The organism is Clostridioides sp. ES-S-0010-02 (assembly GCA_020641055.1).
In the GTDB taxonomy this organism is placed as follows: Bacteria; Bacillota; Clostridia; order Peptostreptococcales; family Peptostreptococcaceae; genus Clostridioides.
Genome location: CP067345.1, coordinates 140,001 through 197,671 on the forward strand (window position 1 = coordinate 140,001; position 57,671 = coordinate 197,671).

Below are 57,671 nucleotides of genomic sequence, written 5' to 3' on the forward strand. Positions count from 1 at the left end.
ATGGGAAGCTCCCTACCCATCATTACTGATGCCGTAGCTTCGGTAGTAAGTTTTAGCCCCGGAAATCTTCGGCGCAGGATCACTCGACCAGTGAGCTATTACGCACTCTTTGAATGAGTGGCTGCTTCTAAGCCAACATCCTGGTTGTCTGTGCAATCCCACATCCTTTACCACTTAACTTACATTTAGGGACCTTAGCTGACGATCTGGGCTGTTGCCCTTTCGACTATGAATCTTATCACCCACAGTCTGACTCCCAAGTATAAGATGACGGCATTCGGAGTTTGATAGTCTTCGGTAGGTGCAATACCCCTAGGACATTCAGTGCTCTACCTCCGTATCTCTCACCTTGAGGCTAGCCCTAAAGCTATTTCGGGGAGAACCAGCTATCTCCGGGCTCGATTGGAATTTCACCGCTACCCACAAGTCATCCCCGAGCTTTTCAACGCTCGTGGGTTCGGACCTCCACGAAATTTTACTTTCGCTTCATCCTGCTCATGGGTAGGTCGCCCGGTTTCGGGTCTACATCAAGTAACTGAACGCTCAGTTAAAACTCGCTTTCGCTACGGCTCCACACCTTAAGTGCTTAACCTTGCTACTTAACGTAACTCGTTGGCCCGTTCTACAAAAAGTACGCGGTCACACAAGAAATGTGCTTCCACAGCTTGTAAGTGCAGGGTTTCAGGTTCTATTTCACTCCCCTCCCGGGGTTCTTTTCACCTTTCCCTCACGGTACTATACGCTATCGGTCACTAGGTAGTATTTAGCCTTGGAGGGTGGTCCCTCCTGCTTCCCACAGGGTTTCACGTGTCCCGTGGTACTCTGGATCATATCTGAAGTTTTCTCGTTTGACATACAGGACTATTACCTTCTGTGGTGGGTCTTTCCAAACCTCTTCAATTACGATACCTCTTCGTTTAAGATATGTCCGCAACCCCAATAAAGAAAACTTTATTGGTTTGGGCTATTCCGCGTTCGCTCGCCGCTACTTACGGAATCGAATTTCTTTCTCTTCCTTCAGGTACTTAGATGTTTCAGTTCCCTGAGTTCCCCTCATTAAGCTATGTATTCACTTAATGATACTTAGACATTACTCTAAGTGAGTTTCCTCATTCGGAAATCTTCGGATCAAAGTTTACGTGCAACTCCCCGAAGCTTATCGCAGCTTATCGCGTCCTTCATCGGCTCCTAGTGCCAAGGCATCCGCCCTGCACCCTTAATAACTTGACCAGTTAAAAAGGTTTGATAGATTAGAAACTATCAACTTCGATAATTTTTAAAAGTTATCAACTTTATATATTACAAATTAGATGTCATATCACTAAATATATATATGCAGTTTTCAAAGTGCTAACGCACAGCGCCAACAGATAAATCCTGTTGCTTAAAGTGCTAACACACAAGGCCAACAAACAAACTTCACATGCGTTCAGTTTATACTGTTGCTCAAAGTGCTAATTGAGTATTCGTAAAAACGAACCCTCAAAATTAAACAGTAGGCAATTCTCCTTAGAAAGGAGGTGATCCAGCCGCACCTTCCGATACGGCTACCTTGTTACGACTTCACCCCAGTTATTGATTCCACCTTCGACGACTTCTTCCAAAAGGTTAGATAATCGGCTTCGGGCGTCTCCAACTCCCGTGGTGTGACGGGCGGTGTGTACAAGACCCGGGAACGCATTCACCGCAGCATTCTGATCTGCGATTACTAGTAACTCCAGCTTCATGTAGGCGAGTTTCAGCCTACAATCCGAACTGAGAGTAGCTTTAAGGGATTAGCTCCACCTTACGGCTTGGCAACCCTCTGTACTACCCATTGTAGCACGTGTGTAGCCCTAAGCATAAGGGGCATGATGATTTGACGTCATCCCCACCTTCCTCCAGGTTATCCCTGGCAGTCTCTCTAGAGTGCCCAACTTAATGATGGCAACTAAAGACAAGGGTTGCGCTCGTTGCGGGACTTAACCCAACATCTCACGACACGAGCTGACGACAACCATGCACCACCTGTCACCAATGTCCCCGAAGGGAACTCTCCGATTAAGGAGATGTCATTAGGATGTCAAGCTTAGGTAAGGTTCTTCGCGTTGCTTCGAATTAAACCACATGCTCCGCTACTTGTGCGGGTCCCCGTCAATTCCTTTGAGTTTCACTCTTGCGAGCGTACTTCCCAGGCGGAGTACTTAATGCGTTAGCTGCGGCACCGAGGGGGGGTAACCCCCGACACCTAGTACTCATCGTTTACAGCGTGGACTACCAGGGTATCTAATCCTGTTTGCTCCCCACGCTTTCGTGCCTCAGCGTCAGTTACAGTCCAGAGAGCCGCCTTCGCAACTGGTGTTCCTCCTAATATCTACGCATTTCACCGCTACACTAGGAATTCCACTCTCCTCTCCTGCACTCAAGTCTCCCAGTTTCAAGAGCTTACTACGGTTGAGCCGTAGCCTTTCACTCCTGACTTGAAAGACCGCCTACGCACCCTTTACGCCCAGTAAATCCGGATAACGCTAGCCCCCTACGTATTACCGCGGCTGCTGGCACGTAGTTAGCCGGGGCTTCCTCCTCAAGTACCGTCATTATCTTCCTTGAGGACAGAGTTTTACGACCCGAAGGCCTTCATCACTCACGCGGCGTTGCTGCATCAGGCTTTCGCCCATTGTGCAATATTCCCCACTGCTGCCTCCCGTAGGAGTTTGGACCGTGTCTCAGTTCCAATGTGGCCGATCACCCTCTCAGGTCGGCTACTGATCGTCGCCTTGGTAAGCCGTTACCTTACCAACTAGCTAATCAGACGCGGGTCCATCCTGTACTGGCTCACCTTTGATATTCAAGAGATGCCTCTCAAATATGTTATCCCGTATTAGCATACCTTTCGGTATGTTATCCGTGTGTACAGGGTAGGTTACCCACGCGTTACTCACCCGTCCGCCGCTCTTTACCGAAGTAAATCGCTCAACTTGCATGTGTTAGGCACGCCGCCAGCGTTCATCCTGAGCCAGGATCAAACTCTCAAATAAAAGTTTATCAGGCTCAGATACTATTGTTATCTAAATATCTGGCTTTATGGTTTGTTTCTTGTTTTATAAATTAACCTACTGTTTAATTTTCAATGTTCGTATTTTTTCTTGTTCCTTTTTTTCAAGGACAAGTAATACTATACCATCATTCAAACAGTAGGTCAATACTTTTTTTATTATTTTTTAGAAATTTTTTTCATATTCTTTTTTTAGCTTTTCTACGACCTTTTTTTCTAAGCGAGAAACAGTCATTTGAGATATATCTAATTCTTTAGCTATACTAGACTGGGTTTTATCGAAGAAAAATCTATCTTTAAATATTTTTACTTCTAACTCATTTAAAGTTTCAATAAACTTATTAATAAAATCTTCGTATTCTATACTTCCGAAATTACCTTCTTCTTTTCCTATTTTATCAATAAGAGTTATGTCTTTGTCTTCTGAATCATCATTACTTGATGAATCTAAAGACATAGGTTGATAACCATAAGATGCTTCCATAGCCTCTAGTACATCTTCTTCACTAACTCCTATATAGTCAGCGATATCTTTTACCTTTGGATGTTTTTTATTTTCTTGCTCTAGTTTAATTTTCGCATCACTTATCTTTTTGCTTAATTCTTGTATTCTTCTTGGTACTCTAAGTGTCCATACTTTATCTCTAAAATATTTTTTAATTTCTCCTACTATAGTTGGTGTTGCAAAACTGGAGAATTCAAATCCCTTTTCAACATCATATCTATCAATAGCATAAATTAATGCTAATGAAGCAACTTGATATATGTCTTCAAAATCAACACCCTTGTTTATATACTTTTTAGCTAACAACCTTGCTAAATATAGATGTCTTTCAATAAGAATATTCCTGATATCTACGTTTTTATTTGTATTATATAAATTAAATAGCTCTTTTGTATCCATATTTAGGTAATGTGTAGCATTAGCTACATTTTTCATTAAATATCAACTCCTAAATACTTAGTCATTTTTATTTTTGTTCCTTGATTACATTCTGATTCAATATCTACATCATCCATTAAAGTTTTAATTATAAATAATCCAAGACCACTTTCTTTTGGATTCTCTAAATCTGGTGTACTTATTGAGCTAACATCATATCCTTTTCCATTATCTTGAATCTCTATATTAATTGCATCGTCTAAAATATTAAATACTATATTGAATACATCATCATTACTATGTTTTATTGCATTGGTACATGCCTCTGATACTGCTACCTTTATATCTTCTATATCATCTATTGGAAACCCCATTTTATTTGCAATCCCAGACGCTGTTAATCTTATTATGCCTACATAATCTGGATTTGTAGTAATTTCCATCTTTATAGTTTCACAAGCCAAAATTTATCCCTCCACTTTAAATATTTTATCTAGACCTGTTATAGTAAAAATTTTCCTAACATTACTCTTAGGATTTACTATGTATATCTCTTTTTCATTTATTTTTAGTTTTTTTAAAACACCTATCATAGCTCCTAAACCTGTAGAATCTATATAATCTAAATCTTTAAGATTAATCTTTACATCCAACATATTTCTTTCTATTAAACCATGTAAATGTTCTTTTAATTTATCTGCTGTAGAGACATCAAGTTCTCCATCAATACAAACATTCCAAAACTTATTTTGAGAATCTAAATTTGAATCTATATTCATAGACATGTAAAAACCTCCTATTTTCTCTTAATAATTTTAAATATATTACCTATACTCAATATCTTATTAATTACATAAACTATATCATCTATTCCCTTTGATATTGATGATGCATTTTCAACAATATCTTGTATATGTCTTTCATTGTAATCTACAATCTTATAAGCTTTTTCAACAACTTTATTTAAACTATTTAGAGTTTTAGCTAAATAAATTGCTACTATAAGAGCCGAACTACCTACTAACACTGCTCCTATTTGCCACCCCCATGCATTCATTAGTTAACATCTCCCTCGTCGTCAAAACTTTTACTTATTACTATATCTTCTTCTGAAATTTTTATATCTTCTTCATTATTATCATCATCTACTAAAGTTATTATTCTCTCTTTAACATCATTAAATGTTTCATGTAGAACTTCTTTTGGGTTTTCTTTCACTTTATCAAACTTATCTTTTGTCTCTTTTCTTAACTCAGAACCTTTTTTTGGTGCAAGAAACATACCAAATATAAAACCTAAAATGGCTCCTATTAATAAAAATCCACCTTTTTTACAACCTCTTTTATTACACATAACAACTACTCCTTTCAATTTTAAATTTTTATCTAAGTACATTATACAAAAAGAATAGGATATTTATCCTATTCTTCTTCAATATTTATTTTAGCAATCGAAACTACATTCACTTCTTCATTAGTCTTCATTAATTTAACACCACTTGTAACCCTTCCAAATAGTGAAATTTCATTAACTCTTATTCTAATAAGAACTCCATCAGAATTTATAATCATTATCTCATCATCTTCATTGACCATCTCTGCACCAACAATTGTACCAGTTTTTTCAGATATGTTATAAGTTTTAATTCCTTTTCCAGCTCTTATTTGGCTTCTATATTCTTCTATATTTGTTCTTTTACCAAAACCATTTCTACTGACAACTAATACATCTGTACCTTTACTACAAAGATTCATAGATACAACAAAGTCTTTTTTACTTAAAGTTATACCTTTTACACCCATTGCTGTTCTACCCATATATCTTATATCATTTTCATCAAACCTTATAGACATACCTTCATTAGTTACTAAAAGTACTTCCTGTTTTCCATCTGTTAGCTCTACTCCAATAAGTTCATCATCATCTCTTAAACCTATAGCAATAAGACCAGATTTGTTTATATTTTTAAACTCTTCTCGTTTAGTCTTTTTAACGATACCTTTTTTAGTTGTAAGTAATAAATATTCATTTTCATCATTACCATCTATAGGTATTAAAGTTGCAATCTTTTCGTCTGCTGACAATTGAAGTAAGTTTACTATAGCAGTACCTTTTGCTTGTCTCTTACCTTCAGGTATTTCATATGCATTTAATTTAAATACTCTACCCTTATTTGTAAAGAACAGTAATCTACTATGAGTAGTTGTAGTTATCAAGTGTCTTACAAAGTCCTCTTCTCTGGTTGTAAGTGCTGAGATACCTCTTCCACCTCTTTTTTGGCTCTTATAAGTATCAGATGGAAGTCTTTTTATATATCCAAAGTGAGTAAGAGTTATGGCTATTTCCTCATCACTTATAAGATCTCTCATATCTATCTCGCCTTCAGCATGTCTTATTTCTGTTCTTCTTTCATCAGAATAATTTTCTTTTATTATTGTCATTTCATCTTTTATTACATTTAAAAGTAATCTTTCATCAGCCAAAATTTCTTTTAATCTATTTATTTTCTTTATTAAGTCTTCATACTCAGCTTCTATCTTATCTCTTTCTAGACCTGTAAGTCTTTGAAGTCTCATATCTAGTATAGCTTGAGCTTGAATCTCAGTTAGATTGAATTTTTCTACTAAACCTATCTTAGCTTCTTGGCCTGTTTTTGAAGCTCTTATCAAGCTTATAACAGCATCTATATTATCTAAAGCAATTTTTAATCCTTCTAAAATATGTGCTCTTGCTTCAGCTTTGTTTAATTCAAATTTAGTTCTTCTTGTAACAACATCTTCTTGATGTTTAATATAATGATATAGTATTTGCTTAAGATTTAAAACTCTTGGTTGACCATCTACAAGAGCAAGCATTATTATACTAAATGTATCTTCCATTTGAGAATGTTTATACAGATTATTTAATACTATATTAGCATTAGCATCTCTCTTTAATTCTATAACAATTCTCATACCATTTCTATTACTTTCGTCTCTTAAATCTGATATACCTTCTATTCTTTTTTCTTTAACTAACTCAGCTATTCTCTCAACTAATTTAGCTTTATTTACTTGATAAGGTATTTCTGTAACTATTATCTGTTGTTTTCCTTTTGGAAGTTCTTCTATAAAAGCTCTAGATCTAACCTTAACTTTACCTCTTCCAGTTCTATATGCCTCTGCTATATTCTCTTTTCCCATTATAATTGCAGCTGTAGGAAAATCTGGACCTTGTATAAATTTTATTAAGTCCTCAACACTACAATCTGGATTGTCAATCAAATGTACAGTTGCATCAATTACTTCAGCTAAGTTATGTGGAGGTATTGAAGTTGCCATCCCAACAGCTATACCATTAGACCCATTCACTAATAGATTGGGATACCTTGCTGGTAGTACTGAAGGTTCTTTTAATGATTCATCAAAGTTTGGTTTAAAATCTACAGTTTCTTTTTCTATATCTCTTAATAATTCTAATGATAATTTACTCATCTTAGCTTCTGTATAACGCATTGCCGCTGGTGAGTCTCCATCAACAGAACCAAAGTTACCATGACCATCTACTAAAAGTGCTCTAGTTGAAAAGTCTTGAGCCATTCTAACCATTGCAAAATAAACAGCAGTATCTCCATGTGGATGGTACTTACCTAAAACGTCCCCAACAATACGGGCTGACTTTCTATATGGTTTATCTGGTGTTAAGTTTAATTCACTCATTGAGTATAGTATTCTTCTGTGAACTGGCTTTAGACCATCTCTAACATCAGGAAGAGCACGTCCAGCTATAACACTCATCGAATAATCGATATAAGATTTTTTCATTTCTTCCGCTATTTCAATAGGGAGTATTTTGTTATTTTCTTCCATGTATACTAATCCCCTCTCTCTATATATCTAAGTTTCTAACGAATCTTGCATTTTCTTCTATAAATTCTTTTCTTGGAGCAACCTTATCACCCATAAGCATTGAAAATACTTCATCTGCAATTGCAGCATCTTCTACAGTTACTTGCAATAAAGTTCTTGTATCAGGATTCATAGTGGTATCCCATAATTGTTCTGCATTCATCTCTCCAAGACCTTTATATCTTTGAAGTTCTGCACCATTTCTTCCAATTTCATCTAATAAAACATTTAATTCTTTATCTGAATAAACATAATGTTCCTTTTTTTGCTTTGTTACTTTATATAAAGGAGGTTGTGCTGCATAAACATACCCCTCATCTATAAGAGGTCTCATGTATCTAAAGAAGAATGTTAATAGCAAAGTTCTTATATGAGCTCCATCTACATCGGCATCGGTCATAATTATAATTTTATGATATCTAGCCTTATCTATATCAAAATCTTCTCCTATACCACAACCATAAGCTGTTATCATATTTTTTATTTCGTCTGAAGATAATATTCTATCTAGTCTTGATTTTTCGACATTAAGTATCTTACCTCTTAATGGAAGTATCGCTTGGCTATTTCTATCTCTACCTTGTTTTGCGGAACCTCCCGCTGAATCTCCTTCGACTAAGAATATTTCACTTTTAGCAGGATCTTTTTCTGCACAATCTGCTAATTTTCCAGGTAAAGATGTGCTTTCTAAAACACTCTTTCTTCTTGTTAATTCTCTTGCTTTCTTTGCAGCTTCTCTAGCTCTTTGTGCTCTCAAAGCTTTATCAACTATTATTCTAGCTGTTGCTGGATTTTCCTCTAAGAAAGAGCCAAGTTCATCAACTGTTACACTATCAACTACACCTCTCATAAAACTATTACCTAGTTTTGTTTTAGTTTGTCCTTCAAATTGAGGTTCTGGTAATTTAACTGATACTACAGCTGTAAGTCCTTCTCTTATATCTTCACCTAATAAGTTAACATCATTTTCTTTTAAGAATTTATTTCTTTTAGCATAATCATTTACAGTTTTAGTAAGAGCTGCTTTGAATCCACTTAAATGAGCTCCTCCTTCATGCGTATTTATATTATTTGCAAAAGAATATATGTTCTCTGTATAACCATCCGTATATTGCATAGCTAATTCGACAATACAATCATCAACTTTTTTATCTATATAAACTATGTCATCATGTATTCCAGTTCTAGATTTATTTAAATACTTAATATATTCTACTAGACCACCTGTATAGTGAAATTCTTTTCTTTTTTCTTGATTTTCTCTTTTATCTTCAAATACTATTTTTATTCCTTTATTTAAAAAAGAAAGTTCTCTAAGTCTATATTCTAATGTTTCATATTTAAACTCTATTTCATCAAATATAGTAGCGTCAGGCATAAATTGAATTATTGTTCCTGTACTTTGAGATTCTCCAACTATCTCAATCTTAGATGTTGGTAGACCTTTTTCATATGTCTGCTTATATATTTTTCCATTTAAATAAACTTCTGCTATCATCCATTTTGATAATGCATTAACTACAGAAACACCAACTCCATGAAGACCTCCAGATACTTTATATCCTCCGCCTCCAAATTTTCCTCCTGCATGAAGATTAGTTAATACTGTTTCTAAAGTCGATTTTCCAGTCTTAGGATGTGTTTCGACTGGGATACCTCTTCCGTCATCTTTTACTAAAATACTGCCATCTTCATTAATAGATACATATATATTTGAACAATAGCCTTGTAAAGCCTCATCGATACTATTATCTACAACTTCATAAACTAAGTGGTGTAAACCTCTTGGGCTTGTACTACCAATATACATACCTGGTCTTTTTCTAACGGCCTCTAATCCCTCTAATACCTGTATCTGACTTGCACCGTATTCTTGTTTCATTTAATTTCCTCCATTCTCTATGCTAATAACATTGCCGTTTTCAATATTAAATATTGTAACATCCTTTTCATCAAATATTTTTTTATGTGAAATTTCAGCACTTGTTATAAACATTTGAACATTGCTTAAATTATTTACTAAAAGTTTTTGTCTTGCTTCATCTAACTCACTAAAAACATCATCTAAAATTAATACTGGATATTCTTCAACCTCATTTTTTATTAATTCTATCTCTGATAGCTTTAATGATATTGAAGCAGTTCTTTGTTGACCTTGTGAACCAAAAAGTCTTGCATCTAAATCATTTATGAATATATTTAAGTCATCTTTGTGTATACCATATCTAGTAGTTCTAGATTCTATATCATTAGGTCTATTTGATGACAACTTGGCTAAAAATTTATTATATACTGTTTCTATAGTATCTTCGTCAGTTATATTTATTTGAGTTTTATATTTGATTGATAATTTTTCAACTCCATTAGTCAAATTCATATGCATATGTTCAGATATATTAGCTATCTTTTTTATAAAGTCTCTGCGTAAAATATAAATATAACTTCCGTATTTTGCTAGTGTATCATCATATACATCTAATAAAGCTTCATCAACATGCATGCTTTTTAGAACTCTACTTCTTTGAGAAAGTATTTTATTGTAATTAGTAAGATAATTATAATATTTAGGAATAATTTGGCTAATCTCTTTATCTATGAAAGTCCTTCTCTCTTTAGGACCTTCTTTAACCAGTCTTAAATCTTCAGGTGAAAATATGACAACATTTAAGTTGCCAAGTAATTCCTGCATTTTTTGCAAAGGAACTTTATTTATTCGTATCCCCTTTTTATCTTTTCCAATAATTAGCTCTATTAGACTATATTTATTATATTTTGAAAAACTTCCTCCAACATATAAATTTTCACTATTAAATCTAACCATTTCTCTATCTTTGTTGGTTCTAAATGACTTGCCAAAAGAAAGCATATAAATAGATTCTACTATATTTGTCTTTCCTTGACCATTTTTTCCAACAAGAAGATTCACTTTACCATTAAATTCCAGATGCAACTTTTCATAATTTCTAAAATTAACAAGCTGCAAACTTTTAAGTTTCACAAAAAGTTCTCCTTTTTTACAATACTTTTATTTTAGTTCCTTCTATCTCAACTATATCTCCTGATTTTATCTTTTTCCCTCTTCTTAATTCTATTTCATCATTTACAGTCACTAAACCTTCTTGAATTAAAAATTTTGCATGACCTCCGGTTGATGCAATCTCTGCTAGTTTTAGGAATTGATCTAACTTTATATAGTCTGATTCTATAGTTATTTCAGTCATAAGAGTTCCTCCTTGCCATTATTTTAGGTAAATAGGTATTAATACACTAAAAGTATATTATACCATAAAAATACTTGCAAAAGGAGTTGCCTAAGATTAGAAAAATTTTTCTACAAAAGACAACTCCTTAATATCTACTATATATTAGATGATATTCTTACTGGAAGTAATAAGTAAATATAATTAATATCATCTGTTGGTTTAATTATACAAGGATTTACATTTGTAGTAAATTCTATAAATATTTCCTCATTATCTATATTTTTCAATCCTTCAATAAAGTATCGAGAGTTAAAAGCTATATCTAAATAATCTCCATCTAAATCTATTTCAACTTCTTCATAGACATTTCCTTTTTCTGTATTAGAAGTAATTGCCATTACTTTATCCCTTATAGATAATTTTATAAGGTTATTTTTTTCTGATTGAGACAATAAAGATGCTCTTTCTATACTATTTAAAAGTTCTTTAGTATTTAACTTTACTCTACTATTATGCTCTCTTGGCAATAATTTTTTATAATCAATAAAATCTCCTTCAAGTAATCTTGTAATAATTTTTGTATCATTAATTATAAAAATAGCATTTTTTTCGTTAAATCCAACTTTAACATTATCTTCTCCAGAAAGCAAGCTATTTACATCTATAAGTGTCTTTCCTGGAATTATTACTTTTATATTTTCAGTTAAACTATCAACTGAACAGCTTTTTACAGCTAATCTATAGCCATCAATTGCTACTAGATTTAAATTTTTATCTACAATTTCTAGAAGTTCTCCCATTAAAACAGGTTTTGTTTGGTCTTGTGAAATAGCAAATACAGTTTGTTTAATCATATTTTTTAGGAGTTCTTGAGGTATGCTGTATAAATCTTCTTCATTTAATTCTGGTAGTTTAGGAAATTCTTTAGCTGCATATCCTTTAATTTTAAATCTTGAATTTACACAATTTATGTAAATATTATTTTCTGAATCTGTTTCTATCTCAACAAAAGAATCTGGTAATTTTCTAATTATATCTCCAAATAATCTTGCATCTACAACAACATCACCTTTTTCTATAATCTCTGCTTGTACATAAGTTTCTATTCCTATCTCCGCATCATATCCAGTAAGTTTTAACTGGCCTTCTTCTGTAGATATAAGTATACCCTTTAATAGTTCTATAGTTGTTTTTCCATTAATAGCTTTTTGAGCAATCCCGATTCTATTTGCTAGGATTTTTTGATTACAAATTATTTTCAATGTGGATAACCTCCTCTGGCTTTTTATATAAAAAAATAAGTTAAAATCATAGTAGTAATAGTAGTAGGTGTTGTTGATAATGTTAATAAGTACATGTAACATTATAAATGCAAAGATATCAACATGTGTATAAGATGTTGATATCTTTGTTATTTTATACTTAATTATTTGTTAATAAATTTTAATATAAAAAAGTTATTCAATAGATATAAACAGACAATTGTGTATAAATTATCCCTTTAAATCTGATATAATTTTGTCTATTTTAGTCTTAATTTCTTCGCTTTCTTCTATGTCTCTAGATACTTTATCATGAGCATGAATTACTGTTGTATGATCTCTTCCTCCAAATTCTTCACCTATTTTAGGGAGAGACAAATCAGTAAGTTCGCGCGTTAAATACATAGCTATTTGTCTTGGAAAAGCTATTGAACGAGTTCTTTTTTTAGAATTAAAATCTTCCATTTTTAAATTGAATACAGAAGAAACTTTTTCTTTTATTCTAAGCACATTGATTTCTTCATTTTTAGAAGTTGTTATAATATCTTTTAAAGCTTCTGTAGCAAGATCAAAAGATATCACTCTATTACTAAGAGAAGAGTAAGCAACTACTCTAGTTAAGGCACCTTCTAGTTCTCTTATATTTGACTTAATATTTTTTGCTATATATGACATAACTTCGTTTGGCACTTCTATACGTTCTAGTTGAGCCTTTTTTCTAAGGATAGCAATCCTTGTTTCAAAGTCTGGTGCCTGAATATCAGTTATAAGTCCCATTTCAAATCTCGATCTTAATCTATCTTCTAGTGTAGGTATATCTTTTGGTGGTCTATCACTAGAGATAATTATTTGTTTATTTGCCTCATGAAGAGTATTAAATGTATGGAAAAACTCTTCTTGAGTTCTTTCCTTCCCAGCTATAAATTGAATATCATCAATTAATAAGACATCTACATTTCTATATTTATTTCTAAATTCTTCATTTTTATCATCTTTTATAGAGTTTATAAGTTCATTAGTAAATTTTTCTGAAGAAACATAAACAACTTTTGAATCTTTTTTTTGGCTGACAATATGATGTCCAATAGCGTGCATTAAATGAGTTTTACCTAAGCCAACCCCTCCATACAAAAAAAGTGGATTGTAAGCTTTAGCAGGAGATTCAGCAACTGCAACACATGCAGCATGAGCAAATCTATTGCTATTACCAATAACGAACGTATCAAATGTGTATTTTGGATTCAGGTTAGGGTAAAGTACTCTATAATTTAAATCTGCACTATCAGAATTTAGGTCAGCAACTTCTTTTTCGCTCAATACAAATTTAATATTATACTTTTTTAATGACAGTTGATTTATAGCATCTTCAATTAAATGCAAATATCTATTTTCTAGAATATCTTTATTAAAATCACTAGGAGCTAGTAGTATCAAGTCATTAAGATGTATTTTTAATGGTACGATGTTTTTAAAAAAGGTATTAAAACTTACTGAAGTTAAGTCACCTTTTATTAATTGTAGGGTTTTGTCCCATAAAGAAACTATATCCATAATATAAACCTCCGAACAGAATAATTAATATTTTCCACAAAGTTATTAACAGAAAAGCAAAAATATATATAAATTTTACAGAATAACTAAATTTATGGATAATGGTGTTGATAAATTAATAATAGTATAAATTATTAAAAAAATATGAAAAGATATAAACAATATGTAGATAAAGTTATAAATAACATAAACATACAATAAATGGTGATTATAACTAGAGTATTGTCAGTAATCTTAAAAGTTATACACAAAAGTATCCACAAGCTGTGAATAATTTTTAATAAGTTGATAACATTTATACACATTATCAACAAGTATATTTATAATATCAAAATATATGTCAAACTTCAATGATTTGTAACTAATTTATCCACAATATTAACTAATTGTTGATAAAAATATAAACATGTTAAATTTGCTTTATTTGTGTATATAATTGAAAAAAATAATTTAGAATAAAATTAAATAGATTTTTACTAGTATTTTCAATAAAAAAAATACATAATATATATATGGTAGATTTTGTGATGCAAGCATACCAAAAACTCGTTGACAACGATAGTAAAAGTATTTATAATTATATGTGTTATGTTTACTTTGAGGGTAAAGTTATTATTTTTATAAACGGAAAATGAAATCTGAAAGGCGGTGCAAAATAATGAGTAAAAGAACTTATCAACCAAAAAAGAGACAAAGAAGTAAAGAACATGGTTTCAGAAAAAGAATGAAGACGTCTAACGGAAGAAACGTGTTAAAAAGAAGAAGAGCTAAAGGAAGAAATAGATTAACTCATTAATTACAAAAGGGCCGCTGCAAAGGTGGCCTTTTTGTGTAAATAATTACAATGCATAGCTGTGTTTATGGAGGTTAACTATGGACTTTAATAGGACAAAGGGGTTAAAAAAAGACTCTGATTTTAGAAAAGTATATAAACACGGCAAATCTTTTGCAAACAGATATTTAGTAATATATATACTTAAAAATAAATCAGATTATAGTAGAATAGGTATTTCTGTTTCAAAGAAAGTAGGAAAAGCTATCACTAGAAATAGAGTAAGAAGATTAATAAAAGAAGTCTACAGATTAAATATTGATGAAAAAATTAAGCCTGGATATGATATAGTATTTATAGCAAGAGTATCTAGTAAAGATGCTAGTTTTAAAGAGATAGACAAGTCTATAAAAAATTTAGTTAAAAGAACGGATATTTCTCTTTAAATTATATGCTATAAATATGGAGGTTAATAATTTTGAATAAAATAATTTATATATTAAAGGAAATAAGTAGGTATTTATCGAATTTATGTATTTATTTAGTAAAATTTTATCAAAAGTATATATCTCCCTTAAAGGGACCTACTTGTAGATTCTATCCAACTTGCTCACAATATTCAATAGAGGCATTTAAAAAATATGGATTTGTAAAAGGTATGTACTTAACAATAAGAAGACTTCTAAAATGTCATCCTTTTCATCCAGGAGGTTACGACCCTCTAAAATAAAAGAGAGTAACTATTAGGAGGTATAAAAAAATTGAATATAATAGGAAATTTCTTAGGATTAATTCTTAAGGTAATATTTGAATTTGTTAACCACTATGGTATTTCTATAATAATTTTTACTATACTTGTAAAGATTATTTTACTACCATTAACAGTTAAACAGACTAAGTCAACAAAGGCAATGCAAGATATACAACCTCGTATAAAAGAGATACAAGAAAAATATAAAAATAAGCCAGAAAAACAAAATGAAGAAATTGTTAAGTTATATGGAGAAGCTAAAATTAATCCACTATCTGGTTGTTTACCTTTATTAATACAGTTTCCTATATTAATAGGATTATTTAGCGTTTTAAGAGAGCCAGTTGCTCATGGCGTTTTTGCAAATCAAGCTGCATTTATGGCAGCTGACAATGGGTTTTTATGGATAAAAAGTTTAACAGCACCAGATTATGTATTAGCAGTATTTTCAGGAGCAAGTGCATATGTAATGCAAAAAGTAATGACTCCAAAGGACCAACTACAAGGCTCTATGAAAGTAATGACATATGTAATGGCAGGGATGTCTTTCTATTGGGGATTTATATTCCCAGCAGGACTTACATTGTACTGGACAGTAAGTAACTTATTCTCAATAGCTCAGTATTACTTAATAATGAATCCTTTAAAAGCTAAGCTGGCTGCTAACTCTAAGGAGGAAAAAGTTAATGAGAAAAAGCCTAAAATTAATAAAAAGTAAAAGTAAAGAAGAAGCTATAAATAAGGCGATAGCAGATTTAAATTTAAAAGTAGAGGATATAGAGGTAGAAATACTAGAAAATCCAAGCAAGGGGTTTTTAGGTTTTATAGGTGCTAAAGATGGTACCTATGAAATTTTTGTTATTGAAAAGGAACTAGATGTAGCTAAAAATTTTATAGAGGTAATGTTGAAAAATGCAAATGTTGATGCCAAAGTCAATGTATCTCAAAAAGATAATTTAATCATGGTTGATATTGAAGGCAAAGAAGCTGCAAGTTTAATTGGTAGAAGAGGGGAAACTTTAGATTCTATTCAATTTTTAACTGGATTAGCTCTTAATAAAATAAATAAAGACTCTCATACAAGAGTACTTGTAGATATAGAAAACTATAGGTCAAAAAGAGAAGAATCTTTAATAAGATATGCTAATAAGGTTGCTAGAGAAGTAGCGAAAACAAGAAAAACTAAAAAATTAGATTATATGAATCCATATGAGAGAAGAATAATACATTCAGCCCTTCAAAATGACAAATATGTAATTACATATAGTGAAGGAACCGATCCATATAGAAGATTAGTAATTGAGTGTAAAAGATAAAATCAACCTCCTAAACATTAGGGGGTTTTATTTTTTAATCTTATTAAATCATTGTAATTGGTCAAAAATAAATCTATATGTAAAAATTATAAATTAAGAGGTGATAAATTTGTTTATAGATGATACAATAGCGGCTATAGCTACAGCACCTGGAGAAGGTGGTATAGGTATACTGAGAATAAGTGGAGAAAAAGCTTTAAAAGTTTCAGAAGAAATCTTTAAATCCATGTCAGGAAAGAGTATTAAAGATTATAATAAAAGAACATTAATATATGGAAATATTGTAGATAATGAAAATGCAATAGATGAAGTATTATTGGCATATATGAAGGGTCCCAATTCATATACAGGAGAAGATGTTATAGAAATAAATTGCCATGGTGGATTTATTTCAGTAAAGAAAATTTTAGAACTAATATTATCTAAAGATGTTAGATTGGCAGAAGCTGGGGAGTTTACTAAAAGAGCATTTTTAAACGGAAGAATAGATTTATCTCAAGCAGAAGCAGTAATAGATGTTATAAAGGCAAAAACTGATATAGCTCATGAAGTTGCTCAAAACCAGTTAGAGGGTTCTCTATCAAAGAAGATAAGAGACTTAAGAGATAAAGTTACTGAGATACTGGCACATGTAGAAGTTGCTATAGATTATCCTGAAGAAGATATTGAACATATAACATATCAAACGCTTAAGGATAAAACTGGTGAACTTAAAAAAGAAATTAAAAAATTATATGATACAGCTGAAAGTGGGAAAATACTTAGAGAAGGCTTGAAAACAGTAATTGTTGGGAAACCAAATGTAGGAAAATCTTCACTGCTTAACTCTATTTTGGGAGAAAATAGAGCTATAGTTACAGACATACCAGGAACTACTAGAGATGTTATAGAGGAATTTGTTAATATAAAAGGTATACCTCTTAAGATAGTTGATACAGCAGGTATAAGAGATACTGATGATATAGTTGAAAAAATAGGCGTTGAGAAATCTAAAGAATCATTTACAAGTGCTGATTTAATTATAATGGTTTTAGATGCATCAAGAAAGTTGTCAGAAGAAGATGTAGAAATATTAAAGAAGCTTAAAGATAAACAAACAATAGTACTATTAAATAAAAATGACTTAAAACAAGAGATTGAAGAAGAAAAAATACTTAAATATGTAGAAAATAATAGTATAATAAGAATATCAGCTTTACAGCAAGAAGGAATAGAAACATTACAAGATAAGATAGAGTCTATGGTATATAAAGGAAGTATCAAAAACAATTCTAGTTTAATAGTAACTAATTCTAGACATAAGGATGCACTTGGTAAGGCATATAAGTCTGCAACAGATGCTTTAATTGCTCTAGAACAAAGTATGCCATTTGACTTTGTAGAAGTAGATTTAAAAAATATATGGGACTACCTTGGATATATTAATGGAGATACAGTAACAGAAGATTTATTAGATAATATATTCCATAACTTCTGTATAGGAAAATAGGATGTAAAATACAAAAGGAAAGAAGATATAGAAGTAATAAATTTCATTTTTTATTGTAGAAATTATAGATATTTTATAGTGTTTCTCATGAAACATTAATATTAAAAAGAAAGGAATTATAAATGATAAAGTTTGAAGCAGGAAAATATGATGTTATAGTAGTTGGGGCAGGTCATGCGGGATGTGAAGCTGCTTTAGCTACTGCAAGAATGGGATATAAAACTTTGATAATAACAATGTCTTTAGATTCTATTGCATTAATGCCTTGTAATCCATCAATTGGTGGAACGGGTAAAGGTCAGTTAGTAAAAGAGATAGATGCTTTAGGTGGTCAAATGGGACTAAATATAGACAAGACATATATACAAAGTAGAATGTTAAATACTGCTAAAGGACCAGCAGTTCATTCCTTGAGAGCCCAAGCAGATAAATTTAAATACCATGAAGAAATGAAAAAAACATTAGAAAATGAGCCAAACCTCGATATAGCTATGGATGAAGTTGTAGAAATATTACATGAAGGAAATGTTGTAATAGGTGTTGGAACTAAGCTAGGATGTTCATTTAAATCTAAAGCTGTAATATTAGCTACTGGAGTTTATTTAAATTCAAAAATATATATGGGTGAGGTGGCATTTTACGAAGGTCCTAATGCACTAGGATATGCAAAATACCTTACAGATAGTTTAGTTGAATTAGGTCTTAGAATGAGAAGATTTAAAACAGGAACACCAGCAAGAGTCCATAGAGATAGTATAGATTTCTCTGTAATGTCTCTACAAGAAGGTGACGAAAAAGTAACTCCTTTCTCATTTATGAATGAAAACATAGAGAAAGAGCAAGAACCTTGTTATTTAACAAGAACCACTGAAGATACTCAAAGAGTTATACTAGATAATTTAAAAAGGTCTGCCATGTATAGTGGAGTTATAGAAAGTACTGGGCCAAGATATTGTCCTTCTATAGAAGATAAAGTAGTAAGATTTAGTGATAAAACTTCACATCAATTGTTTATAGAGCCAGAGGGTTTGAATACTAAAGAAATGTATATTCAAGGGATATCAACTAGTTTACCTTTTGAAGTTCAACTAGATATGTATAAAACTATAAAGGGGCTTGAAAACTGTAAGATAATGAGACCTGCATATGCTATAGAATATGATTGTGTTGACCCAACACAATTAAAAATAAGTTTAGAAATAAAAGGTGTTGAAAACTTATTTAGTGCAGGGCAATTTAATGGAACTTCTGGATATGAAGAAGCAGCAGCTCAAGGGCTTATGGCGGGTATAAATGCTGTTAGAAAGATAGAAGGAAAAGAACCTTTTGTATTAGATCGTTCAGAAGCATATATAGGTGTATTATTAGATGACCTTGTTACTAAAGGAACTAATGAACCTTATAGAATGATGACATCAAGAGCAGAATATAGATTGTATTTAAGACAAGATAATGCGGATATGAGATTAACTCAAAAGGGTTATGAATTAGGCTTAGTTAAAAAAGATAGATATGAAAGATTCATAAATAAAAAGGATGCTGTTGAAAAAGAATTTGAAAGATTAAAGAGCGAAAGGGTTACACCAAAGGAAGTAAATAATTTACTAGAAGAAAAAGGTGCAACGCCAATAAAAGTTGGAATATCACTGTATGAGTTTTTAAAAAGACCAGAAGTATCCTATGAATTGCTTGAAGAAATAGGAAAAGATGCTGGTGAAGATGTTTCAAGAGAAGTTAAAGAACAATGCGTAATAATGACTAAGTATGAAGGTTATATAGACAAGCAATTAAAACAGATAGACCAATTTAAAAAGCTTGAGAATAAAAAATTAGATGAAAAAATAAATTATTCATCAATAGAAGGACTTAGATTAGAAGCAAGACAAAAACTAGATGACATAAAACCTATTTCAATAGGTCAAGCATCTCGTATATCAGGTGTTTCTCCAGCTGATATATCAGTATTACTTATACACCTAGAACAAGTTAGAAGAACTAGAGGTGGAAAAAGTGAATAATATAAAACTTCTAGAAAATGGAATTAAAAATTTTAATATAGATACAAATGATGATATGTTACAAAAATTTAAGACTTATAGAGATATATTAGTTGATTGGAATCAAAAAATGAACCTTACAGGAATAGAGGATGAAAAAGAAGTATATATAAAACATTTTTTAGACTCTATTTCAGCTGTAAAAAATGGATATATAAAAAATGGTATGTCCATAATAGATGTTGGTACAGGTGCTGGTTTTCCAGGTATACCACTAAAAATATGTTTAGAGGAGTTAGAGTTAACCTTATTGGACTCTTTAAATAAAAGAATAAGCTTTCTAGAAGAAGTTGCTAGAGCATTAGAACTAGAGGGTATTAAATTTATACATGGAAGAGCTGAAGATTTTGGAAAAGATGAAAAGTACAGGGAAAAGTATGATATTGCTACAGCAAGAGCTGTAGCTGGATTACCAATTCTTATGGAATTTTGTGTACCATTTATAAAAGTAGGAGGATATTTTATTTGTTTAAAAGGTCCAAATGCTAATCTAGAATTAGAGGAATCAAAAAAGGCTATAGATACTTTAGGATTAGAGTTTGTTGAAAAAATAGATGTAGAATTACCAGAAATAGATTTAAATCATAATATATTAGTTTTTAAAAAGATACATGAAACACCAGTTAAATACCCTAGAAAAGCTGGTAAGCCAGCTAAAAATCCTATTAAATAATCAAGATATTAATTAGTAGGCAACCTTAATCATTTCTCAGGAAATAATTAAGGTTGCCTCAAAACAAACAAAAATAAAGGAATTATTAAAGTAGATGCAGAAATAAAATTGTATGTACATATAGAGAACAAAAATATTTATATCTAAAATAAGAGAGGTATGTTATGGAAGATAAAAGAGTTATGGAGATACCTATAGAAGATATAGTTCCAAATCCATACCAACCAAGAAAAATATTTTCACAAGTTTCATTGGAGGAATTGAGCAATTCTATAAAGGTATATGGTATAATTCAACCTATAACAGTTAGAGCAAAAGATGGTAAATATGAACTAATTGCTGGAGAAAGAAGATTAAGAGCAGCTAAGTTAGCAGAGCTTAAAACTGTACCAGCAATTATAAATAATATGAACGATGAATCTTCTGCTGTTCTAGCGTTATTAGAAAATTTGCAACGAGAAGACTTAAATTTTATTGAAGAAGCAATTGGCTATGAAAACTTAATAAAAGAGCATGCTTTTACTCAACAGCAATTAGCAGAAAAATTAGGTAAAAATCAATCTACTGTAGCAAACAAGCTTAGAATATTAAAGCTTCCAAACGATATAAAAATGAAGCTAATAGAGAATAATTTAACAGAAAGACATGCTAGGGCATTCCTTAAATTACCAAGTGAAGATTTAATGAAAAGTGTACTAGAAAAGGTCATAAAGAATGAATTGACTGTTAAAAAAACAGAAAAACTGATACAAGATATACTAGAAGAAATTGAAATTCAAGAAGAGCCTGATAAAAAACAGAATATAAAGGGTGCTATGAGTATAAGAATTTACATAAATACTATAAAGCAAGCCTTTGATGCTATATCAAATACAGGAATTGATGCTAAGTATAATGAAATAGATAAGGGAGATTATATGGAAGTTGTCGTAAAAATCCCTAAAAAATAGAGATTACTGCTTACCAGTAATCTTTTTTTTTAAACAAGCCTTGTAATATAAATTGATTTATAGACATTATTTATAATTATAAAAGCAACTAGTCAATATTTAAAATTAATTTGATTCTTAAAGGGGGGAACATCATGGGCAAAGTTATAGCTATATTTAATCAAAAGGGCGGAGTCGGAAAAACTACAACAAATGTAAATTTAAGTGCCAGTTTAGGAACCTTAGGAAAAAAGATATTAGTATTAGATTTGGACCCTCAAGGAAATACAACTAGTGGATATGGTATTGATAAAAATGAAGTAGAAAATACAATCTATGAGATTATGTTAGATGGTTTGCATATTAAAGAAGCAATAATAAAAACAGAGTTTGAAAATGTAGATGTAGTTCCATCAGCTACGGAACTAGCAGGTGCAGAGATAGAGCTTGCATCTATAAATAATAGAGAGTATATTTTAAAAAATTCCATAAAAGTAGTAAAGGATGAATACGACTATATATTTTTGGATTGCCCACCTTCACTTGGAATGCTTACAATAAATTGTCTAACGGCTGTAGATAGTGTTTTAATTCCTATACAATGTGAATATTATGCCTTAGAAGGTGTAAGTCAATTAATGGAGACTATAAAATTAGTAAAATCAAGATTAAATACAGATATAGAAATTCAAGGTGTTGTTTTGAGTATGTTTGATGGAAGAGCCAATCTATCAATACAAGTTGTTGAAGAAGTTAAAAAGTACTTTAAAGGTAGTGTATACACTACTCTAATTCCAAGAAATGTAAGACTTGCAGAAGCTCCTAGTCATGGTAAACCAGCAATTTATTATGATAAAAGATGTAGGGGGTCTGTAGCTTATTTGGAACTAGCAGAAGAATTTATAGATTTAGAAGAGGAGGAGTGGTAGTATGGAGAATAAGTCTAAAAGAAGTAATAGATTGGGTCGAGGTCTTAGTGCATTGATACCAGAAATTAAAGGAGAAACTTCAGATAAAGAAATAGTTAATATAGATATAGACAAAATATATCCAAACGAAGTTCAGCCAAGAAAGCAATTTGATGAAGAAAAAATAAAAGTATTATCTGAGTCTATAAAAAATTATGGTGTACTACAACCAATAGTAGTTAAAAGAGATGAAAACAATAAGTACATGATAATAGCTGGTGAAAGAAGATTTAGAGCATCAAAACTTGCAAATAAAAGTCAAATACCTGCTATAATTAAAGATATAGAGATGAAAGACATAATGGAGATAGCTTTAATTGAAAACTTACAGAGAGAAGATTTAAATTCAATAGAAGAAGCACTAGCATATAAAAGTTTAATTGAGCATTATAATGTAACTCAAGAAGAAATATCAGAAGCTGTCGGTAAAAGTAGACCTCATATAACTAACACTTTGAGACTTTTAAATCTAGGACAAGATGTTATAGACATGATAGATAGTGGTAAAATCACAGCAGGTCATGGAAAGGCTCTATTAAGGATTGTAGATAAAAAATTACAACTACAAATTGCAAAAAAGATAGAAGAGGAAGAACTTTCTGTAAGAGAAGTTGAAAATATTGCAAAAAAAATATCTGAAAATAAAGAAGAAGATATGCCAAAGAAGTCTAAGCCTAAAGATGTATTTATTTTAGATGTAGAAGATAAACTTAGAAATATTTTTGGAACTAAAGTAAATATTTCCAAAGGTAAGAAAAAAGGTAAAATAGAGATAGAATACTATAATGATGATGATTTAAACAGTATTGTATCAATGCTTCTTGAATAACACACAAATATAAAATAGAGAGGACGATGAATATGATTTATCTAGACAATGCTGCAACTACATATCCAAAACCAGAAAGAGTTTATGATGCTGTTTTAGATTGTATGAAAAACTATTGTGCAAATCCAGGAAGAGCAGGGCATAAGCTTGCTATGCGAGCTGCTAGAGAAATTTATGATACAAGAGAAAATATAGCTAAGTTATTTAATGTAAGTAATCCTATGAATATAGTATTTACGTCTAATGCAACAGACTCTTTGAATTTAGCAATAAAAGGTGTATTACAAAAAGGAGATCATGTAATAACAACATCTATGGAACATAATTCAGTAATAAGACCTATAAAAGCTCTTGAGAAAAAAGGGGTTGAAAATACTGTAGTAAAATGTGATGATGAAGGTTTTTTAGATTATGAAGAGTTAGAAAAATCAATAAAGGATAACACTAAGCTGATTGTAACTACACATGCATCTAATGTATGTGGAACATTAATAGATATAAAAAAAGTTGGAGAAATAGCTAAGAAACATAATATAATATTCTTGGTAGATGCATCACAAACAGCAGGTGTTTATGATATAGATGTGAAGAAATGTAATATAGATATGTTGGCTATGCCAGGTCATAAATGCTTATTTGGACCTCAAGGAACAGGTATCTTATATGTAAGAGAAGGCCTAAATTTGAATATATTAAAAGAGGGTGGGACAGGTAGTAAATCAGAAGAAATGGTTCAACCAGAACTGTTCCCAGATAAATACGAGTCAGGAACTCATAATACTCCAGGTATAGCAGGGCTTAACCAAGGTGTATTATTTATATTTGAAAGAGGAATCAACAATATAAGACAACATGAAGAAGAATTATGTCAATATATGCTAAATAAGTTAGAAGAAGTATCAGATATAAAGATATATGGACCAAAAGACAGTAAAAAAAGAGCCTCAGTAATAGCTATAAATATAGGAAACATGGATTCTGGAGAGGTTACTTTCTTATTAGATAGTGAATATAATATAGCAACTAGATCAGGAATACATTGTTCTCCATTAGCTCATACTACTTTAGGTACGTTAAAACAAGGTGCGGTAAGATTCAGTATAGGATATTTTAATACGAAAGATGAGATAGATAAAGCAATAGATGCCTTGAAGAAAATTTCAAAAAATAAATAGTATAAATTACAACATAAAAATAGTGTCAACTTTATAGATAGTTGACACTATTTTTGTAGCTTAATATAATTTAAAAACTTACTTTAAATAATCTCCATCTTCAAGAACTATATGACCACTTTCATAGTTAGCGCCATCAACAGTAAGCTTTATTTGTTCAACATTCATGTTTTTTATGTAAGTACGTGCAACTGAATCAAGCATTAAAGTTTCTGCATCACTACCTAAGTTTGATTTTGTAAAATCAGAGTTAACATCTAATATACCAGTTTTTACACCATCAATATCTTTTGTAGTAAATGAATTTAGTTTTGCAGATTCTGGAATTACTTTAAGCTTTTGTAGCTCAGCAAATAAAGTGTTTTCATCAATTTTTTCTAAATCAACCTTATTCTCAATTAAATCTGTTTTGTCTACATCAAAAGAATAAATAACAGCAGACTCCGTCTTTTTTTCTTCCTTTGGAGCTGATGTAGACTTTTTATTAGGAACTTCTTTTTCATCATTATTTTCTTTATTGTTTTCTTCCTTTGGTTGCTCAACATTTGTATTATTTTTAGTTTCTTTTTTAGTTGCTTCATTTTGAGCATTGCTACATCCAACTGCCAATATAGATATAGATAATATACTTAACACTAACATTATTTTCTTGTTTTTCATAAAAATTACTCCTCTCAAGATACTATTCTTATATATAATTATAATCGTTATGACTGAATATATGAATACAAAATAGTAACAAATTTAAAAAATGATTTATTTAAGTTAATTAAATACAAAATAAACTAAATATTAGTCATTTTTATGGGAAATCATTTAATGTATAGAGAAAATATTGTAAAATAAAAGTAGTGTTTTTAAAATAAATATAAGTTATAATTATATTATAAAAAAATGTCTTCAAAAGGTGGGAATAGTATGGAAATTTTGAGCTTAGGAGAAAAGATTAAGAAATTAAGAAAAGAAAAAAATATGACATTAAAAGAGTTAGCTGGAGATAGAATAACAGCAGCACAAATAAGCCATATAGAGAGAGATAAATCTCATACTAGTTATGAACTGTTGGAATATCTAGGTGATAAGTTAGATGTAAGCGTGGAATATTTATTAGAAACAAAAGAAATGCAGTCAAAAAAGATAACAGATAATTTAATACTGCAAAGTGAAATTTATATAAAAGAGAATGAGTTAAACAAGGCTGAGGACCAAATAAAAGAAGTTTTAGATATATGTAAGAGATACGATTTAATGGAGAACTATGGCAGATGCAATTTTCTTATGGCTAACATTAACTTAAAAAAATCTAATTACAATAATGCTATAGAAAACTTTGAAAAGGCTTTATTTTTCTTTATAAAAAACAATGATAGTGAAAACATACTAAAGTGCTATTTAAACATAGGAAAGATATATATGCAAGAAGACTTTTATAAAGGTGCGATAAGTCACTTTAATTTTGCAGAGGAAATTTTGTCAGAGAATAAGTTTGAGGATATTAACGTATATAAGGAATTATATAGTAAGATGGCATATTGTTATATAAAATTAGATAATCCAAATATGTCATTAAAGTACATAGATAAAATAAATGAAATAGATAATAAAAATGATAGAAAAGAAGATGTCGATATTTTGGTGTTAAAAGCAAACAACATGCTTGAGATTGGAAAATATGAGGAATCAAAAGAGTATTTTAAAAAAGCACTAAAAATACTTGAAAATGAAGATAATAAAACTGGAATAGCAAATGTATACTTAACAATTTGTGATGTTTATAGAAAAATAGGTGAGACAGATAGAGTTCTTGAATATTCTCAAAAAGTGTACAACATAAAGAAAAATGATGAAGACGAATATATGATGTCAGGTTTATTCAAGATAATAGAAGCGTACATAGATAAAGAAGATTATGATTTAGCTAGAAAATATTGTAAAATAGCTTTAGCATCATCAATAAAAAATAAAAATAAGTTTAATGAGTATAAGGCATTAAAATTCTATTCTAATATGTATAAGAATCAAAATGAAATTACTCTTGCTATTGAGTATTTAATTAAATGTATAAAAATAGTATCAGACTTAGGTAATAATAAGATATTAGCAAACTTGTACATAGACTTAGGTCAATTATATTCAAGCATATCAAAAGAGAAAGAATTAGAGTACTACCAAAAGGGAGTATTTATGTATAAAAATTTAGAGATAATGTAAGTATAATAAACCTATAATAGTATAGAAACAATCTATAACAAGCAAGATAATATCTATGATAAAATATAAATTGTATGAATAATTTTAAGGAGATGAATCAAACAATGAGTATAAAAATAGATGCTAGAGGGCTTGCTTGTCCTAAACCAGTTATAAATACAAAAAAAGAATTAGATAATATAGAAGAAGGCATTGTAGTTACAACAGTTGACAATGAAACAGCAAAAGAAAATATATTAAAGCTTGCTAAATCTTTAAATTGTGAAGCAAGGATTGTTGATGAAAAAGAAAACTTAATTTCTATAGAAATTAAAAAAGGTAATAATGTTGTAGTTCAAAAAGAAGAAAGCGAACTAGAAGATACATGTGTATTTATATCTTCAGATAAGATGGGATTGGGAAATGATGAATTAGGACAAGTATTAATAAAAGGTTTTATATATACTTTAACAGAATCAAAGCCATATCCTAAACATATACTTTTAGTTAATGGAGGAGTAAAATTAAGTGCTGAAAATGAAGCAACTATAGAAAATCTTAAAATACTTGAAGATGCAGGGGTAGAAATTTTATCTTGTGGAACCTGTTTAGATTACTATAATTTAAAAGAAAAATTACAAGTTGGTTCAGTTACAAATATGTACACTATAGTTGAAACATTAAAAAATGCATCAAATACTATTTCTATATAATGTATGTTTGTTTAACAATATAAAGTTAATAGGAAATATTAAACTAAAGAAAAGTAGATAGTCAGAAAGGATTAAGCAATGAATCAAATGTATATAGTATCATTTAATTCTACACATCATGCAATAAGGTCAGAAAAGCTATTTGATGAAAATGGTTTAAAAGTAATGGCTCTTCCAACACCAAGAGAAATAACAGCAAGCTGTGGAATATCAATTAAATTTTCTTTTGAAGATATGAAAAAAATAAAGACAATTTTAGTTGAAAATAATGTAGATATAAAGGGAATTTACTGTATAAGTAAATTAGAGGATGGCTCAAGGGAAGCAAAGAAGTTAGATTAGGAGGCTAATTATTTATGCCAATGGATTTAAAAATAGGGGATATTGTTGAATTGAAAAAACAACATGCATGTGGATGTAAAGAGTTTGAAATCGTAAGAACTGGAATGGATATAAAGATAAAATGTACGAAATGTTCAAGGCTAATAATGCTTGATAGAGAGACATTAGAAAAGAGAGTAAAAAAGCTAATAAAAAAATGATATAAATTTAACATTTAAAAAATGTCAAATACCGTATATTAATATCCAAATTTTTGGTATAATAGAAATTGAAGAAAACATTTTCATGGGGGTGCTTTAATTATGGCAGTTAAATATGCAAAAAGAATGGAAGGTTTACAAGGATCTGAAATACGTGAGCTTTTAAAACTTACTCAACAACCACAAATAATATCTTTTGCGGGTGGAATGCCTGCTCCAGAATTATTTCCAGTTGAAGAAATGAAAAAAGTATCAGTTGCAGTGCTTGAAGAAAATGGAAGATCAGCTATGCAATATACTACAACAGAAGGATATGAACCATTAAGAGAAAAAATAGCAGCTAGAATGAATGACAAAAACAAAACTAATGTAGATAAAGATGATATATTAGTTACAAGTGGTTCTCAACAAGGTCTAGATTTTGCAGGAAAAGTATTTATTGATGAAGGTGATGTAATTTTATGTGAAAGCCCATCTTACATAGGAGCTATAAATGCATTTAAATCTTACCAACCTAAATTCATAGATGTTCCAACAGATTCTAATGGAATGATAATGGAAGAACTAGAAAAAATACTAGAAACAACTGATAGAATAAAAATGATTTATGTAATACCTGATTTCCAAAATCCAACAGGAAGAACTTGGCCACTTGAAAGACGTAAAAAATTCATGGAAATAGTAAATAAATATGAAATACCAGTAATAGAAGATAATCCATATGGAGATTTAAGATTTGAGGGAGAATCTTTACCATCTTTAAAATCAATGGATACAAAAGGATTAGTAATATTCTTAGGAACTTTCTCTAAAATATTCTGCCCAGGATACAGATTAGGATGGACTTGTGCTTCTCCAGAAATACTATCTAAATTTAACTTTGCAAAACAAGGTGCAGACTTACAAGCATCAACTATATCTCAAATGGAAGTAAGTAAATTTATGGATATGTATGACTTAGATGAACACGTTGATAAAATAAAAGCTGTTTATATCAAACGTAGAGATGTTATGCTTAAGACTATGGAAGAAGAATTCCCAGAAGGATTAGTATTTACTCATCCAGAAGGTGGATTATTTACATGGGTAGAGCTTCCAAGTAATTTAAATGCTAAAGAATTAATGCCAAAATGCTTAGAAAAGAATGTTGCTTATGTTGCTGGAGGAGGATTCTTCCCTAATGGTGGTAGAGAAAATACTTTCAGACTTAACTATTCAAATATGCCAGAAGAAAAAATAATAGAAGGTATCAAAAACATAGCATCAGTTTTAAAAGAAGCTATGGGTGTTGAAGCTTAATTAAAAATAATAACTTAAGATATATTATAAGGGATGGCAATAGCCATCCCTTGTTAATTTAAAAAATATATTTCACCTTATATTAAATATTAAAATTTGTCCAAAATTTAAATTGACATAAATAAGAAAAAATGATAAAATGTGTAGGTATGAGATTTTAGTCTCATTTCTCTGCTCTAAGAGTGTAGAGCCGTTAAGTCCAAAGGGAGGTGAATTATAGTGAGAAATTATGAATTAGTTTATGTAGTAAAGCCAAACTCTGATGAAGAAACAAGAGAAGCTGTACTAAACAAAGTTAAGGAAGTTGTTGCAACTGAAGGAGAAATAGTTAAAGTTGATACTTGGGGAACTAAAAAATTAGCTTATCCAATAGCTAAGTTTACAGAAGGTTTCTATGTGTTAGTTAACTTCAAATCAGCAGTAGACGTTCCTAAAGAAATAGACAGAAACTTAAAGATAAATGAAAACGTAATAAGACACATGATAGTTGTTGCTTAACAACTAGTTTTATTATAAAAAATAGGTGGTGTTTTTATGAATCAAGTTGTATTAGTGGGAAGGTTAACTAAAGACCCTGAATTAAGATACATCCCAGGTACAGGAACACCAGTGGCATCATTTACAATAGCCATTGATAGAGACTATGTAAAAAAAGATGGATCTAAAGAAACTGATTTTATACCTGTTGAAGTAATGGGTAAATCCGCTGAATTTTGTGCCAACTACATAACTAAAGGTAGATTAGTTGCACTTCAAGGATCGATAAGAGTAGACAATTATCAGACACAATCAGGCGAAAAAAGAACTTTTACAAAAGTAAGTACTAGATCGGTACAAGCTTTAGATAGCAAGAATAAATCGGAAAATTCATATAAAGAGAGTGCTCCAGCTTTTGAGCCAAGCTTTGAACCTCAAGGGTTAGACCCACAAGGTTTCCAAGCTATAGATGATGACGATATACCATTTTAAAAAGGAGGGAAAAAAGTCATGATGAATAAAAAAAGACGTAAGAAAAAAAGAGTTTGTCAATTTTGTGCTGACAAAAACGCTAAAATAGATTACAAAAGTACTCAGAGATTACAAAAGTATATAACTGAAAGAGGAAAGATATTACCAAGAAGAATATCTGGAACTTGTGCTAAGCATCAAAGAGAATTAACAGTTGCTATAAAAAGATCAAGAAATATAGCACTTTTACCATATACATTAGATTAAAAAATGAGCCTTGTGCTCATTTTTTATTATAGATATTTATATAAGTAAATGAGACGAGCTATAACGCTCGTTTTTTTGTTTATATACTTAAATATATTATTATTTATGATATAATATTATATATTAAGGAGGGTTGCAAACGTGAAAATAGATAAAGGTTCTGAGATAACAAGAAACATAAAGATAATAGAGTGGATGAAAACAGAAATATTAATGAGTGTAAGTGATTTGTTTAACTTATTATTTAAAGGGGTAAAACCTTTAGATGAGGCAATTCAAGATACTCTAGCAAATATAATAATGATAACATATCTCTTAGCAAAGAGATTAGGAATTAGTTTTAGAGACGTAGATTATAAAGTCAAGGAAAAAATAAAAATTGGTATAGAGGAAGACCATAGTGTTGAAAGATGGTATGGAGATTTATCTAACTTAAAAAAACATATGGATAATAGGGAGTGATATTAAATTGAATAATAAAATTAGACTATCTAAAGCCATGTCTATAATAGTTTTAGCTATAATAATTGCTTTAGTAATAGCCTATATTCCAATGCTAGGAATGTTTAGCATATTAGCAGCTGTCCCATATGTAATTATAGGTGCCATCACTGATAAAAAGTATTCTTTTTTATCTATTTTGATTACATTTTGTGTGCTAGTTTTATTTGCAGACATTTCGTATGCATTAAATATATGTATAATGTATTCTTTGCCAGGCATAGCAATAGGAAAGATGCTAAAGAGAAGTTTTGAGCAAGAAGATAGTAATAAATTTGAACCAATATATGGAGGAACAATAATATTTGTGCTTGCAATGGTTGTGTATTTCTTTGTATTGAAGACATTTTTAAATGTAAATTTATTAGATGAAGTTTCTAAAATGATAACAGAAATTGTAAATATTCAAAAAAATAGTTTTTCTGCAACTGAGCTTAAAGTATTTGATAAAATGAAGCCAGATGAAATTGTAAGTTATTTTACAAATATGCTACCAATGATGTTATTCTTACAAGGTTTATTATCAGCATTTGTAACATATTATTTAAGCGTATTCTTTATCAAAAGGATTACAAATTTGAATATAAGATTTCCTAAATTTGCTGACTTTTATTTACCAGGAAATGCTATAGTCACAACTTTTTTACTTTATTTATTAGTCTTATTTATTGAAATTATTGGCTCAAAATTATATACAGAATTAATAATGACTAATTTACAGCTAGTTTTTAACTTAATGTTTGTAATTCAAGGAATAGCAGTTTGTATTTATTATTTAAAGAAATGGATAAGACAAGGGCCAAATAAAATTATGTTTCTTTCAGGGATAATTTTATGTTTATTTGGATTTATGGGAATATCTTTTGTTGGTATGGTAGATAGTATAATTGACTTTAGAAAGGTGAGAAGTTATAAATCCACTTAGGAGGATAGAAATGAGTAATAAACAAACCTTTAAATTAAATATGCCAGAAATAAATTTATATATAATTATTATTGGTATTTCTAGTATAATTTTGCTTTATTACAACTTGTATGTAGGGTGTTTATTTTTCTGTATTTTTGCATATATGGTTTTTCACAATTGGAGAACAACTAATATTAGACGTCATGAATGGACAGAGTATATTCAAAATTTATCTTTAGATATAGATGAAACAACTAAGAAAGCTATAATAAATCTTCCAATACCACTATGTATTCTAGAATTTGATGGAAATATATCATGGTATAATGGAAAGTTTTATGATATGATTGGTCAAAAAGATTTACTTGATAAAAATATAGAAGATATAGTTAAAAATCTTAATTTAAGAAAAGTATTAAATGAAAATAAAGAGATGTACACTGAAATAAACTATAAGGATAGAGAATATACAATAGTTTATAATGTTATAAAAAATGATCAAGAAAAAAATCCTAAATATTTAATGATATTATACTGGATAGATAAGACAGAATATTTACAAGTAAAACAAGATTATGATGATGAAAAAGATGCAATGATGTTAATACAAGTAGATGGATATGATGAAGTATTAAAAAGTGCAGCAGAAGATAAGAGAGCTTTAATTAATGTTGAAGTAGAAAAAATACTTTCTGCTTTAGAATTAAATTCAAATGGTGCTTTGAGAAGGACTTCAAAAGATAAATTCTTCTTGGTAATGCATAAAAAAGAGTTAAAAAAATTGGAAGCTGAGAAGTTTTCTATTTTAGATACAATAAGACATATTGATTATGGAAATAATCTTCCTGTTACAATAAGTATAGGAATTGGTATAGATGGAGATACATTAAATGAGAACCTAAAACTTGCTACAGGTGCTCTTGATTTAGCACTTGGTAGAGGAGGAGACCAAGCTGTTGTAAAGACAAAAGATAAGTTTGTATTTTATGGTGGAAAGTCTAAGGCTGTAGAAAAGAAAACAAAAGTAAAATCTAGACTTATAGGTCATGCTCTGAGAGAGGTTATACAAGAAAGCGATCATGTTTATATAATGGGTCATAAATATCCTGACATGGACGCTATGGGAGCCGCAGTTGGGGTTTATGATATATGTAAATCTTGCAATAAGACAGCAAATATAGTTTTACAATCTGTAAATGAATCTATAGAGATATTTATAAACAAAATAAATGAAAGTAATTATTATAAGAAGTTGTTTATTGGAAAAGAGGAGGCTATTGATAACTGTACTAAAAATACACTAGTTGTTGTAGTTGATACTCATAGACCTAATTATACTGAATGTGAAGAACTCTTAAAGTTATCAGAGAAGGTAGTAGTAATAGACCATCATAGAAGAGGTGTAGAGTTTATAAATGATGCAGTGCTTTTATTCCATGAAATATATGTATCTTCAACATGTGAAATGGTTACAGAATTAGTTCAGTATATGGATGAAGAGGTAACAATCAATAAACTTACAGCTGAAGGTCTTTTAGCAGGAATAAGCTTAGATACTAAAAACTTTGCATTTAAAACAGGTGTGAGGACATTTGAAGCTGCTTCTTACCTTAGAAAAGTTGGAGCAGATACAATAGAAGTCAAGAAGTTTTTCAATTCTGATGTAAAAGATTTTATAATAAAGGCTGAAATAATTCAAAGTACAAAGATAATTAATAATAGAATATGTCTAGCATATTCAAGTACAGAAATAGATAGTATAAACGTCATAATAGCTCAAACTGCTGATGAGCTATTAAATATAAAAGAAGTAGAAGCCTCCTTTGTATTAGGAGAAAAAGATGATACTATATTTATAAGTGCAAGGTCTTTGGGGCAAATAAATGTACATGTACTTATGGAAAAATTAGGAGGCGGGGGACATATAGATATAGCTGGTGCACAGTTAAAAAATGTTTCTCTAAAAGAAGCTTACAAGATAGTAAATAAAATAATAGAGGAGTATTTAGAGGAGGAAGAATAGATGAAAGTTATATTATTAAAAGATGTAAAAGGAACTGGTAAAAAGGGGGAAATGAAAGAAGTAAGTGATGGATATGCAAGAAATTTCTTATTTCCTAAGAAAATGGCTGTGCAAGCAGATAGTGTAGCAATCAAGGAATTAAATGAAAAGAATAAATCTAAAGAAATAAAAGCTCAAAAAGAATATGAAGAAGCTGTTTTACTAGGAAAACAAATGGAAGAAATTAATATAGAAATATATTCAAAATCAGGTGAAGGTGGAAGATTATTTGGTTCAATAACAGCCAAAGAGATAGCTGAGCAATTGAAGAAACAAAAAGATATAGATGTAGACAAAAGAAAGATTTTATTAGATGAACCAATAAGAACTTTAGGTTCAACATTTGTAGAAATAAAAATACATCAAAAAGTAACTACTAAAATAAGAGTAGATGTAAAAGAAAAACAGTAATAACTAGAGGTGATAAAGATGGAAGACATGACGAGAATTCCTCCTCACAGTGTAGAATCAGAGCAGTCAATATTAGGTTCTATACTGCTAGACAAAGATGCTATAATAACAGTTACAGAAACTATAAGGCCTGGTGACTTCTATAAAGAGGCTCACAAAATAATATATGAATGTATGATAACTTTAAGCAATAAAGGTGAGCCTATAGACTTAATAACATTGACAGAAGAGCTAAGAAAACAAGGGCATCTTAATGATATTGGAGGAATCAGTTATATTACAAGTCTTTCTACAATAGTGCCAACAACTTCAAATGTAAAATACTATGCTGATATAGTAAAAGAAAAGTCTGTACTTAGAAAGCTTATAAAAGCATCTAATGAAATAATAAATCTAGGATATAGTGGAGCAACGAAAATTGAAGATGTTTTGGAACAAGCTGAAAAGAGAATATTTGATATATCACAGGAAAAAACTAGTGACGATTTTAAATCTATAAACTTAGTTTTGATGGATGCCTATGATATGATAGAAAAATTATATACAAATAAAAGCGATGTAACTGGTATAACTACTGGTTTTAAAGATTTAAATAAAAAAATAAATGGTCTTCAAAGAACAGATTTAATATTAGTTGCGGCAAGACCTGCAATGGGTAAAACGGCCTTTTCTTTAAATTTAGTACAAAATGCAGCTTTAAAAGGAGATGCTTCTGTAGCTGTGTTTAGTTTAGAGATGTCAAAAGAACAGTTAGTACAACGTATGCTATCTTCGCAATCTAGTGTAGAATTGAAAAAGATAAAGACTGGAACACTTAATGATAATGATTGGCCTAGGATTATAGATGCAATGGCAGTACTGTCAGATGCAAAAATACACATAGATGATACTCCTGGAATAAAAATATCAGAATTAAGGTCAAAGTGCAGAAAGTTAAAGATAGAAAAAGGTCTAGATTTAGTGCTTATAGATTATCTTCAACTTATGGAAGGTGAAGGTAATAATGAAAGTAGACAACAAGAAATATCTAAAATATCAAGGTCATTAAAAGTATTAGCAAAAGAATTAAATTGTCCTGTAGTAGCATTATCTCAGTTATCACGTGCCCCAGAGCAAAGAGCAGACCATAGACCTATGTTATCTGATTTAAGAGAATCTGGAGCAATTGAGCAGGATGCAGATATAGTTATGTTTTTGTATAGAGATGAATACTATCATGCTGATTCTGAGAGTAAAAATATAGGAGAAATAATAATAGCAAAAAATAGACATGGTGAAACTGGTTCTGTGGAACTAGTTTGGCTTGGTGAGGTTCAAAGATTTGGGGATAAGTTGAGAGACCTATAATTTAACTAATATCCACAGAACATCCTTTCTTTCTACAGGAAAAATGTGGATACATGTCACTAAATATGTCTAAACCTTGAAATTTAGCTAAAAAATTATCCACACTATCCACAGATAGCCTGTTGATAAGTGTGAATAAGTAGATAAAGCAAGCTTTTAGCTTGCTTTATCTGTGTATAAGTATTAATTATCAGGAGGAATAATATGGAAAAAATAAGCTTAAAATGTATATATCCCAATATAATTAAAGTACTTGATGAAATAAACTTATTTAGGATAGTTGATAATAATTTAAAAGAATCAATTGTTGTTTATGCTAGTATTGTGGACAATCAATATCATATAAACATGACTAATACAAACTTTGGAAATATAATTAATGTATGTAAATTAGAAAAACTTTTAGACGTGGACAAGTTTATAGAAAAAGTTATAAAAAATAGCACAGAAATTAAAAAAATAGATGACTTTTCAAAAATAGAAGAGTATCTGTTAAATATTGGAGAACATTAAAAAAGTTGAAAAAAATACGAATATTTGATAGAATAAATAAGTAAAGCGTTCGAGAGTATATAAAATATAGAGGTGAATTACATGAAAACAGTTGCAATTGTTGGTTCTCAATGGGGAGATGAAGGTAAAGGTAAAGTTATCGATTATCTTGCTACTCAAGCAGATGTAGTAGTAAGAGGACAAGGTGGAAATAATGCAGGTCATACATTAGTTGTTGAAGGTAAAAAATATGCATTACACTTAATTCCATCTGGAGTTTTAAATCCAAAGACAGTGAACATAATCGGAAATGGAATAGTATTTGACCCTAAAGGATTCTTAGAAGAATTAGAAATGTTTAAAGCAGATAATATAAATACAGAAAACATAAAAATTAGCGATAGAGCTCATGTTATATTCCCATACCATAAAGAGCTAGATGCATTATCAGAAGAAGCTAGAGGCGATTTAAAGATAGGTACGACAAAAAAAGGTATTGGACCTTGCTATATGGATAAGACAGAGAGATCTGGAATCAGAATATGTGATTTAATGGATAAAGATAAATTTGCCATAAAATTAAAGGCTCAGATAGAAGCTAAAAACAAATTAGTTAGAAACATATATGGAAAAGAAGAATTATTTGATTTTGAAGCTATATATAATGAATATATTGGGTACGCAGAACAAATAAAAAAATATGTAGCAGATACATCAGTTATTGTATATGACGCGGTAAAAGCAGGTAAAAAAGTGTTATTTGAAGGAGCGCAAGGTACTTTATTAGACTTAGACTTAGGAACTTATCCATTTGTTACATCTTCTCATCCAATATCTGGAGGATTTGCTATTGGTGCAGGTATAGGACCAAATATGATAAAGGATGTTGTTGGTATAGTAAAAGCTTATACTACAAGAGTTGGAGAAGGTCCATTTGTTACAGAACAAATAAATGAAACTGGTGATAAGATAAGAGAACAAGGGCATGAATTTGGAGTAACTACTGGTAGACCAAGAAGATGCGGGTGGTTTGATGCTGTTATAGTAAAATATGCAGCTAGAGTTAATGGATTAACTAGTATTTCATTTATGTTATTAGATGTGTTAACTGGATTTGACAAAATTAAAGTTTGTACATCTTATAAAATGGACGATAAAATAATAACAGATTTCCCAGCTTCTTTAGATGATTTAGCAAAATGTGAACCTATATATGAAGAATTAGATGGATGGAATGAAGATATAACTCAAGTAGACAATTTTGATGACCTTCCAGAAAATGCAAAGAAATATATTGCTAAAATAGAAGAGTTGATTGGAGTAAGTGTAGATATGGTTTCTGTTGGGCCTAATAGAGCTCAAACTATAATAAGAAAAAACATATTTGCTTAGTATCTTAAGTAAGTGATTTAAATTATAAATGATTAAAAAAAAGAGTATCTCAAGATAATATTTACAATTATTAGAGATGCTCTTTTATATTGAGTTAAAATTATTTATGTATATTTTAATAAAATTAAGGTCGAATTTATACCCTTGAATTAGATGTCTTATTTAGATGATTTTGTTGAAAATCAATGATTCAGGATTATTTTAATTATGTACTAAAAAAAATAAAAAAAACTGTTGACTAAAAGTTATACAGCAGTTATAATATAACTTGTGAGTGAAAGAAACGACGAAAAAAGTCGAAAAAATGTGGTCTATTAGCTCAGTCGGTAGAGCACCTGACTTTTAATCAGGGTGTCCCGCGTTCGAGTCGCGGATAGATCACCAAATCATGGCTCGTTGGTCAAGAGGTTAAGACACCGCCCTTTCACGGCGGTAACAGGGGTTCAATTCCCCTACGAGTCACCAATATGGGACTATAGCTCAGCTGGGAGAGCACCTGCCTTACAAGCAGGGGGTCACAGGTTCGAGCCCTGTTAGTCCCACCAGTTTTTAGATGAAAAATACTATATATGCTGGTGTGGCTCAACGGTAGAGCAGCTGACTTGTAATCAGCAGGTTGTAGGTTCGATTCCTATCACCAGCTCCACAAAATACATACATGTAAATTAATATAATTTTCTATGTTACAGGATACTTTTAGGTATCTTTTTTTTAATTGCGTCAAAAATTAATTATAATTAAATTTTTAAATATTATACAATATCATATATTTAGAAACAGAGTCTATAAATGTACTATAATAAATTTAAATAATGCAATATATTAAGAATGATATTAATATATATAAAATTACAAACTAGATAAATGATTAGTATATTAAAAGGTATATTAGGAATATAATTAGAAAAACTGAATGGATAATGTGATTATATAGTATAAGTTTTAAACAGAGAAGCAAGTATGTTCTTACCTCTCTATTTAAAAATAAAAAAATGTTTTTTAAGGGCTACTTTATTTAAATCTCTCCCATCTCAAATCATCTCCAGTAAATTCTAAAATTCTAAACTTATCTAAAATCCTAGATAGAATTCTTTGAGTATAAGTATTTCCTATTTGAGATGGTGTTAAGTTGGTTGATATAATAATCTTTTTACCAGCAACAAGTCTTGTGTTTACAATATTGAAAATTTCTCCACTAGTAAAAGAATTATTAAGTTCAGTACCAAGGTCATCTATTATTAATAAATCACAATCAAACAAGTTTTTATAATTTTCTTCACTTATTTGATTGTTTGGGTCTCTTCTAAATTTATAGTCTTCAAGAATATCTAAAATTCTAAAAGATGTTTGATAAATTACAACATTACCTTTGTCTAACAATTCTTTTGCAATACAGTTACACATATATGTTTTACCTAGTCCAGTAGAACCATAAAACAATAAGTTTTCACTATTATCTACCTTAAAGTCATGAACAAAATTTTCGCAGATACTTAGATTATTTAACATATTTTCTCTTGGAGATATTTCTCCATCAGGACTCTTCTTAGGAGAAAATATATTCAAGTTAAAATTCGAAAAATTTTCCTGACTTAAAATTCTATCTAAATTAGACATTTTATAAGCCTCATTTACAATTTCTTGTTTTAGACAAGAACATTTTTCACCATTAGGTAAAAATCCTTTGTCTTTACAAGAGTCACATTGAAACTTTATTTCTAAGTAATCAAGAGATATGCTGTTTTTAACTAAAAGTTCTTCTTTTCTCAATTTTAAAGATTCTATAGTTTTCTTAGACTCATTTACAATTTCATCTTTAGATTTAGGATTTAAAAGAACTGTTTTAGCTAAGTTAAGACCTATTTTAGAAATATCATCATCTATAGATTTTATCTCAGGAATTCTATTATAGACCTCATTTTTTCTATGTTCCAATAGTAGCTCATTTTTATCTCTTTTATTGGCATATTTAGCCAGTATTTTTCTTATTTTATCTTCATTCATTTAATCACCTACTTAAACTTTTCTTTTTGACTTTTTTTAATAATTTCATCGAGTTCATCAGATGTATATTGAGTAAATGTTTCGTTGAAATTATGAAACTTAGTTTTCTTGTAAGTATTGTTGTTTTGAGTAGTATTAATCTGCTTCTTATTAATATTCTCCTTAACTATACGTTCTTCCTCTTTTTGCTTTAAATCATTTAAATTTTTTATATTTTTTTCGTGCCAATTTTTAATTATTCCATTTATATAAGATATACTTGGGTTTGGTATATTCTTAGATTTAGAACATGCATTTACTATTAAGTCCATATCCATGTCAAATTTATCAAACCAAGCATCCATGAGTTCTTTTTCTGATTTCGTTGCTTGTCTTGAAAATCCCAATTCATTGAAAATAGTTTTATATAAAATATATCGTTCACTTCTAATCAAGAAGCTGTCTTCAACATCTTTTGGGGTATATAAATTTGAATCATACCAGTTTCTAATAATGCCTTCGATGTATTTAACTGGTTTAGATGTACCAGTTTTATCTTTAACATATTCATAAGCACAAAGTATCATATCAGGGCCCATGTTGTATTTATTCATTATATCCATAATACTTATTTTTTCACTTGGGTCAAGATATCGACCAACTATTTTATTTATAGAATTGAACATCTTTCTAATACTTGGATTTTCAGAAGTAGATACAACTTTATCTGTATTAGATTTTACAGATGAATTATTACCTAATATATTTTCGATATAGAAATTTTTTAAATCTAAAAATTCTATTGAATAATTAAAATTATCATATTCTCCATTATCATGTATTTTTATAATCTTTTTTTCTTCCCAGAATTTCCAAGCAGATAGTACATCAGACAAAGGTATATTTAGGTTCTTGGCTATTGAGCTATTGTCAAACTTAGGATTAGAAGTAATATCACAAGCCTGTCTATAGCCTAAAAGATAAACTTTTACGTATAACCCGTCCGCCATTGGCATAAATATATCTATAAAGATATTGGGAATAGTGATTTCACCTAAATCTATTTCATTGCTTTCTTTGAAAAACATTTTATCACCTCAGATTAAATTATATCATTTTTTGTATTACATTTGGTTGTAAACAAATAAAAGGTCATAAGATTAGCATGTAAATATTTTCTAAAAGTATTCATTTTAAAAAGGAGGAGATATTTTGGTTATAAAATTCAACCAAAAAGTAAGAAGAACATTATCAGTAGCAATTTTATTTATGGTACTAATAATAGGTTGCTTCATAGAAAAGGATGACAGTTTAGAAACGTACAAAGAAAAATCTAATTCAAAGATAAATCAATATAATATGGATGTTATATTTGATGATGAAACTAAGAGGTTAATGTGCAATCAGAGTGTTGAGTACATAAATAAGACAAAATCAAACATGGATAAAATATATTTCCATATATATCCGAATGCTTTTTCTAAAAAAGAATTTGCTCCTTTTGAAAAAGATGAGATGACAAGAGCTTATCCTAATGGATTCAATGAAGGATATATAGATATAAAAAACATACTAAATAATAGCAGTAAAATGGAATATAAAATCAAAGGAGATAAAAATGATATACTAGAAATAGAATTGGGGAAAGAGTTAAAGCCAAATGAAAAGATATCTCTGGATATAAAATATAACGTAAAAATACCAAACTCAGTGGGAAGATTTGGATATGGAGAAAACACTATAAATATTACTAATTGGTTTCCTATAGCTTGTGTTAATGATGAAAGAGGATGGAATCTAAAGAGTTATGAAACTATTGGGGACCCATTTTATAGTGAAACTAGTGATTTTCATGTGAAACTATTGATTCCAAATAAGTATAAGATTGCTCATACAGGTAAACTTGTTAATGACAAACATGATAACAAGAAAATGTTGTATGAGATAGAAGCTGAAAACGTTAGGGATTTTGCATTTATATTAAGTAGTAAATTTGATGTAAATAAAGTTGATTCAAAAGGTGTAGCTATTAGTACATACAATTTAAATAAGAAACTTTCTAGCAGAGCAACAGAGATTGCAAAAGATTCAATAAATATATTTAGTGAGTTGTTTGGCAAATACCCATATAAAGAATATTCTGTTGTAGCAAGTGATTTCTTTATAGGTGGAATGGAATATCCAATGCTTGTTATGATAGACCAAAGCTTATATAATGAAAAAAATGAGTTTTTACTTGAGTATGTTATAGCACATGAAACAGCACATCAATGGTGGTATTCTGCTGTTGGAAATGATGAAATAAGTGAACCTTGGTTAGACGAAGCACTTACTGAATATTCTACAATAGTTTATTTTGAACAAAAATATGGAAAAGAAATGGCAAATAAACTTATAAAAACTATGCAAATACAAACAAAGAGTTATTTGAGTGAAAACATATTTAAACCATCAAATGAGTATAAAAATTCTACTGAATACAGTTTAAATGTTTATACAAAAGGAGCAACAGCTTTTAATGAAGTAAGAAAAGAAGTTGGAGATAAGGTATTCTTTGAAACACTAAATGAATATTACAATAAATACAAACATAAAAATGCCAATGGAAGAGCTTTTGTAGAGTTATGGAACAGTAAAGGGGTAGATATAAATAAGATTATAAGTGAATACAAGTAAATTTCGTACAGAGTATTAAATTTTATTTAATACTCTGTTTTTTTGGTATAATATAATTTATAAGGCAGAAAAAGAGGTGAAATAATGCTAAAGTATTGTTCAGTGGGAAGTGGTAGTAGTGGAAATTGCCACTATATAGGATATAAAAATACTAATATACTGGTAGATGCAGGATTAAGTGGAAAGAGAATAACTACAGGTCTTAAAGACATTGGAGTAGATTCAGATAAATTAAAAGGGATATTTATAACTCATGAGCATATTGACCATATAAAAGGGGCAGGTATATTGTCAAGAAAGTTTGACATACCAGTGTTTGCTAATATAAAGACATGGTGTTCTATGAAAGACAAGCTTGGTGATATTAAGGACAAAAATATGAAGGTCTTTGAAAATGATAAAACTTATTCATTAGGAGATGTTATAGTAAGACCTTTTTCAATAGAACATGATGCAGCTGACCCAGTTGGATATAATTTCTATACAGAAAACGATGAAAAAATGTCTATAGCTACTGATATAGGATGTATAACTGAAAATATAAAAAAACATCTATATAAATCTAAATTAGTGGTATTAGAATCAAATTATGACCCTAATATGCTTATGATGGGTTCATATACATATGCTTTAAAGAAAAGAGTAATGTCAGATACAGGACATTTATCTAATGAAGATGCAGCAAATTTCTGTGTTGAACTTATTGATAAAGGTACAGAATCTATATTGTTAGCACATTTAAGTAAAGAAAATAATTTTCCAGAATTGGCATATGAAACTTCAAAGGGAGTATTAGCATCAAACGATATAGTAGTTGGGCAAGATGTAAAACTAGATGTATTATCACGCAATGATGTTTCTAATGTTTATAAGATGAAGTAGAGGTGAATAACTTTGCTAAAAAGAAATTTCGAAAATGTTGAGGATAATAAAATCTTATATTCTATAAAGCAAGGGATGATTTTAGCAATACCTGCTATTATGACTGGTTCAATTGCACTTGTTATTTTGAATCTTCCAATAAAAATTTATCAAGAATATATAGCAAGTTTATTTAATGGTGAGATTTTAAATATGCTTACATTTATAAATGATTCTACCTTAGGAATTATCTCATTAATAATATTGTTGACAATAAGTTATAGCTATGGAAAAATCTATGGGAGCAAGTATACAGTACTTGTTCCTATAGTTGCAATGTGCTCTTTTTTAGTATTTTCACATGGTAGTGAAATAGATTCTTATGTGGAGATATTTAAAACAAAGTGGTTGTTTACAGCTATTATTGTTTCCATAACGTCTTCTATGTTATTTGTAAAGCTCACAGAGTCTTTTATAACAAGTGTAAAGTTTCATACAGAGGGGGCTGATGCTGATTTTAATATGGTGGTTTCAGCTATAATTCCATTTATAACTGTAGTATTTTTATTTTCTATTTTGCGTGTAATAGTAATAAATCTAATTGGAAGTTCAAATTTTCAAGATATATTTTATAATTTATTTTCAAATATATTTAATAGTATGGGAAGAAACCTTATGAGTGCTTTGCTATTTATATTTCTAATGCATTTTATGTGGTTCTTTGGTATTCATGGAAGTAATGTACTTGACACAGTTGCAAAAAATTTATTTGAAAATGGGATGGCAATTAACATAAATTTAGTTAATAATAATCAATTACCAACAGAAATTTTTACTAAGACTTTTTTTGATACAATGGTTTTATTTGGTGGATGTGGAGCTTTGTTGTGTTTAGTAATTGCCATTTTTCTTAGTGAGAAACGTATAAATGTAAGAAAGCTGGCTAAAATTGCTTCAATACCAGCTCTTTTTAATATAAATGAGATGCTAGTTTTTGGGATTCCAATTGTTTTTAACTACATCATGTTTATACCATTTATAATTACACCTATGATTCTAACAATTACAAGTTATGTAGCTATGTCTACAGGTATTGTACCTTGTACAGTTTCTGCAGTAGAATGGACATCACCTATATTTTTAAGTGGATATATGGCTACAGATTCAATAAGAGGAAGTTTGTTGCAATTGTTTAATTTGTGTGTAGGAGTTATGATTTATATTCCATTTATAAAGATGTCACAAAATAGATATATTTACATGTTTAAAAATAATATAGAAAATTTAACAAATTTAGTAAAAAAATGCGAATTAACAGGAGAACAACCAAATATTTTAAATCATAGTGGAAAAATAGGTTCAATATCAAAAATGCTAGCATCAGATTTAAAGTTTGCTATGAAAAAAGAAGATATAGAGATTTTTTATCAACCACAAGTTAATTATGATGGGAATATTGTAGGAGCAGAGGGGTTACTTAGGTGGAGGCATTCAATAGGTGGATTTATTTATCCGCCACTTGTTATACTTTTAGCTAAAGAAGAAGGTTTTTTAGATGAACTTGGAGAGTATATTATTAATAAAGCATGTGTTGATTTAAAGAAAAGTGAAAACTTATTAATAAATCCTATTAAATTTTCTGTAAATATATCTCCAGACCAACTTAATGCTCCTAATTTACCAGAGCAAATAAAAAATATAATTGAGAATAATAATATCAACCCTAATATGCTTGGTATAGAAATCACAGAGCAGGTTGCATTGTCAGGTTCTCAGATAATTATAGATCGAATAAATGCAATACATGATTTGGGTATAAAGCTTATTATGGATGATTTTGGAATGGGACACAGTTCCCTTGTATACCTCCAAAATAATAATTTTGATATAGTTAAGTTAGATGGTTCACTTGTTAAAGAGATACTTACAAACAAAAGAAGTAGTGAAATCATAATGTCTATTGTAAATCTTTCAAAAAACCTAGATTTTGATATAATCGTGGAGTATGTTGAAAATTTAAATCAGAGAGATAAGTTGTATGACTTAGGATGTGAAATATATCAAGGATATTATTATAGTAAAGCTATACCTTTTGAGGAGTTTATAGATTATGCAAATCGAGAACTTGCTAAATAGTCTTACTAATAGTTTGTAAGTCATATTAGTATATAAATTTGTAATAAGATTAAGTTTAGGAGAAGTATATGAATATAAGTATAGTTGTAGTAGGTAAAATTAAAGAAAAATATTTAAAGTTAGGTATTGATGAATTTAGAAAGAGGCTTTCTAAGTATTGCAAGTTGGAAATTATAGAGTTAGATGATGAAAAAGCTCCCGAAAATTTAAGTGCTAAGGAAATGGAAATTATAAAAGATAAAGAGGGAAAGAAGATTTTAGGTAAGATAAAGCATAACAGCTATGTTATAGCTCTTGCTATTGATGGAAAGAATTTGTCTTCTGAAGAACTGGCTAAGACTATGAGCGATTTAGCAGTTAGAGGTAACAGTAGTCTTTGTTTTATAATTGGAGGTTCTTTAGGGCTTTCTGATGATGTTTTGGATAGGGCTGATTATAGATTATCTTTTTCTAGGATGACTTTTCCTCATCAGATGATGAGGTTGATATTGTTAGAGCAGATTTATAGGGCTTATAGGATAAATAATGGAGAACCGTATCACAAGTAAGGGAGCTATAACTTTACTATTTTGATAATAGACCATAATTATAATTGTGCTACATAGGTATATCTAAACTTAGATATACCTCTTTATTATGTATTTAATTATCTAAATTTAAATAGTATAATTAAATACATAATAAAGAGTAAAATTAATATTATTAAGGGGGATCCTATGAGTACAATTCATATTAACGGCATATCGATAAAAAATTATAGATCATTTAGAGATGAGAAAGTAATTGTATTTCCTGATGAACAGTATAATAAACCAGTAGCTATAGTAGGATATAATAATTCTGGTAAAACTAATTTATTAAATTCAATATTATTTGGTATTACTGAAAAGTATGTAACTAAAGATACATTTAAATTAGATGATTTTCATAATAGAGATATAAATAATATACCTAATATATTTACAGGAATAACTGCATCTAAAGAAGTTAAAAAGGATGGTAAATATGCAGACCTAACAGGGTATCATTTTCTTAATATTAAATTAGATGGATATGAGATTGAAAGTGCTAAAATAGAGTCATATAAAAATATGGAGCGAAACGATAAAAATTATGAAGCTTTTGGGGCTAATAAATATTATAAAATCTTTTATGTTAATTTTCATGAGATAAAAAAAGAGATATCAACAAAGAAAACTAGTTGGGGAAATGTTACTTCATTCTTAGCAAAACATATAAAAAATATAGTTGATTCAGATAAAGAGATGCTAGGAAAGAAAGTAAACTTTAAAGATGATATAAAAAAATCAACAGAAAATGTTATTGAAGACTCTAATCTGCATAAATTTTTAAATAAAATACAAGAAAATTACTCTAGAAATTTACGAGATAATAATTGTAATATCGAGTTTGGTTTGCCGGAATATGAAGACATTTTTTTAGAAATGATGTTTAAAATTGGTTTAAATGGAGATTTAGAAAACTTAGTACCAATTGATCATTTTGGGGATGGATACATATCAATGTTTGTAATGGCGGTAATTCAGGCTATTGCAGAAGAAAATGAAGGAGACAGGTGTTTATTTATATTTGAAGAACCTGAAAGTTTCCTTCATGAAAATCATCAAGAATATTTTTATAAGGCTGTGTTATGTGGACTTGCGGAAAATGGTCATCAGGTAATATACACAACACATTCTGACAAAATGATAGATATATTTGACACAAAAGGCCTAATAAGAGTTGAGTTTGATGAAGAACTTAAACAAACAGAAATTAAGTACAATAAAGCTAAAGAAGATTTTTTATGTGAAAGCAATGAACTTGTAGATAAAATAAAGGATTATAATGATTACATAAAGATAATTGAACCAAATTTAAACAAGATAATATTTAGTCGAAAAGTTATTTTAGTAGAGGGGCCAAATGATATGATGGTTTACAAAGAAGCTATTAGAAATAAGATTTTAGATAAAACTGGTGATATAAAATTTGCGGATACATATTTAAATTTTAATAATATATCAATCATACCTCATCATGGAAAAATAACAGCCTTAGTTTTAATAAAGTTATGTAAGCACCTTGGTATAGAGTATTTTGCCATAAATGATTTTGATTTTGAATCGGATGTTGTAAATAAATTAGCTAAGCTTTATACCGAAGAGGAATATAAAGAAAGTAAACTTTACTTAGAGGAAATAAAGACATTAGTATCTAAAAATATTAAAGGTGAAGAAAGAAGTGAAACAACTAAAAAAGGAATGCTAACAACTAATTGGCAATTAATAAATGAAGCTGGTATAGATCAAATTCATTTCAATATACCTAAGTTAGAGTGTGTAATAGGATATAATAGTAATGATAAAGATAGTATAGGTATATGGAAAACTATTAATGATATTAAAGAATTTAAAGAAGATTTATTTCCACAAAAACTAATAGATTTTTTAGAACTTGATAAAATCGAATGTAGAACTAAAGTTAACATATAACGTTATCATTTTAAAAAATATTTAAAAATTTCAATTTATAAATAGTAAAACCATTATATTATGAATATTAAAAGAGGTATTATTTTCACAATATAAAATGTAAGTTAACAAATAAGTAAACTAATTTTCTACTTTAAAAATAGTAAGATAACTATAATATAGGCTAAGATAATGGGGGAGTGAGTGAATGTATGTAACAAGTAAAATAAAAGAAAAGCTTAAGAATAATGGAGGAATTGCAAAAATAAAGCTATTAAAAGGAAATAGATACTTTAACGTAATACTAAAAGAAGATGGAGTATTAGTTGATAATTTAGATAAAGAAGCATTATTAGAATGGAAAGTATTTGAGAAAACAATAGAACTATTAGAAAACAATGGTGGAACTGCATTAAAAGGAGATGCTATGGGATTCAAGTTAGGAGAAGGAAAATTACCCATAAATTCAATAGAAGGATATGTTGCAAAAGAAGTATATGATAAATCCATAGGAGAGAGTGTGTTTAGAAGAATCACACCAATAGTCAATATTCTAATTTGGGTAGGAATATGTGAGAATGGCAGAGGAAAACTAATATTAAAATAAAAACGTGCTCTGTAGAGTACGTTACGGAGAACCATATCATAAGTAAGGGAGCACGTTAGTCTTAACCACTGAAATAAGTTGGTTAAGGCTACTTTTATTTTACAGGCATATAATAAGTTAAAGTACAAATAATATATAGTATTTTGATATAAATTATCAGATTAGATTTAGTAAAGTATCGAAATTGATTAAAATATAGATAAATAAGTAGATAAAGAGGGATTAAATAATGAAGTATAGAATAAATTAGGTGAGGTCTGATTTAGAAGAAAAAAACTTTGAAAACGTGGCTGAAGTTGAAATTTTAAGAAACTTAGCATCTTGTTTCGGTTTAGGTGTAACTAAAGAAGAAATGAATAAATTAAGAAATTTATCATCAGAGGAATTAAAAAATATTGCGGAGAAATGCAAGAAAGCATATTTACATGCTGTAGACTTTATAACAACAGAACTACCTTTAACTAGTCATGGATATTTGCCTTATTCATTACAGTTAACATATTTCATTTGCATTAAGAAATGTATTAAGTAAAACATATGCTCTTATTCTTTCTAGGAACAACCTTAGAAGCTTACTGGACGGAGCTCCAATAAATACACAGTCAGTACTGTCTATAGTCAATAAAAATGAATATCATCACATTTTCCCAGAAGATTATTTGAAAAATAAAGGGTTTAATAAAAATTAAATTAACTGTAATGGAAATATATGTATAATTAATCTAAATAACAGTAGAACTATATCAAATAAAGTACCTAGTGATTATTTCAAAATAATTAAAAATAATTTAGGTGATAACTTAAAAGATGTGTTAAGTAGTAACTTCATAGATTAAGAAAGCTATGAGTACGCATTAAAAGATGATTATGCTGGATTTATAACAGCTAGAATAAATTAATAGTAAAAAAGCTAAGGAATTGTGTGAAGATGACTTAGCTATTTTACCTGGACATGATTTATTTAGAGAACAAGATATTGACGAAACAAGTAACAATGAACAATTAACTCTAATTTAATATTATTTTATAAAATTGTAGCAAAATATATGCTCTGTTGGATTTATAATGGAGTAGTGTTTCAAAGGTAATAATGAATAAGAAAAGAGAAATAGATAGCATAGAGATATAAATAAATGATGATGTGATAATATACTTAATGAAGGATGGGCTGCCTAAATAACAAGGTAACCCATCCTTTTTGTATTTACTTGGAATAAATTGTGTAAATTTGAAAAGTAAATATATAAAAAGTAGACAAATACGTAAATTATAGTCTATTTGTAGTTAATATGAGATTGGCATTTTAAATAGGATAATACTCTAATTTTTATAAGAGTTAAAGCAAGCATGTATTATTACTTAAATATTTGTATAATCAACATCTAGTAATTTACCTTTTTGGTGAAAATGATTAATAAGTTTTTTAGGATAATTCATTATTAACTCATCTGGAAAATTAATTTCTTTTAAGATATTCTCAGAATACTCATAATTACCTATATCAAAACAAATGTGAGCATCTGAAGTTAGTATGATTTTAGCACCATATTTTTTGCAAAGTGTAGCAATATACTTACAATTATCTGAGCTACCATTTCTTGACACTCCTTTGATAGAACAATTATTTATTTCTATTAAGATACTCTTTTCCATGGCTAATTTAATGATTAATTCATAGTCGATTGGGTAGTTTGGGTTTCCAAGGTGGCCTAATATTTCAATATTATCATGCTTATTTATTGCATTTATTAAGGCTTTAGTATTATTCTCTAATGTATTTGGTGAAAAAACGGCTTCATGAAATGACAAAATAAGATAATCTAATCGAGAAATGACAAAGGGTTCTAAATCTATGTTTCCTTCAGTGTCTAGTGTATTTGCTTCACATCCTCTTAAGATTATAATGTTATTTATGATTCTTGGGATATTTTGAATGTTGTGAAAGTACCATTTGTGGGGAGAACCAGGCATCTTAGGACCATGTTCAGATGTACCTAGTATCTTAATTCCATTTTCTTTACAATAATTAATATTTTCTAACAAAGTGCTATAGCCATGACCACTGACTATAGAGTGGGTGTGTAAATCTGATAAAAAATTCATATAAATTCCTCCTCTATAAAAGATGAGGGTAACGTAATTTATATTATAAAATGAACAGGAAAGAAAATCAATAGCTACACAATTAGACAAAAATATTGAAATATTGTAGAATTAAGCTTAATAATAAATATTTAACAGTATTACTGCTTGTAGGGGAGGTTAACTATGACACAAAAGAAGCTATCAAGGAAAGAAAAAGTTTTAATTTGCTTGAAAAGATTAACAGAAGAACACTTGAACCTTAATAATGGCATTAGATTTGGATTTGATGCAGAACATATTGCTACTGAAGTAGGTATAAATAGAAGTAATGCTAGTAAGGAATTAAATCAATTAATAAAGGAAAATATCATTATAAAGATAAAGGGAAAACCTGTTCAGTACTTATATAAAGAACGTATTGAGAGTATTTTAGGAAAGAAACTAAATACAGGGATATTTGATAATATTAACTCTATAAACGAATATAGTGAAAATGATTCTATCAAAGATGAGTATATTGTAGAGGGTATAAAAAAAGAGAACAATATTTTTAATTTAGTAGGATGTGACGGAAGTTTAAAGTCCCAGATAGAGCAAGCTAAAGCAGCAGTAATATATCCACCTAAGGGGTTGAGTACATTAATAATAGGACCTACAGGAGTTGGTAAATCTATATTTGCAGAATATATGTATAAGTATAGTTTAACTATAAAAGAAGATAGTGATAATGCACCATTTATCATATTTAACTGTGCTGATTATTCTGATAATCAGCAATTATTATTAGCACAGCTTTTTGGATATGTAAAAGGAGCATTTACTGGAGCTGATAAAGATAAATATGGTATTGTACATGAAGCTAATAATGGAATATTGTTTTTAGATGAAGTTCATCGACTATCTGCAGAGGGACAAGAAATGTTATTTCTGCTTATGGATAAAGGTATATATAGAAGATTAGGAGAGGCTAATAAGGTACATGAGTGTAGAGTTATGATAATTGCAGCTACTACAGAAGATCCAGAGATAGCAATGTTGGAAACGTTTTTAAGAAGAATACCTGTAACTATAAAGATTCCGTCTTTAGAGGAAAGAGGCTTTCAAGAGAGAATGAAGCTTATATGTTATTTTTTTAAAGAAGAAAGTATTAGGATTGGTGTTAAGTTAAAGGTTTCAAAAGAAGTTATTAAGGCATTTATTTTATATAAGTGTAAGGGAAATATAGGACAATTAAAAAGCGACATACAATTAATTTGTGCAAGAGCTTTTTTAGATTATATGACCTATAAAAGAGAATGTGTATATGTAAGACTCTCTCTTCTACCAAACAATATTAGAGAATCATTATATGGAAATAATAGAAAAGAGGAGTTTGTACAAAACTTCAGTTTTATTGGGAAAGATGATATTATTTTTTTACCAGAAGAAAAGAATTTTGAAAGTGAAAATTTATTAATAGAAAATAAAAAATATGATTTAGATTTCTATGGAATGATAAAAGAAACTTGGAATAAACTTCAACAGGAAGGGATTAAAGAGTCACAAATTAGAAGCGTTATAGATGAAGATATACAGAAGTATTCCTATAATTTAATGAATACTTTTATATATAATAGTAGTAATCAAACAGCTTATAACAATATTGTTAATGATTCAATTGCAACTACTGTGAAGTATATTTTACAAAAGCATGATAAATGGAGCAAAAGAGAAGGATTAGATAAATTAATAAAAGCTATAGCCTTACATATTCAGAATTTAATTGAAAGAATAAAGATTGGGAACATAGTAAAGCATCCTAATAAAGATGAGATTATGAAGGAAAGAGCATATGAATATAACATAGCAAAAGAAATATTATCTAACATGTCGTTAATGTATGGAGTTGAGTTTCCAGAAGATGAAGCAATTTTTTTAGCAACGTTTCTTTATTTATCTTATGTGGGATTAAATGAGGAGAGTATAGCAATATTAGTTATAATGCATGGTGAATCTACGGCATCTAGCATGGTGAATGTAGCTAATACTTTACTGGATTGTAACCATGCGGTGGCAATCAATATGGGATTAGAAGATAGAGTTCAGGATATTTTAGTCCAAGCTGTAGAAATAGCCAATGAAATTGACAAAGGAAAGGGAATTTTAATTCTAACTGATATGGGATCTATTTTAACATTTGCTAAAGTTATTCATGATGCTACTGGAAAAGAAGTAAAAGCAATAGATATGGTAAGTACACCTATTGTAATAGAAGCAACTAGAAAGGCCTTAACTCCGGAAATGACATTAGAGAAATTATATTTTAATATTATAGAATCTATAAAGAAACATTATGGAGATATGGAAATTATGTATGCTGAAAAAGATAATGGTGGTAGATATTTTGATAGATTACTAATTGATAATATTAGTAAAACTTTGACTTTTTTAAATGGGGAAAAGGCTTATTTTATATTAAAAGAAGTAATTAATAGAATTAGCGAACATTATTCTTTAGTAATTCAAGATGAGCTTTTAGTAAAGTTTATATTTCATTGTTCATGTATGATTGAAAGAGTAATAATAAAAGAGTCTTTAGTTTATAAATTATATGAAGAAAGAATTAGTAGAAGTAAAGAATTATATTTAGTTATAAAAGAAAGCTTTAAGCTTGTAGAAGAGACATTCGATATAATTATTTCAGATATGGAATATGCAAATATATTAGATATATTTGAATCACAGTATGATACAGATAAATTCAAAAGTTGATACAAAATTTAAATATAGCCAAAAGGCTATCTTTTTTTTACCTATTTTTGATACAGATTTGATACAGGTTTGAAAAAGATTTTGATACATATTGAAAAAGTGAGTTTTTTTTATAAATTAAGTAAAAAGATTTGATTAAATCCTGTAAAATAGCCATTTGTTATTGATACACATAAGTTGGCACAACAATTGCTTATATAAAAAGTGACAAGAAAAGTGAGGTGAGATTGGTGATTGGGATAATAGTTATGACTCATGGGAATTTTAGTGAAGAAGTTATAAAAAGCTGTGAACTTATTGCAGGACCAGCAGAAAGAACAGCAGCAATTAAACTAAATAGGAATGATAATATTGAAGACTTAAATAGAAATTTTGTAGAAAAGTTAAATGAATTAGATGAAGGTGACGGAGTTTTAGTATTAGCTGACCTATTAGGAGGTTCACCAAGTAATGTTGCAAGTTTAAACCTTAAAAAAGGTGGAAAGTTTCATGCACTTACTGGAGTAAATCTTCCAATGCTACTTGAAGCTTTAATTAATAGAGATGGAAAAAGTTTAGAAGAGTTAGCAGAGACATGTATTGAAGCGGGGAAAACTGGTATAAACCATATTAATAAAGTTCTTGGCTCAATGTAATAGAAAAAGGAGTTCGATTAAAAATGTCTTTAGTAAAATATTGCAGATGTGATGATAGATTAATACATGGTCAAGTGATATATAAATGGGTTAAGCATCTAGGTGTTAAAAAAATAGTAGTAGTAGATGATGAAACAACCAATGATGTTATTGCTAAAGGTTTGATAAAAATGGCAGCACCAAAGAATATTGATTTATCAATATTAACTGTAAGTGAATCAAGGAGGTATTTTTATAATAACCAAGCTGATGATAACGTTTTTGTATTAATTAAAAACTTAGATACTGCAAATAGAATGAAAGAAGAAGGAATTGATATTAAAAAACTTATTATTGGAAGAATACCTACAGGGATAGGAAAAAAGAAAATATCTCAAAGTGTATATATTAATAAAAAAGAATTTCTTTTAATAGATGAATTTATTAAAAAAAATATTAATGTATCAATTCAAATGGTACCTGACGAGGACGAAGTAGAGTTAAATCACATTATTAATCGCTATAAAGGAGAGTTTGTTTAGCAATGAATAAATATAAGGCAATCATACTCTGCCATGGAACTTGGGGAAAAGTATTAGTAGAAGAAGCAAATAAAAACTTTGGATTGTCAAATCAATACGAAGTTTTATCACTAAGCCCTGAAAAAGATGTTTCTGTATTTATGAAAGAGGTTGAAGAAATAGTAGATAAAGAGGATGTGAAAATTATAATATCAGATCTGTATGGGGGATCTACATCAAATGTTGCAATAGCTGTTGCTATAAGAAGAGGGATAGATGCAATAAATGGACTTAGCTTACAGACAATTTTAATCGTAGATGAAGAATTAAGCAAAGAAGATAAAGTACATACATTACCAGAAAGAATCGTCAGAAAAAATAATAGCCTTTGTGTGGATTTAATTAAAGAATTTAAAAAAATATAAATTATGAGGTGGATATAATGGCAAAAATAACATTAGTAAGAGTAGATCATAGATTAATTCATGGACAAGTTATAACAAAATGGGTGAAAATCGCTCAAGCTCAAAAAATAGTAATAGTTGATGACTTCTTAGGTCAAGATGAATTTATGGCTGACGTATATAGGATGGCAGCACCATCAGGAGTAGAAGTGGCTATTTTAACAGTAGAAGATGCAGGGCAAGCATTCCAAAACAATACTTTAGGAGATAAAAATATATTTATTCTATTTAAGAACGTTGATATGGCAAATAAGGCGTATAAGGCAGGTCTTAAATATGAAAAGATTCAATTAGGAGGTATTCCAAATGAAGCAGGAAAGAAGATGGTATTTACAGCTGTTTCATTAGGAAATGAAGATGTAGAACAACTAAATGAACTTAATGAAAATGGGGTTGAAATAGTTCTACAGGTTATACCAGAGGAATCATCTATGACGTATGAAAATGCGTTAAAGAAATTTAAATAAAAATTTATAAATTAGGAGGAATTATAAATGGAATCTGTTTTGATGTTGGCAATTGTAACAGGATTATGGTATTGGTTTGCAGCAGGTCTTGCAGGGTATACCCTTTTCTCAACACTAAAGTCTCCTTTATTTATAGGTTTTAGCCTTGGATTACTTTGGGGTGATGTAACAACTGGTATGATTGTTGGTGCAAGTATAGAAATGGTTTATCTAGGAATGGTAGCAGCAGGAGGAAATATTCCATCAGATAAATGTTTAGCTGCTCTTATTGCAATACCAGTAGCACTTCAAACTGGTGTTAATGCAGAAGTTGCAGTATCTATTGCGGTACCTTTAGGTGTTATAGGAGTATTAGTTAATAACTTAAGAAGAACTGGTAATGCTGTATTAGTTCATAAGGCAGATAAGTATGCCGAAGAAGGTAATACAAAAGGTATCTGGAGATGTGCAACACTTTACTCTTTAATATTTGGGTTTGTTTTAAGATTTCCAATAGTTTTTGTATGTAACTTTTTTGGAGCAGATTTAGTTCAATCATTATTAGATGTTATACCACAATGGTTAATGAATGGATTAACAGTAATGGGTGGTATATTACCTGCATTAGGTTTTGCAACAACAATATTTACTATAGGTAAAAATAAATTCTTACCAATGTTTATTATAGGATTTTTTATGGTTCAATATTTTGAAATATCAATTACTGCAGCTGCAATATTTGGTGTTTGTATAGCTCTTTTAATTACATTTATGAAAGAAGATAAAAGGGTGGGTGAAGTATAATGCAAGAAATAAAAAACAAAGAAGTTAAAAATGAACAAGGTACGACTGAAGTTAATAAGACAAGAGTACTTACGAAGAAAGATGTAACAAAAACATATCTAAGATGGTGGTGGACAGCAGAATTATCTAACTCTTTTGAAAGAATGCAAGCATTAGCAGTTTGTGCAAGTTTCACTCCGGCTTTAGAAAAGTTATATAAGAGAAAAGAAGATTTAATAGATGCGTTAAAGAGGCATTTACAATTTTTTAATACTCAAGCTATATGGGGAGGGTTAATTCACGGTACAGTTTTAGCTATGGAAGAAGAGAAAGCTACTGAAGGAAAAATCCCAGGAGAAGTTATTTCAGGTGTTAAGAATGGGCTTATGGGACCTTTGGCTGGAATTGGAGATACTTTAGATTTTGGTACATTTCAAACAATATTCTTGGCTTTAGGTGCTTCATTTGGAGCAGAAGGAAGTGTTATAGGTGCATTTTTCCCAATAATGTTTAGTATATTACTATTTTGCGAAGGTTATTACTTATTCCATTTAGGATATTCTTTAGGTAGAGATTCAATTAAGAAAATTCTATCAGGTGGTATTGTCAATAAGATAATTGATGGTGCTTCAATTCTAGGAATGTTTATGATGGGAGCATTATCTGCAACTACAGTTAAGCTTTCAACTCCATTATCATTTGATATTGGTGGTAAAGCAATTGTTGTTCAAGACACATTAAATATGATTGCTCCAGGTTTATTACCACTTGGTGTTGTATTCTTCGTATATTGGGGAATGAAATACAAGAAGTGGACAATAACTAAGTTATTAGTAATTTTAGTTGTAGTAGCATTAGTAGGATCATTAATTGGAATATTCTAATTTGCAATGATTAAAATATAGAATTTAATTTTAGGAGGAGAAAGACATGTCAGAAAAAATGTATACAGAGAAGGAATATTTAGAAGGAATTAGAGGAGCAACAGGAGAAAGAGCAGTATGGTTCTATCTTCTTATGAAAGAAGCTGAAAAATTAGGAGTTAATCCAGATGATATATGTAAAGAAGCAATATATGGATTTGGCAAAATGAGAGGTCAAAAATATAGCGTAGCAGATACTCCAGGAAAAATGGCAGAAATGTTATATAACAGTAAAGGACAAAAAGTGTTTGAAATGGAATTAGTAGAAAATACAGATGAGAATGGAGTTTTAAAATTCCATCACTGTCCATTAGATGCTGCTTGGAAAGAGTATGGATTAACTAAAGAAGAAAGAAAAGAAATTTGTAGATTAGCTTGCTACGGTGATTATGGAAGAGTTGATTGTGCACAAGGTGTTAGATTAGAGTTTGCTCAAAAATGTGCTCATGATGATGAAGTTTGCGAATTAGTATTCACAAGAAAATAGTTTTTAATGC

Annotated in this window: 57 protein-coding genes, 4 tRNA genes and 2 rRNA genes (1 of these 63 only partly in view); 46 read left to right on the plus strand and 17 right to left on the minus strand. The window is 29.5% G+C overall.

The genetic code is table 11. The features are described from left to right. The 13 genes from JJC01_01025 to dnaA form a co-directional block, all read right to left on the minus strand. Window positions 1-1,230, minus strand: a 23S ribosomal RNA gene (locus JJC01_01025); it reaches 1,664 nt to the left of the window's first position. A 283-nt stretch (window positions 1,231-1,513) separates the two neighbouring features. After that, window positions 1,514-3,017, minus strand: a 16S ribosomal RNA gene (locus JJC01_01030). The 16S and 23S rRNA genes sit together here, the layout of an rRNA operon. A gap of 183 nt (window positions 3,018-3,200) precedes the next feature. Next, on the minus strand, window positions 3,201-3,974 hold the full coding sequence (locus JJC01_01035; GenBank protein ID UDN58487.1) for a SigB/SigF/SigG family RNA polymerase sigma factor: 774 nt from the start codon (window positions 3,972-3,974) through the stop codon (window positions 3,201-3,203). Further along, a complete protein-coding gene (locus JJC01_01040; protein ID UDN58488.1) occupies window positions 3,974-4,381 on the minus strand; it encodes an ATP-binding protein in 408 nt (135 codons plus the stop codon). The genes JJC01_01035 and JJC01_01040 overlap by 1 nt, the downstream gene beginning before the upstream one ends. Window positions 4,382-4,384: 3 nt before the next feature. Next, window positions 4,385-4,702, minus strand: coding sequence for an STAS domain-containing protein (locus JJC01_01045; GenBank protein ID UDN58489.1), 318 nt, complete (start codon window positions 4,700-4,702; stop codon window positions 4,385-4,387). 11 nt (window positions 4,703-4,713) lie between these two features. Continuing rightward, window positions 4,714-4,974, minus strand: coding sequence for a DUF948 domain-containing protein (locus JJC01_01050; protein UDN58490.1), 261 nt, complete (start codon window positions 4,972-4,974; stop codon window positions 4,714-4,716). Next, the gene (locus tag JJC01_01055; GenBank protein ID UDN58491.1) at window positions 4,974-5,270 is read right to left on the minus strand and encodes a YtxH domain-containing protein; all 297 of its coding nucleotides are present in this window, start codon (window positions 5,268-5,270) and stop codon (window positions 4,974-4,976) included. Before JJC01_01055 ends, JJC01_01050 begins: the two co-directional genes overlap by 1 nt. Before the next feature lie 68 nt (window positions 5,271-5,338). After that, entirely contained in the window at window positions 5,339-7,765 is a 2,427-nt protein-coding gene (gyrA, locus tag JJC01_01060; protein ID UDN58492.1) for a DNA gyrase subunit A, read from the minus strand. A gap of 19 nt (window positions 7,766-7,784) precedes the next feature. After that, window positions 7,785-9,686 (minus strand): DNA topoisomerase (ATP-hydrolyzing) subunit B, encoded by a 1,902-nt coding sequence (gene gyrB, locus JJC01_01065; GenBank protein UDN58493.1) that lies wholly within the window; start codon window positions 9,684-9,686, stop codon window positions 7,785-7,787. Next, a complete protein-coding gene (recF, locus tag JJC01_01070) occupies window positions 9,687-10,802 on the minus strand; it encodes a DNA replication/repair protein RecF (GenBank protein UDN58494.1) in 1,116 nt (371 codons plus the stop codon). Window positions 10,803-10,818: 16 nt separating this feature from the next. After that, window positions 10,819-11,025 carry a S4 domain-containing protein YaaA gene (yaaA, locus tag JJC01_01075; protein ID UDN58495.1) on the minus strand — a complete coding sequence of 69 codons (207 nt, stop codon included), beginning with the start codon at window positions 11,023-11,025 and terminating at the stop codon, window positions 10,819-10,821. A 137-nt stretch (window positions 11,026-11,162) separates the two neighbouring features. Then, the gene (locus JJC01_01080) at window positions 11,163-12,269 is read right to left on the minus strand and encodes a DNA polymerase III subunit beta (GenBank protein ID UDN58496.1); all 1,107 of its coding nucleotides are present in this window, start codon (window positions 12,267-12,269) and stop codon (window positions 11,163-11,165) included. A 231-nt stretch (window positions 12,270-12,500) separates the two neighbouring features. Further along, on the minus strand, window positions 12,501-13,823 hold the full coding sequence (gene dnaA / locus JJC01_01085; GenBank protein UDN60104.1) for a chromosomal replication initiator protein DnaA: 1,323 nt from the start codon (window positions 13,821-13,823) through the stop codon (window positions 12,501-12,503). Window positions 13,824-14,478: 655 nt separating this feature from the next. On the opposite strand from dnaA, the gene rpmH reads away from it, so the two are divergent. The 12 genes from rpmH (at window position 14,479) to JJC01_01145 (ending at window position 24,779) form a co-directional block, all read left to right on the plus strand. Continuing rightward, entirely contained in the window at window positions 14,479-14,616 is a 138-nt protein-coding gene (gene rpmH / locus JJC01_01090; protein ID UDN58497.1) for a 50S ribosomal protein L34, read from the plus strand. Between the two features lie 77 nt (window positions 14,617-14,693). Then, on the plus strand, window positions 14,694-15,038 hold the full coding sequence (rnpA, locus tag JJC01_01095) for a ribonuclease P protein component (GenBank protein UDN58498.1): 345 nt from the start codon (window positions 14,694-14,696) through the stop codon (window positions 15,036-15,038). Window positions 15,039-15,070: 32 nt separating this feature from the next. Then, window positions 15,071-15,322, plus strand: coding sequence for a membrane protein insertion efficiency factor YidD (yidD, locus tag JJC01_01100; protein ID UDN58499.1), 252 nt, complete (start codon window positions 15,071-15,073; stop codon window positions 15,320-15,322). Between the two features lie 31 nt (window positions 15,323-15,353). After that, window positions 15,354-16,061 (plus strand): YidC/Oxa1 family membrane protein insertase, encoded by a 708-nt coding sequence (locus JJC01_01105; GenBank protein ID UDN58500.1) that lies wholly within the window; start codon window positions 15,354-15,356, stop codon window positions 16,059-16,061. Next, a complete protein-coding gene (locus JJC01_01110; GenBank protein UDN58501.1) occupies window positions 16,030-16,659 on the plus strand; it encodes a protein jag in 630 nt (209 codons plus the stop codon). Before JJC01_01105 ends, JJC01_01110 begins: the two co-directional genes overlap by 32 nt. A 109-nt stretch (window positions 16,660-16,768) precedes the next feature. Then, on the plus strand, window positions 16,769-18,148 hold the full coding sequence (gene mnmE, locus JJC01_01115; GenBank protein UDN58502.1) for a tRNA uridine-5-carboxymethylaminomethyl(34) synthesis GTPase MnmE: 1,380 nt from the start codon (window positions 16,769-16,771) through the stop codon (window positions 18,146-18,148). Window positions 18,149-18,270: 122 nt separating this feature from the next. Continuing rightward, window positions 18,271-20,166 (plus strand): tRNA uridine-5-carboxymethylaminomethyl(34) synthesis enzyme MnmG, encoded by a 1,896-nt coding sequence (gene mnmG, locus JJC01_01120; protein ID UDN58503.1) that lies wholly within the window; start codon window positions 18,271-18,273, stop codon window positions 20,164-20,166. After that, window positions 20,159-20,878, plus strand: coding sequence for a 16S rRNA (guanine(527)-N(7))-methyltransferase RsmG (gene rsmG, locus JJC01_01125; GenBank protein ID UDN58504.1), 720 nt, complete (start codon window positions 20,159-20,161; stop codon window positions 20,876-20,878). The genes mnmG and rsmG overlap by 8 nt, the downstream gene beginning before the upstream one ends. Before the next feature lie 164 nt (window positions 20,879-21,042). After that, on the plus strand, window positions 21,043-21,828 hold the full coding sequence (gene noc, locus JJC01_01130) for a nucleoid occlusion protein (protein ID UDN58505.1): 786 nt from the start codon (window positions 21,043-21,045) through the stop codon (window positions 21,826-21,828). 134 nt (window positions 21,829-21,962) lie between these two features. Continuing rightward, window positions 21,963-22,736 carry a ParA family protein gene (locus JJC01_01135; protein UDN58506.1) on the plus strand — a complete coding sequence of 258 codons (774 nt, stop codon included), beginning with the start codon at window positions 21,963-21,965 and terminating at the stop codon, window positions 22,734-22,736. Window position 22,737: 1 nt separating this feature from the next. After that, window positions 22,738-23,604: a ParB/RepB/Spo0J family partition protein gene (locus JJC01_01140; protein UDN58507.1), complete on the plus strand. Its 867-nt coding sequence runs from the start codon at window positions 22,738-22,740 to the stop codon at window positions 23,602-23,604. Window positions 23,605-23,636: 32 nt separating this feature from the next. Further along, window positions 23,637-24,779, plus strand: a complete 1,143-nt coding sequence (locus JJC01_01145) for an aminotransferase class V-fold PLP-dependent enzyme (GenBank protein UDN58508.1) — start codon at window positions 23,637-23,639, stop codon at window positions 24,777-24,779. 78 nt (window positions 24,780-24,857) lie between these two features. On the opposite strand, the gene JJC01_01150 is transcribed toward JJC01_01145, so the two are convergent. Then, window positions 24,858-25,439 (minus strand): GerMN domain-containing protein, encoded by a 582-nt coding sequence (locus tag JJC01_01150; protein UDN58509.1) that lies wholly within the window; start codon window positions 25,437-25,439, stop codon window positions 24,858-24,860. Window positions 25,440-25,697: 258 nt separating this feature from the next. On the opposite strand from JJC01_01150, the gene JJC01_01155 reads away from it, so the two are divergent. The 19 genes from JJC01_01155 to JJC01_01245 all read left to right on the plus strand — a co-directional run bounded on the left by JJC01_01155 (window position 25,698) and on the right by JJC01_01245 (window position 38,496). Then, window positions 25,698-26,990, plus strand: a complete 1,293-nt coding sequence (locus tag JJC01_01155; protein ID UDN58510.1) for a tetratricopeptide repeat protein — start codon at window positions 25,698-25,700, stop codon at window positions 26,988-26,990. A gap of 104 nt (window positions 26,991-27,094) precedes the next feature. Continuing rightward, window positions 27,095-27,682: a sulfurtransferase-like selenium metabolism protein YedF gene (gene yedF, locus JJC01_01160; GenBank protein ID UDN58511.1), complete on the plus strand. Its 588-nt coding sequence runs from the start codon at window positions 27,095-27,097 to the stop codon at window positions 27,680-27,682. Between the two features lie 78 nt (window positions 27,683-27,760). Next, a complete protein-coding gene (locus JJC01_01165; protein ID UDN58512.1) occupies window positions 27,761-28,024 on the plus strand; it encodes a DUF3343 domain-containing protein in 264 nt (87 codons plus the stop codon). Window positions 28,025-28,038: 14 nt separating this feature from the next. After that, entirely contained in the window at window positions 28,039-28,224 is a 186-nt protein-coding gene (locus JJC01_01170; protein UDN58513.1) for a DUF951 domain-containing protein, read from the plus strand. Between the two features lie 102 nt (window positions 28,225-28,326). After that, window positions 28,327-29,523: a PLP-dependent aminotransferase family protein gene (locus tag JJC01_01175; GenBank protein UDN58514.1), complete on the plus strand. Its 1,197-nt coding sequence runs from the start codon at window positions 28,327-28,329 to the stop codon at window positions 29,521-29,523. A 219-nt stretch (window positions 29,524-29,742) separates the two neighbouring features. Beyond that, window positions 29,743-30,021, plus strand: coding sequence for a 30S ribosomal protein S6 (locus JJC01_01180; protein UDN58515.1), 279 nt, complete (start codon window positions 29,743-29,745; stop codon window positions 30,019-30,021). 36 nt (window positions 30,022-30,057) lie between these two features. Beyond that, entirely contained in the window at window positions 30,058-30,492 is a 435-nt protein-coding gene (gene ssb / locus JJC01_01185) for a single-stranded DNA-binding protein (protein UDN58516.1), read from the plus strand. An 18-nt stretch (window positions 30,493-30,510) separates the two neighbouring features. Then, window positions 30,511-30,738, plus strand: coding sequence for a 30S ribosomal protein S18 (locus tag JJC01_01190; protein ID UDN58517.1), 228 nt, complete (start codon window positions 30,511-30,513; stop codon window positions 30,736-30,738). Window positions 30,739-30,879: 141 nt separating this feature from the next. After that, on the plus strand, window positions 30,880-31,200 hold the full coding sequence (locus JJC01_01195) for a MazG-like family protein (GenBank protein UDN58518.1): 321 nt from the start codon (window positions 30,880-30,882) through the stop codon (window positions 31,198-31,200). A 7-nt stretch (window positions 31,201-31,207) separates the two neighbouring features. Then, window positions 31,208-32,164: a YybS family protein gene (locus JJC01_01200; GenBank protein UDN58519.1), complete on the plus strand. Its 957-nt coding sequence runs from the start codon at window positions 31,208-31,210 to the stop codon at window positions 32,162-32,164. Between the two features lie 10 nt (window positions 32,165-32,174). Next, the gene (locus JJC01_01205; protein ID UDN58520.1) at window positions 32,175-34,169 is read left to right on the plus strand and encodes a DHH family phosphoesterase; all 1,995 of its coding nucleotides are present in this window, start codon (window positions 32,175-32,177) and stop codon (window positions 34,167-34,169) included. Next, window positions 34,170-34,619 (plus strand): 50S ribosomal protein L9, encoded by a 450-nt coding sequence (locus tag JJC01_01210; GenBank protein ID UDN58521.1) that lies wholly within the window; start codon window positions 34,170-34,172, stop codon window positions 34,617-34,619. It abuts the gene before it with no gap. A gap of 18 nt (window positions 34,620-34,637) precedes the next feature. After that, the gene (dnaB, locus tag JJC01_01215) at window positions 34,638-35,966 is read left to right on the plus strand and encodes a replicative DNA helicase (protein ID UDN58522.1); all 1,329 of its coding nucleotides are present in this window, start codon (window positions 34,638-34,640) and stop codon (window positions 35,964-35,966) included. Window positions 35,967-36,170: 204 nt separating this feature from the next. Next, window positions 36,171-36,479 carry a hypothetical protein gene (locus tag JJC01_01220; protein ID UDN58523.1) on the plus strand — a complete coding sequence of 103 codons (309 nt, stop codon included), beginning with the start codon at window positions 36,171-36,173 and terminating at the stop codon, window positions 36,477-36,479. 81 nt (window positions 36,480-36,560) lie between these two features. Then, entirely contained in the window at window positions 36,561-37,850 is a 1,290-nt protein-coding gene (locus JJC01_01225) for an adenylosuccinate synthase (GenBank protein UDN58524.1), read from the plus strand. A 308-nt stretch (window positions 37,851-38,158) separates the two neighbouring features. Then, window positions 38,159-38,234: transfer RNA gene (locus tag JJC01_01230), tRNA-Lys, on the plus strand. A gap of 6 nt (window positions 38,235-38,240) precedes the next feature. Then, window positions 38,241-38,315: transfer RNA gene (locus JJC01_01235), tRNA-Glu, on the plus strand. A gap of 4 nt (window positions 38,316-38,319) precedes the next feature. Next, window positions 38,320-38,395: transfer RNA gene (locus JJC01_01240), tRNA-Val, on the plus strand. 26 nt (window positions 38,396-38,421) lie between these two features. Continuing rightward, window positions 38,422-38,496, plus strand: a tRNA-Thr gene (locus JJC01_01245). A 365-nt stretch (window positions 38,497-38,861) separates the two neighbouring features. Here JJC01_01245 and JJC01_01250 read toward each other — a convergent pair. Together JJC01_01250 and JJC01_01255 are read right to left on the minus strand one after the other, a co-directional pair. After that, window positions 38,862-39,854: an ATP-binding protein gene (locus tag JJC01_01250; GenBank protein UDN58525.1), complete on the minus strand. Its 993-nt coding sequence runs from the start codon at window positions 39,852-39,854 to the stop codon at window positions 38,862-38,864. 8 nt (window positions 39,855-39,862) lie between these two features. After that, window positions 39,863-40,921 (minus strand): DnaD domain protein, encoded by a 1,059-nt coding sequence (locus JJC01_01255; protein UDN58526.1) that lies wholly within the window; start codon window positions 40,919-40,921, stop codon window positions 39,863-39,865. 124 nt (window positions 40,922-41,045) lie between these two features. On the opposite strand from JJC01_01255, the gene JJC01_01260 reads away from it, so the two are divergent. The 7 genes from JJC01_01260 to JJC01_01290 all read left to right on the plus strand — a co-directional run bounded on the left by JJC01_01260 (window position 41,046) and on the right by JJC01_01290 (window position 49,119). Next, window positions 41,046-42,509 carry a M1 family metallopeptidase gene (locus JJC01_01260; GenBank protein UDN58527.1) on the plus strand — a complete coding sequence of 488 codons (1,464 nt, stop codon included), beginning with the start codon at window positions 41,046-41,048 and terminating at the stop codon, window positions 42,507-42,509. Between the two features lie 84 nt (window positions 42,510-42,593). Then, a complete protein-coding gene (locus JJC01_01265; GenBank protein UDN58528.1) occupies window positions 42,594-43,391 on the plus strand; it encodes an MBL fold metallo-hydrolase in 798 nt (265 codons plus the stop codon). A 12-nt stretch (window positions 43,392-43,403) separates the two neighbouring features. Next, window positions 43,404-45,506, plus strand: coding sequence for a PTS sugar transporter subunit IIC/EAL domain-containing protein (locus JJC01_01270; GenBank protein UDN58529.1), 2,103 nt, complete (start codon window positions 43,404-43,406; stop codon window positions 45,504-45,506). 68 nt (window positions 45,507-45,574) lie between these two features. Further along, window positions 45,575-46,054, plus strand: coding sequence for a 23S rRNA (pseudouridine(1915)-N(3))-methyltransferase RlmH (gene rlmH / locus JJC01_01275; protein UDN58530.1), 480 nt, complete (start codon window positions 45,575-45,577; stop codon window positions 46,052-46,054). Between the two features lie 168 nt (window positions 46,055-46,222). Then, the gene (locus JJC01_01280; GenBank protein ID UDN58531.1) at window positions 46,223-48,001 is read left to right on the plus strand and encodes an AAA family ATPase; all 1,779 of its coding nucleotides are present in this window, start codon (window positions 46,223-46,225) and stop codon (window positions 47,999-48,001) included. A gap of 187 nt (window positions 48,002-48,188) precedes the next feature. Beyond that, window positions 48,189-48,587, plus strand: a complete 399-nt coding sequence (locus JJC01_01285) for a hypothetical protein (protein ID UDN58532.1) — start codon at window positions 48,189-48,191, stop codon at window positions 48,585-48,587. 250 nt (window positions 48,588-48,837) lie between these two features. Continuing rightward, a complete protein-coding gene (locus tag JJC01_01290) occupies window positions 48,838-49,119 on the plus strand; it encodes a hypothetical protein (protein UDN58533.1) in 282 nt (93 codons plus the stop codon). An 827-nt stretch (window positions 49,120-49,946) separates the two neighbouring features. Here the strand turns inward: JJC01_01290 and JJC01_01295 are convergent. After that, window positions 49,947-50,690 carry a phosphatase gene (locus tag JJC01_01295; protein ID UDN58534.1) on the minus strand — a complete coding sequence of 248 codons (744 nt, stop codon included), beginning with the start codon at window positions 50,688-50,690 and terminating at the stop codon, window positions 49,947-49,949. Between the two features lie 165 nt (window positions 50,691-50,855). Here JJC01_01295 and JJC01_01300 point away from each other — a divergent pair, with 165 nt between their 5' ends. The 8 genes from JJC01_01300 to JJC01_01335 all read left to right on the plus strand — a co-directional run bounded on the left by JJC01_01300 (window position 50,856) and on the right by JJC01_01335 (window position 57,661). Continuing rightward, the gene (locus JJC01_01300) at window positions 50,856-53,423 is read left to right on the plus strand and encodes a sigma 54-interacting transcriptional regulator (protein UDN58535.1); all 2,568 of its coding nucleotides are present in this window, start codon (window positions 50,856-50,858) and stop codon (window positions 53,421-53,423) included. 230 nt (window positions 53,424-53,653) lie between these two features. Beyond that, window positions 53,654-54,058, plus strand: coding sequence for a PTS sugar transporter subunit IIA (locus tag JJC01_01305; protein UDN58536.1), 405 nt, complete (start codon window positions 53,654-53,656; stop codon window positions 54,056-54,058). A gap of 23 nt (window positions 54,059-54,081) precedes the next feature. Next, window positions 54,082-54,579 (plus strand): PTS sugar transporter subunit IIB, encoded by a 498-nt coding sequence (locus tag JJC01_01310; GenBank protein ID UDN58537.1) that lies wholly within the window; start codon window positions 54,082-54,084, stop codon window positions 54,577-54,579. A gap of 2 nt (window positions 54,580-54,581) precedes the next feature. After that, window positions 54,582-54,983 carry a PTS mannose transporter subunit IIC gene (locus JJC01_01315; GenBank protein ID UDN58538.1) on the plus strand — a complete coding sequence of 134 codons (402 nt, stop codon included), beginning with the start codon at window positions 54,582-54,584 and terminating at the stop codon, window positions 54,981-54,983. 17 nt (window positions 54,984-55,000) lie between these two features. Next, a complete protein-coding gene (locus JJC01_01320; GenBank protein UDN58539.1) occupies window positions 55,001-55,489 on the plus strand; it encodes a PTS sugar transporter subunit IIB in 489 nt (162 codons plus the stop codon). 27 nt (window positions 55,490-55,516) lie between these two features. Continuing rightward, on the plus strand, window positions 55,517-56,272 hold the full coding sequence (locus JJC01_01325; protein ID UDN58540.1) for a PTS sugar transporter subunit IIC: 756 nt from the start codon (window positions 55,517-55,519) through the stop codon (window positions 56,270-56,272). Continuing rightward, on the plus strand, window positions 56,272-57,135 hold the full coding sequence (locus tag JJC01_01330) for a PTS system mannose/fructose/sorbose family transporter subunit IID (protein UDN58541.1): 864 nt from the start codon (window positions 56,272-56,274) through the stop codon (window positions 57,133-57,135). Before JJC01_01325 ends, JJC01_01330 begins: the two co-directional genes overlap by 1 nt. Window positions 57,136-57,181: 46 nt before the next feature. After that, window positions 57,182-57,661 carry an L-2-amino-thiazoline-4-carboxylic acid hydrolase gene (locus tag JJC01_01335; protein ID UDN58542.1) on the plus strand — a complete coding sequence of 160 codons (480 nt, stop codon included), beginning with the start codon at window positions 57,182-57,184 and terminating at the stop codon, window positions 57,659-57,661. Window positions 57,662-57,671: the final 10 nt, after the last annotated feature.

What these genes read in the sequence shown, in the direction of transcription:
- JJC01_01255 (UDN58526.1), bottom strand. Translation starts at nt 40,921, where the DNA reads ATGTTTTTCAAAGAAAGCAATGAAATAGATTTAGGTGAAATCACTATT.
- gyrA (UDN58492.1), bottom strand. Translation starts at nt 7,765, where the DNA reads ATGGAAGAAAATAACAAAATACTCCCTATTGAAATAGCGGAAGAAATG.
- JJC01_01335 (UDN58542.1), top strand. Translation starts at nt 57,182, where the DNA reads ATGTCAGAAAAAATGTATACAGAGAAGGAATATTTAGAAGGAATTAGA.
- dnaB (UDN58522.1), top strand. Translation starts at nt 34,638, where the DNA reads ATGGAAGACATGACGAGAATTCCTCCTCACAGTGTAGAATCAGAGCAG.
- JJC01_01220 (UDN58523.1), top strand. Translation starts at nt 36,171, where the DNA reads ATGGAAAAAATAAGCTTAAAATGTATATATCCCAATATAATTAAAGTA.
- JJC01_01315 (UDN58538.1), top strand. Translation starts at nt 54,582, where the DNA reads ATGAATAAATATAAGGCAATCATACTCTGCCATGGAACTTGGGGAAAA.
- JJC01_01310 (UDN58537.1), top strand. Translation starts at nt 54,082, where the DNA reads ATGTCTTTAGTAAAATATTGCAGATGTGATGATAGATTAATACATGGT.
- JJC01_01035 (UDN58487.1), bottom strand. Translation starts at nt 3,974, where the DNA reads ATGAAAAATGTAGCTAATGCTACACATTACCTAAATATGGATACAAAA.
- JJC01_01285 (UDN58532.1), top strand. Translation starts at nt 48,189, where the DNA reads ATGTATGTAACAAGTAAAATAAAAGAAAAGCTTAAGAATAATGGAGGA.
- JJC01_01190 (UDN58517.1), top strand. Translation starts at nt 30,511, where the DNA reads ATGATGAATAAAAAAAGACGTAAGAAAAAAAGAGTTTGTCAATTTTGT.
- JJC01_01265 (UDN58528.1), top strand. Translation starts at nt 42,594, where the DNA reads ATGCTAAAGTATTGTTCAGTGGGAAGTGGTAGTAGTGGAAATTGCCAC.
- gyrB (UDN58493.1), bottom strand. Translation starts at nt 9,686, where the DNA reads ATGAAACAAGAATACGGTGCAAGTCAGATACAGGTATTAGAGGGATTA.
- JJC01_01050 (UDN58490.1), bottom strand. Translation starts at nt 4,974, where the DNA reads ATGAATGCATGGGGGTGGCAAATAGGAGCAGTGTTAGTAGGTAGTTCG.
- JJC01_01140 (UDN58507.1), top strand. Translation starts at nt 22,738, where the DNA reads ATGGAGAATAAGTCTAAAAGAAGTAATAGATTGGGTCGAGGTCTTAGT.
- JJC01_01110 (UDN58501.1), top strand. Translation starts at nt 16,030, where the DNA reads ATGAGAAAAAGCCTAAAATTAATAAAAAGTAAAAGTAAAGAAGAAGCT.
- JJC01_01170 (UDN58513.1), top strand. Translation starts at nt 28,039, where the DNA reads ATGCCAATGGATTTAAAAATAGGGGATATTGTTGAATTGAAAAAACAA.
- JJC01_01155 (UDN58510.1), top strand. Translation starts at nt 25,698, where the DNA reads ATGGAAATTTTGAGCTTAGGAGAAAAGATTAAGAAATTAAGAAAAGAA.
- noc (UDN58505.1), top strand. Translation starts at nt 21,043, where the DNA reads ATGGAAGATAAAAGAGTTATGGAGATACCTATAGAAGATATAGTTCCA.
- JJC01_01055 (UDN58491.1), bottom strand. Translation starts at nt 5,270, where the DNA reads ATGTGTAATAAAAGAGGTTGTAAAAAAGGTGGATTTTTATTAATAGGA.
- JJC01_01045 (UDN58489.1), bottom strand. Translation starts at nt 4,702, where the DNA reads ATGTCTATGAATATAGATTCAAATTTAGATTCTCAAAATAAGTTTTGG.
- yedF (UDN58511.1), top strand. Translation starts at nt 27,095, where the DNA reads ATGAGTATAAAAATAGATGCTAGAGGGCTTGCTTGTCCTAAACCAGTT.
- rlmH (UDN58530.1), top strand. Translation starts at nt 45,575, where the DNA reads ATGAATATAAGTATAGTTGTAGTAGGTAAAATTAAAGAAAAATATTTA.
- JJC01_01210 (UDN58521.1), top strand. Translation starts at nt 34,170, where the DNA reads ATGAAAGTTATATTATTAAAAGATGTAAAAGGAACTGGTAAAAAGGGG.
- yaaA (UDN58495.1), bottom strand. Translation starts at nt 11,025, where the DNA reads ATGACTGAAATAACTATAGAATCAGACTATATAAAGTTAGATCAATTC.
- JJC01_01225 (UDN58524.1), top strand. Translation starts at nt 36,561, where the DNA reads ATGAAAACAGTTGCAATTGTTGGTTCTCAATGGGGAGATGAAGGTAAA.
- JJC01_01300 (UDN58535.1), top strand. Translation starts at nt 50,856, where the DNA reads ATGACACAAAAGAAGCTATCAAGGAAAGAAAAAGTTTTAATTTGCTTG.
- JJC01_01280 (UDN58531.1), top strand. Translation starts at nt 46,223, where the DNA reads ATGAGTACAATTCATATTAACGGCATATCGATAAAAAATTATAGATCA.
- JJC01_01145 (UDN58508.1), top strand. Translation starts at nt 23,637, where the DNA reads ATGATTTATCTAGACAATGCTGCAACTACATATCCAAAACCAGAAAGA.
- rpmH (UDN58497.1), top strand. Translation starts at nt 14,479, where the DNA reads ATGAGTAAAAGAACTTATCAACCAAAAAAGAGACAAAGAAGTAAAGAA.
- JJC01_01295 (UDN58534.1), bottom strand. Translation starts at nt 50,690, where the DNA reads ATGAATTTTTTATCAGATTTACACACCCACTCTATAGTCAGTGGTCAT.
- JJC01_01165 (UDN58512.1), top strand. Translation starts at nt 27,761, where the DNA reads ATGAATCAAATGTATATAGTATCATTTAATTCTACACATCATGCAATA.
- mnmG (UDN58503.1), top strand. Translation starts at nt 18,271, where the DNA reads ATGATAAAGTTTGAAGCAGGAAAATATGATGTTATAGTAGTTGGGGCA.
- JJC01_01135 (UDN58506.1), top strand. Translation starts at nt 21,963, where the DNA reads ATGGGCAAAGTTATAGCTATATTTAATCAAAAGGGCGGAGTCGGAAAA.
- JJC01_01175 (UDN58514.1), top strand. Translation starts at nt 28,327, where the DNA reads ATGGCAGTTAAATATGCAAAAAGAATGGAAGGTTTACAAGGATCTGAA.
- JJC01_01330 (UDN58541.1), top strand. Translation starts at nt 56,272, where the DNA reads ATGCAAGAAATAAAAAACAAAGAAGTTAAAAATGAACAAGGTACGACT.
- JJC01_01150 (UDN58509.1), bottom strand. Translation starts at nt 25,439, where the DNA reads ATGAAAAACAAGAAAATAATGTTAGTGTTAAGTATATTATCTATATCT.
- JJC01_01325 (UDN58540.1), top strand. Translation starts at nt 55,517, where the DNA reads ATGGAATCTGTTTTGATGTTGGCAATTGTAACAGGATTATGGTATTGG.
- ssb (UDN58516.1), top strand. Translation starts at nt 30,058, where the DNA reads ATGAATCAAGTTGTATTAGTGGGAAGGTTAACTAAAGACCCTGAATTA.
- JJC01_01205 (UDN58520.1), top strand. Translation starts at nt 32,175, where the DNA reads ATGAGTAATAAACAAACCTTTAAATTAAATATGCCAGAAATAAATTTA.
- JJC01_01250 (UDN58525.1), bottom strand. Translation starts at nt 39,854, where the DNA reads ATGAATGAAGATAAAATAAGAAAAATACTGGCTAAATATGCCAATAAA.
- rnpA (UDN58498.1), top strand. Translation starts at nt 14,694, where the DNA reads ATGGACTTTAATAGGACAAAGGGGTTAAAAAAAGACTCTGATTTTAGA.
- JJC01_01320 (UDN58539.1), top strand. Translation starts at nt 55,001, where the DNA reads ATGGCAAAAATAACATTAGTAAGAGTAGATCATAGATTAATTCATGGA.